General features: G+C 68.6%; 71 protein-coding genes and 1 tRNA gene (1 of these 72 only partly in view). 39 read left to right on the forward strand and 33 right to left on the reverse strand.

Features of this window, described 5'->3' with window-relative positions; all coding sequences use genetic code 11:
* Nucleotides 1-61: 61 nt before the first annotated feature.
* The 3 genes from ACZ7SW_RS41130 to ACZ7SW_RS41140 form a co-directional block, all read right to left on the reverse strand.
* Complete coding sequence (locus tag ACZ7SW_RS41130) at nt 62-355, reverse strand: hypothetical protein (RefSeq protein WP_470235779.1); 294 nt, start codon at nt 353-355, stop codon at nt 62-64.
* A 161-nt stretch (nt 356-516) separates the two neighbouring features.
* Complete coding sequence (locus ACZ7SW_RS41135; protein ID WP_470235780.1) at nt 517-948, reverse strand: hypothetical protein; 432 nt, start codon at nt 946-948, stop codon at nt 517-519.
* Between the two features lie 76 nt (nt 949-1,024).
* Nucleotides 1,025-1,528, reverse strand: a complete 504-nt coding sequence (locus tag ACZ7SW_RS41140) for a hypothetical protein (protein ID WP_470235781.1) — start codon at nt 1,526-1,528, stop codon at nt 1,025-1,027.
* A 155-nt stretch (nt 1,529-1,683) separates the two neighbouring features.
* Here ACZ7SW_RS41140 and ACZ7SW_RS41145 point away from each other — a divergent pair, with 155 nt between their 5' ends.
* From ACZ7SW_RS41145 to ACZ7SW_RS41165, 5 genes are read left to right on the forward strand one after another with little or no spacing between them, the layout of a single operon-like run.
* Nucleotides 1,684-2,514 (forward strand): ParB N-terminal domain-containing protein, encoded by an 831-nt coding sequence (locus ACZ7SW_RS41145; RefSeq protein ID WP_470235782.1) that lies wholly within the window; start codon nt 1,684-1,686, stop codon nt 2,512-2,514.
* A complete protein-coding gene (locus ACZ7SW_RS41150; protein WP_470235783.1) occupies nt 2,511-2,777 on the forward strand; it encodes a DUF7352 domain-containing protein in 267 nt (88 codons plus the stop codon). The genes ACZ7SW_RS41145 and ACZ7SW_RS41150 overlap by 4 nt, the downstream gene beginning before the upstream one ends.
* Nucleotides 2,774-3,682 (forward strand): hypothetical protein, encoded by a 909-nt coding sequence (locus ACZ7SW_RS41155; protein WP_470235784.1) that lies wholly within the window; start codon nt 2,774-2,776, stop codon nt 3,680-3,682. Before ACZ7SW_RS41150 ends, ACZ7SW_RS41155 begins: the two co-directional genes overlap by 4 nt.
* On the forward strand, nt 3,679-4,020 hold the full coding sequence (locus ACZ7SW_RS41160) for a hypothetical protein (protein WP_470235785.1): 342 nt from the start codon (nt 3,679-3,681) through the stop codon (nt 4,018-4,020). Before ACZ7SW_RS41155 ends, ACZ7SW_RS41160 begins: the two co-directional genes overlap by 4 nt.
* Nucleotides 4,021-4,449 (forward strand): 6-pyruvoyl trahydropterin synthase family protein, encoded by a 429-nt coding sequence (locus ACZ7SW_RS41165; protein ID WP_470235786.1) that lies wholly within the window; start codon nt 4,021-4,023, stop codon nt 4,447-4,449.
* Nucleotides 4,450-4,481: 32 nt separating this feature from the next.
* Here ACZ7SW_RS41165 and ACZ7SW_RS41170 read toward each other — a convergent pair whose 3' ends face one another.
* On the reverse strand, nt 4,482-5,219 hold the full coding sequence (locus ACZ7SW_RS41170; protein WP_470235787.1) for a hypothetical protein: 738 nt from the start codon (nt 5,217-5,219) through the stop codon (nt 4,482-4,484).
* A gap of 94 nt (nt 5,220-5,313) precedes the next feature.
* Between ACZ7SW_RS41170 and ACZ7SW_RS41175 the strand changes: the two genes are divergently transcribed.
* The 9 genes from ACZ7SW_RS41175 (at nt 5,314) to ACZ7SW_RS41215 (ending at nt 12,950) form a co-directional block, all read left to right on the forward strand.
* Nucleotides 5,314-6,030, forward strand: a complete 717-nt coding sequence (locus ACZ7SW_RS41175; protein ID WP_470235788.1) for a 7-carboxy-7-deazaguanine synthase QueE — start codon at nt 5,314-5,316, stop codon at nt 6,028-6,030.
* Entirely contained in the window at nt 6,027-6,602 is a 576-nt protein-coding gene (gene folE / locus ACZ7SW_RS41180) for a GTP cyclohydrolase I (RefSeq protein ID WP_470235789.1), read from the forward strand. The genes ACZ7SW_RS41175 and folE overlap by 4 nt, the downstream gene beginning before the upstream one ends.
* 1 nt (nt 6,603) lies before the next feature.
* Nucleotides 6,604-7,074, forward strand: coding sequence for a phage terminase small subunit P27 family (locus ACZ7SW_RS41185; protein WP_470235790.1), 471 nt, complete (start codon nt 6,604-6,606; stop codon nt 7,072-7,074).
* A complete protein-coding gene (locus ACZ7SW_RS41190) occupies nt 7,034-8,779 on the forward strand; it encodes a terminase large subunit (RefSeq protein ID WP_470235791.1) in 1,746 nt (581 codons plus the stop codon). The genes ACZ7SW_RS41185 and ACZ7SW_RS41190 overlap by 41 nt, the downstream gene beginning before the upstream one ends.
* Nucleotides 8,780-8,793: 14 nt before the next feature.
* Nucleotides 8,794-9,081 carry a hypothetical protein gene (locus tag ACZ7SW_RS41195; protein WP_470235792.1) on the forward strand — a complete coding sequence of 96 codons (288 nt, stop codon included), beginning with the start codon at nt 8,794-8,796 and terminating at the stop codon, nt 9,079-9,081.
* Nucleotides 9,081-10,352 carry a phage portal protein gene (locus ACZ7SW_RS41200; RefSeq protein ID WP_470235793.1) on the forward strand — a complete coding sequence of 424 codons (1,272 nt, stop codon included), beginning with the start codon at nt 9,081-9,083 and terminating at the stop codon, nt 10,350-10,352. The genes ACZ7SW_RS41195 and ACZ7SW_RS41200 overlap by 1 nt, the downstream gene beginning before the upstream one ends.
* Nucleotides 10,349-11,182, forward strand: a complete 834-nt coding sequence (locus ACZ7SW_RS41205) for an HK97 family phage prohead protease (protein WP_470235794.1) — start codon at nt 10,349-10,351, stop codon at nt 11,180-11,182. Before ACZ7SW_RS41200 ends, ACZ7SW_RS41205 begins: the two co-directional genes overlap by 4 nt.
* A gap of 141 nt (nt 11,183-11,323) precedes the next feature.
* A complete protein-coding gene (locus ACZ7SW_RS41210; RefSeq protein WP_470235795.1) occupies nt 11,324-12,679 on the forward strand; it encodes a phage major capsid protein in 1,356 nt (451 codons plus the stop codon).
* The gene (locus ACZ7SW_RS41215; protein WP_470235796.1) at nt 12,672-12,950 is read left to right on the forward strand and encodes a hypothetical protein; all 279 of its coding nucleotides are present in this window, start codon (nt 12,672-12,674) and stop codon (nt 12,948-12,950) included. The genes ACZ7SW_RS41210 and ACZ7SW_RS41215 overlap by 8 nt, the downstream gene beginning before the upstream one ends.
* 4 nt (nt 12,951-12,954) lie before the next feature.
* On the opposite strand, the gene ACZ7SW_RS41220 is transcribed toward ACZ7SW_RS41215, so the two are convergent.
* Nucleotides 12,955-13,530 (reverse strand): hypothetical protein, encoded by a 576-nt coding sequence (locus ACZ7SW_RS41220; RefSeq protein ID WP_470235797.1) that lies wholly within the window; start codon nt 13,528-13,530, stop codon nt 12,955-12,957.
* A 31-nt stretch (nt 13,531-13,561) separates the two neighbouring features.
* On the opposite strand from ACZ7SW_RS41220, the gene ACZ7SW_RS41225 reads away from it, so the two are divergent.
* The 18 genes from ACZ7SW_RS41225 (at nt 13,562) to ACZ7SW_RS41310 (ending at nt 27,750) form a co-directional block, all read left to right on the forward strand.
* On the forward strand, nt 13,562-14,095 hold the full coding sequence (locus ACZ7SW_RS41225; RefSeq protein ID WP_470235798.1) for a hypothetical protein: 534 nt from the start codon (nt 13,562-13,564) through the stop codon (nt 14,093-14,095).
* Entirely contained in the window at nt 14,092-14,436 is a 345-nt protein-coding gene (locus ACZ7SW_RS41230) for a hypothetical protein (protein ID WP_470235799.1), read from the forward strand. Before ACZ7SW_RS41225 ends, ACZ7SW_RS41230 begins: the two co-directional genes overlap by 4 nt.
* Nucleotides 14,433-14,714 (forward strand): hypothetical protein, encoded by a 282-nt coding sequence (locus ACZ7SW_RS41235; RefSeq protein ID WP_470235800.1) that lies wholly within the window; start codon nt 14,433-14,435, stop codon nt 14,712-14,714. The genes ACZ7SW_RS41230 and ACZ7SW_RS41235 overlap by 4 nt, the downstream gene beginning before the upstream one ends.
* 11 nt (nt 14,715-14,725) lie before the next feature.
* A complete protein-coding gene (locus ACZ7SW_RS41240; protein ID WP_470235801.1) occupies nt 14,726-14,911 on the forward strand; it encodes a hypothetical protein in 186 nt (61 codons plus the stop codon).
* Nucleotides 14,908-15,303 (forward strand): phage tail termination protein, encoded by a 396-nt coding sequence (locus ACZ7SW_RS41245; RefSeq protein ID WP_470235802.1) that lies wholly within the window; start codon nt 14,908-14,910, stop codon nt 15,301-15,303. Before ACZ7SW_RS41240 ends, ACZ7SW_RS41245 begins: the two co-directional genes overlap by 4 nt.
* 66 nt (nt 15,304-15,369) lie before the next feature.
* On the forward strand, nt 15,370-15,963 hold the full coding sequence (locus ACZ7SW_RS41250) for a phage tail tube protein (RefSeq protein WP_470235803.1): 594 nt from the start codon (nt 15,370-15,372) through the stop codon (nt 15,961-15,963).
* 105 nt (nt 15,964-16,068) lie between these two features.
* Entirely contained in the window at nt 16,069-16,410 is a 342-nt protein-coding gene (locus tag ACZ7SW_RS41255) for a hypothetical protein (RefSeq protein WP_470235804.1), read from the forward strand.
* A gap of 17 nt (nt 16,411-16,427) precedes the next feature.
* Nucleotides 16,428-16,772, forward strand: coding sequence for a hypothetical protein (locus ACZ7SW_RS41260; RefSeq protein WP_470235805.1), 345 nt, complete (start codon nt 16,428-16,430; stop codon nt 16,770-16,772).
* A gap of 31 nt (nt 16,773-16,803) precedes the next feature.
* Nucleotides 16,804-21,531: an aggregation-promoting factor C-terminal-like domain-containing protein gene (locus tag ACZ7SW_RS41265; RefSeq protein WP_470235806.1), complete on the forward strand. Its 4,728-nt coding sequence runs from the start codon at nt 16,804-16,806 to the stop codon at nt 21,529-21,531.
* Nucleotides 21,532-21,543: 12 nt separating this feature from the next.
* Nucleotides 21,544-22,296 (forward strand): hypothetical protein, encoded by a 753-nt coding sequence (locus ACZ7SW_RS41270; protein WP_470235807.1) that lies wholly within the window; start codon nt 21,544-21,546, stop codon nt 22,294-22,296.
* Nucleotides 22,296-23,717 carry a hypothetical protein gene (locus ACZ7SW_RS41275; RefSeq protein WP_470235808.1) on the forward strand — a complete coding sequence of 474 codons (1,422 nt, stop codon included), beginning with the start codon at nt 22,296-22,298 and terminating at the stop codon, nt 23,715-23,717. The genes ACZ7SW_RS41270 and ACZ7SW_RS41275 overlap by 1 nt, the downstream gene beginning before the upstream one ends.
* Before the next feature lie 13 nt (nt 23,718-23,730).
* Nucleotides 23,731-24,825: a DUF5047 domain-containing protein gene (locus tag ACZ7SW_RS41280; protein ID WP_470235809.1), complete on the forward strand. Its 1,095-nt coding sequence runs from the start codon at nt 23,731-23,733 to the stop codon at nt 24,823-24,825.
* Nucleotides 24,826-24,845: 20 nt separating this feature from the next.
* Entirely contained in the window at nt 24,846-25,070 is a 225-nt protein-coding gene (locus ACZ7SW_RS41285) for a hypothetical protein (protein ID WP_470235810.1), read from the forward strand.
* 15 nt (nt 25,071-25,085) lie between these two features.
* Nucleotides 25,086-25,400: a hypothetical protein gene (locus ACZ7SW_RS41290; RefSeq protein ID WP_470235811.1), complete on the forward strand. Its 315-nt coding sequence runs from the start codon at nt 25,086-25,088 to the stop codon at nt 25,398-25,400.
* Nucleotides 25,401-25,407: 7 nt separating this feature from the next.
* Nucleotides 25,408-25,728 (forward strand): hypothetical protein, encoded by a 321-nt coding sequence (locus ACZ7SW_RS41295; protein WP_470235812.1) that lies wholly within the window; start codon nt 25,408-25,410, stop codon nt 25,726-25,728.
* Nucleotides 25,725-26,600, forward strand: coding sequence for a hypothetical protein (locus tag ACZ7SW_RS41300; RefSeq protein WP_470235813.1), 876 nt, complete (start codon nt 25,725-25,727; stop codon nt 26,598-26,600). Before ACZ7SW_RS41295 ends, ACZ7SW_RS41300 begins: the two co-directional genes overlap by 4 nt.
* The gene (locus ACZ7SW_RS41305) at nt 26,597-27,562 is read left to right on the forward strand and encodes a glycoside hydrolase family 25 protein (RefSeq protein ID WP_470235814.1); all 966 of its coding nucleotides are present in this window, start codon (nt 26,597-26,599) and stop codon (nt 27,560-27,562) included. Before ACZ7SW_RS41300 ends, ACZ7SW_RS41305 begins: the two co-directional genes overlap by 4 nt.
* A complete protein-coding gene (locus tag ACZ7SW_RS41310) occupies nt 27,559-27,750 on the forward strand; it encodes a hypothetical protein (RefSeq protein ID WP_470235815.1) in 192 nt (63 codons plus the stop codon). Before ACZ7SW_RS41305 ends, ACZ7SW_RS41310 begins: the two co-directional genes overlap by 4 nt.
* A gap of 62 nt (nt 27,751-27,812) precedes the next feature.
* Here ACZ7SW_RS41310 and ACZ7SW_RS41315 read toward each other — a convergent pair whose 3' ends face one another.
* The 11 genes from ACZ7SW_RS41315 to ACZ7SW_RS41365 all read right to left on the reverse strand — a co-directional run bounded on the left by ACZ7SW_RS41315 (nt 27,813) and on the right by ACZ7SW_RS41365 (nt 34,462).
* The gene (locus ACZ7SW_RS41315) at nt 27,813-28,319 is read right to left on the reverse strand and encodes a hypothetical protein (protein WP_470235816.1); all 507 of its coding nucleotides are present in this window, start codon (nt 28,317-28,319) and stop codon (nt 27,813-27,815) included.
* 63 nt (nt 28,320-28,382) lie between these two features.
* Entirely contained in the window at nt 28,383-29,219 is an 837-nt protein-coding gene (locus ACZ7SW_RS41320; protein ID WP_470235817.1) for a S1 family peptidase, read from the reverse strand.
* Nucleotides 29,195-29,614, reverse strand: a complete 420-nt coding sequence (locus ACZ7SW_RS41325; protein WP_470235818.1) for a hypothetical protein — start codon at nt 29,612-29,614, stop codon at nt 29,195-29,197. Before ACZ7SW_RS41325 ends, ACZ7SW_RS41320 begins: the two co-directional genes overlap by 25 nt.
* A 28-nt stretch (nt 29,615-29,642) precedes the next feature.
* Nucleotides 29,643-29,713 (reverse strand) — tRNA-Cys (locus tag ACZ7SW_RS41330).
* Nucleotides 29,714-29,849: 136 nt separating this feature from the next.
* Nucleotides 29,850-30,374 carry a helix-turn-helix domain-containing protein gene (locus ACZ7SW_RS41335; RefSeq protein WP_470235819.1) on the reverse strand — a complete coding sequence of 175 codons (525 nt, stop codon included), beginning with the start codon at nt 30,372-30,374 and terminating at the stop codon, nt 29,850-29,852.
* A gap of 295 nt (nt 30,375-30,669) precedes the next feature.
* Nucleotides 30,670-31,497, reverse strand: coding sequence for an Imm1 family immunity protein (locus ACZ7SW_RS41340; RefSeq protein WP_470235820.1), 828 nt, complete (start codon nt 31,495-31,497; stop codon nt 30,670-30,672).
* Complete coding sequence (locus ACZ7SW_RS41345; RefSeq protein WP_470235821.1) at nt 31,494-32,162, reverse strand: DddA-like double-stranded DNA deaminase toxin; 669 nt, start codon at nt 32,160-32,162, stop codon at nt 31,494-31,496. The genes ACZ7SW_RS41340 and ACZ7SW_RS41345 overlap by 4 nt, the downstream gene beginning before the upstream one ends.
* A gap of 101 nt (nt 32,163-32,263) precedes the next feature.
* Nucleotides 32,264-32,518, reverse strand: a complete 255-nt coding sequence (locus ACZ7SW_RS41350) for a hypothetical protein (RefSeq protein WP_470235822.1) — start codon at nt 32,516-32,518, stop codon at nt 32,264-32,266.
* 205 nt (nt 32,519-32,723) lie between these two features.
* Nucleotides 32,724-33,185 carry a hypothetical protein gene (locus ACZ7SW_RS41355; protein ID WP_470235823.1) on the reverse strand — a complete coding sequence of 154 codons (462 nt, stop codon included), beginning with the start codon at nt 33,183-33,185 and terminating at the stop codon, nt 32,724-32,726.
* A gap of 6 nt (nt 33,186-33,191) precedes the next feature.
* A complete protein-coding gene (locus tag ACZ7SW_RS41360; protein ID WP_470235824.1) occupies nt 33,192-34,076 on the reverse strand; it encodes a phosphotransferase in 885 nt (294 codons plus the stop codon).
* The gene (locus tag ACZ7SW_RS41365) at nt 34,025-34,462 is read right to left on the reverse strand and encodes a hypothetical protein (RefSeq protein WP_470235825.1); all 438 of its coding nucleotides are present in this window, start codon (nt 34,460-34,462) and stop codon (nt 34,025-34,027) included. Before ACZ7SW_RS41365 ends, ACZ7SW_RS41360 begins: the two co-directional genes overlap by 52 nt.
* A gap of 495 nt (nt 34,463-34,957) precedes the next feature.
* Between ACZ7SW_RS41365 and ACZ7SW_RS41370 the strand changes: the two genes are divergently transcribed.
* Together ACZ7SW_RS41370 and ACZ7SW_RS41375 are read left to right on the forward strand one after the other, a co-directional pair.
* Nucleotides 34,958-36,274, forward strand: a complete 1,317-nt coding sequence (locus ACZ7SW_RS41370) for a hypothetical protein (protein WP_470235826.1) — start codon at nt 34,958-34,960, stop codon at nt 36,272-36,274.
* Between the two features lie 9 nt (nt 36,275-36,283).
* The gene (locus tag ACZ7SW_RS41375) at nt 36,284-36,850 is read left to right on the forward strand and encodes a GNAT family N-acetyltransferase (RefSeq protein WP_470235827.1); all 567 of its coding nucleotides are present in this window, start codon (nt 36,284-36,286) and stop codon (nt 36,848-36,850) included.
* Between the two features lie 201 nt (nt 36,851-37,051).
* On the opposite strand, the gene ACZ7SW_RS41380 is transcribed toward ACZ7SW_RS41375, so the two are convergent.
* From ACZ7SW_RS41380 to ACZ7SW_RS41455, 16 genes are all read right to left on the reverse strand, one after another.
* Complete coding sequence (locus tag ACZ7SW_RS41380; RefSeq protein WP_470235828.1) at nt 37,052-37,609, reverse strand: hypothetical protein; 558 nt, start codon at nt 37,607-37,609, stop codon at nt 37,052-37,054.
* A 194-nt stretch (nt 37,610-37,803) separates the two neighbouring features.
* Entirely contained in the window at nt 37,804-38,112 is a 309-nt protein-coding gene (locus tag ACZ7SW_RS41385; RefSeq protein ID WP_470235829.1) for a hypothetical protein, read from the reverse strand.
* The gene (locus ACZ7SW_RS41390) at nt 38,109-38,426 is read right to left on the reverse strand and encodes a hypothetical protein (RefSeq protein WP_470235830.1); all 318 of its coding nucleotides are present in this window, start codon (nt 38,424-38,426) and stop codon (nt 38,109-38,111) included. Before ACZ7SW_RS41390 ends, ACZ7SW_RS41385 begins: the two co-directional genes overlap by 4 nt.
* Complete coding sequence (locus tag ACZ7SW_RS41395; RefSeq protein WP_470235831.1) at nt 38,423-39,007, reverse strand: DUF4314 domain-containing protein; 585 nt, start codon at nt 39,005-39,007, stop codon at nt 38,423-38,425. The genes ACZ7SW_RS41390 and ACZ7SW_RS41395 overlap by 4 nt, the downstream gene beginning before the upstream one ends.
* Nucleotides 39,008-39,014: 7 nt before the next feature.
* Nucleotides 39,015-39,542, reverse strand: coding sequence for a hypothetical protein (locus ACZ7SW_RS41400; RefSeq protein WP_470235832.1), 528 nt, complete (start codon nt 39,540-39,542; stop codon nt 39,015-39,017).
* Nucleotides 39,543-39,546: 4 nt separating this feature from the next.
* Nucleotides 39,547-39,987, reverse strand: a complete 441-nt coding sequence (locus ACZ7SW_RS41405) for a hypothetical protein (RefSeq protein ID WP_470235833.1) — start codon at nt 39,985-39,987, stop codon at nt 39,547-39,549.
* Entirely contained in the window at nt 39,984-40,322 is a 339-nt protein-coding gene (locus ACZ7SW_RS41410; protein ID WP_470235834.1) for a hypothetical protein, read from the reverse strand. Before ACZ7SW_RS41410 ends, ACZ7SW_RS41405 begins: the two co-directional genes overlap by 4 nt.
* Before the next feature lie 107 nt (nt 40,323-40,429).
* Nucleotides 40,430-40,657 (reverse strand): hypothetical protein, encoded by a 228-nt coding sequence (locus ACZ7SW_RS41415; protein WP_470235835.1) that lies wholly within the window; start codon nt 40,655-40,657, stop codon nt 40,430-40,432.
* Between the two features lie 403 nt (nt 40,658-41,060).
* On the reverse strand, nt 41,061-41,483 hold the full coding sequence (locus ACZ7SW_RS41420) for a hypothetical protein (RefSeq protein WP_470235836.1): 423 nt from the start codon (nt 41,481-41,483) through the stop codon (nt 41,061-41,063).
* Complete coding sequence (locus tag ACZ7SW_RS41425) at nt 41,483-41,893, reverse strand: DUF3846 domain-containing protein (protein WP_470235837.1); 411 nt, start codon at nt 41,891-41,893, stop codon at nt 41,483-41,485. Before ACZ7SW_RS41425 ends, ACZ7SW_RS41420 begins: the two co-directional genes overlap by 1 nt.
* Nucleotides 41,890-42,258 carry a hypothetical protein gene (locus ACZ7SW_RS41430; RefSeq protein ID WP_470235838.1) on the reverse strand — a complete coding sequence of 123 codons (369 nt, stop codon included), beginning with the start codon at nt 42,256-42,258 and terminating at the stop codon, nt 41,890-41,892. Before ACZ7SW_RS41430 ends, ACZ7SW_RS41425 begins: the two co-directional genes overlap by 4 nt.
* Before the next feature lie 712 nt (nt 42,259-42,970).
* Nucleotides 42,971-43,267: a hypothetical protein gene (locus ACZ7SW_RS41435; RefSeq protein WP_470235839.1), complete on the reverse strand. Its 297-nt coding sequence runs from the start codon at nt 43,265-43,267 to the stop codon at nt 42,971-42,973.
* The gene (locus ACZ7SW_RS41440) at nt 43,264-43,707 is read right to left on the reverse strand and encodes a hypothetical protein (RefSeq protein WP_470235840.1); all 444 of its coding nucleotides are present in this window, start codon (nt 43,705-43,707) and stop codon (nt 43,264-43,266) included. The genes ACZ7SW_RS41435 and ACZ7SW_RS41440 overlap by 4 nt, the downstream gene beginning before the upstream one ends.
* Nucleotides 43,708-43,733: 26 nt before the next feature.
* A complete protein-coding gene (locus ACZ7SW_RS41445; protein WP_470235841.1) occupies nt 43,734-44,372 on the reverse strand; it encodes an Lsr2 dimerization domain-containing protein in 639 nt (212 codons plus the stop codon).
* An 18-nt stretch (nt 44,373-44,390) separates the two neighbouring features.
* The gene (locus ACZ7SW_RS41450) at nt 44,391-44,831 is read right to left on the reverse strand and encodes an Lsr2 family DNA-binding protein (protein WP_470235842.1); all 441 of its coding nucleotides are present in this window, start codon (nt 44,829-44,831) and stop codon (nt 44,391-44,393) included.
* Between the two features lie 294 nt (nt 44,832-45,125).
* Entirely contained in the window at nt 45,126-46,700 is a 1,575-nt protein-coding gene (locus ACZ7SW_RS41455) for a recombinase family protein (protein WP_470235843.1), read from the reverse strand.
* 176 nt (nt 46,701-46,876) lie between these two features.
* Between ACZ7SW_RS41455 and ACZ7SW_RS41460 the strand changes: the two genes are divergently transcribed.
* Genes ACZ7SW_RS41460 through ACZ7SW_RS41480 form a run of 5 tightly spaced genes read left to right on the forward strand, consistent with a single transcriptional unit; the run spans nt 46,877 to nt 52,800 of the window.
* Entirely contained in the window at nt 46,877-49,612 is a 2,736-nt protein-coding gene (locus tag ACZ7SW_RS41460; RefSeq protein ID WP_470235844.1) for a DEAD/DEAH box helicase, read from the forward strand.
* Entirely contained in the window at nt 49,612-50,766 is a 1,155-nt protein-coding gene (locus ACZ7SW_RS41465) for an SWIM zinc finger family protein (protein ID WP_470235845.1), read from the forward strand. Before ACZ7SW_RS41460 ends, ACZ7SW_RS41465 begins: the two co-directional genes overlap by 1 nt.
* A gap of 58 nt (nt 50,767-50,824) precedes the next feature.
* Nucleotides 50,825-51,646, forward strand: a complete 822-nt coding sequence (locus tag ACZ7SW_RS41470) for an SDR family NAD(P)-dependent oxidoreductase (RefSeq protein WP_470235846.1) — start codon at nt 50,825-50,827, stop codon at nt 51,644-51,646.
* 1 nt (nt 51,647) lies between these two features.
* Entirely contained in the window at nt 51,648-52,199 is a 552-nt protein-coding gene (locus ACZ7SW_RS41475) for a TetR/AcrR family transcriptional regulator (RefSeq protein ID WP_470235847.1), read from the forward strand.
* A gap of 10 nt (nt 52,200-52,209) precedes the next feature.
* Nucleotides 52,210-52,800 (forward strand): hypothetical protein, encoded by a 591-nt coding sequence (locus tag ACZ7SW_RS41480; protein WP_470235848.1) that lies wholly within the window; start codon nt 52,210-52,212, stop codon nt 52,798-52,800.
* Here the strand turns inward: ACZ7SW_RS41480 and ACZ7SW_RS41485 are convergent.
* Nucleotides 52,789-52,977: the final stretch of a helix-turn-helix transcriptional regulator gene (locus tag ACZ7SW_RS41485; protein ID WP_470235849.1), read on the reverse strand. 519 nt of this gene lie beyond the right edge of the window; 189 of the gene's 708 nt are visible here — the last part of the coding sequence; its start codon lies beyond the right edge, outside the window — the gene reads right to left on this strand; its stop codon occupies nt 52,789-52,791. The two genes, ACZ7SW_RS41480 and ACZ7SW_RS41485, sit on opposite strands and share 12 nt — an antisense overlap.

Here is a 52,977-nt window from a genome sequence, read left to right on the forward strand (position 1 = left end):
GCTACGAACGCAAACCCAGCCACTACCTCGCCTTCCTCGCCCTCGGCGCCGCCATCACCTGCTACAAGAAACTCACCAAATGAGACATGCTCTTAACCGCCTGCGCGAACGCCTGTTCTGCTTGCTGCTGTGCGGTTTCGAGGTCGTCGGCTTCGCCGTCCGCGACGATCCGGCCCGACTCGGGGTATTCGCCGACCTTCCACGTGAACGGGCCTGCGCCGGTTACTTCGGCCCAGTAGTTCTCGGCGGTGCCGTCGTAGTCGGTCGAGTACATCCACACGATGCGGCCGTCGTTGTCGGGGACGTCCTCGATCCACTCGCCGGTCTGGATCTTGTTGCGGGTTTCGTTGTCCATGGTGTCGGTCTCCTGTGTCCGGGCCCTTTTCCTTGTGCCCCTTAAGGATCAGCTCCGAGACGCGATCAGGACCAGCGATCTTCGGTTCCAGTCTTGTTCCGTAGGCCACTGGGGACGCGGCTGCGGACCCCGCCGCGAATCTGCGGGGGCCGCCTGGGGCGCTACCGGCGGCGGCGCGGGATGTACAGCGCCGCTTTGATGGCCCTGTCGCGCGCCTGCTCGGCGGTCGGTGCATCGCCCTGCGCGACGGCTGGGCCGCCTTCCTTTGCGTAGCCGACGCGCCAGAAGAATGGGCCGTGCGCCGCGATCTCGATGTAGAGCTTCTGGAACTGGCCGGGGTCGTTCGTCCAGAACCGCCACACAACGGTGCCGTCAGCTTCCAGTTCGTGCCCTTGGCGCCATCCGCTCGACGGCAGGGGGTCTGGGATCATGGACACGAGCGCGGCGACGTTGTCCGCGAGGCTCTTGCCCTCGTCGACGTCGATCTCGCACAGGACGTTGCCCTCGTGCGAGCTGAGAAGCAGCTTGCCGTCGCCGTCCGTCTCGACGGCGAACATCATGAAGCCGTTGTCGTGGGGATGGTAGAAGTACATGCCTGTCCGGGCCTTTCAGTGTCGGGGGTCCAACGGGGGGCCGGGGGCGCGGTCGTAACCGCGCCCCCGGGTTACATCAGCGGGCGTCCTTTTCCTTGCCCTTGAAGGTGATGACGACCTCGCCCTTGATGACATTGCCCTCGTCGTCCTTGGCCGGTTCGGTCACGACGTTGACACCGAGCGCGTTCTTCGCGGCACCCCGGCGGATGGCCGCGACCACGGTCTCCTTGTCGTCTTCGGTCACCGGGCCGACCTCGCGCGGGCTGCCGTCGATGTAGCTTTCCTTGACCAGTTCGGCGAACGGGTTGACGCGCGAGCTGCCGTTGCGGGTTTGGGTGGGCATCTCGTCCACGGTCTTGGCACCACCGACCAGGGAGCTGAACAGACCGCTCTTCGCGCCGTTCGGCTTGCCGCCCTTCGCGTCGGCCGGAACTTCGGTGGCCTGCGGGGTCGCGACGGGCTTCGCGGCCGGGGCGGTGGTCTTGGCGGCCGGGGCGGTCGCCTTCGCCGCAGGGGCGGCGGGCTTGGGGGCGGCCTTGGCAGTGGTGGCGGTCTTGTTGGTGTTGGGCGTGGCGGCCATGGTGGAGGCCCTTTCTGTGTGGGTGGCGGGGCCGGTGCCCTGCCTGACACCAATAACTTTCGACCGAAAATCGCCCCAGGAGATCGAGCCATTCGGGTGGTCACGCCTCGGGCCGGATCGAGCACTGACCACGACGAAGAAAGAGAGAACCGCGGATGGCGAACCGGTACGTCGAGTACGTGCCTGTCGAGGACGTCGAGGCGGCGCCCCGCAACCCGAAGGAGCACGACACCGCCGGCATCGGCCGGTCGATCGGCCACTTTGGACTCGCGGAGCTGCCGTTGATCGACGAGCGGACCGGCCGCCTGGTGGCCGGGCACGGCCGCTACCACCAGCTGCGCGAGTGGGCTGCCGAAGGCCGAGCTGCGCCGGACGGCGTGGAAGTGGACGACGACGGCCGCTGGTTGATGCCGGTGATCCGCGGTTGGTCGTCGCGTTCGGACGACGACGCCGAGGCGTACCTGATCGCGTCGAACCAGCTCACCGTCAAAGGCGGCTGGGACGACCGCATGTTGGCCGAAGTCCTGCACGACCTCGGCGAAGCGCAAATGCTGGACCTGACCGGCTACGAAGCCGACGACCTCGCCGCCCTGGAAGACGCTCTGTCCACTGTGGACGACGAGGGCGAGGGCGGCGAGGGCGACCCGCCGGACAAGGGCGAGGCGTTGCGGCTGGCCGGGGTGACCGTCGGCGAACCGGACTTCGAGACGGCCACGGGACAGGTGTGGGCGCTGGGCCGCCACCGCCTGGTGGTGGCCGATGTCCACACGGGCTGGCCATTGTGGACTCCGCTGCTCGCGGAAGGCGCGCTGTTCTGGCCGTATCCGACGATGCTCGCGCCGTTCGCGCAGAAAGCCGAGGAACACCCGATCGTGATGGTCCAACCGCACCCGTACCTCGCCGGGTGGCTGCTGACCAAGTGGAAGCGGATCACCGGCGACGACCCGGTTCTGTCCACTTCGGACACTGCGGGGAGGGCCGCGTGAGCACGATCTGGAAGTACCCGCTGGAGGTCACCGACCGCCAGACTCTCACCATGCCCGCAGGCGCGCGGCTGCTGACCGTCCAGCACCAGCACGGACACCTGACCCTGTGGGCCGAGGTCGACCCGTCCGCCGACCCGGAGGACCGGACGATCGCGATCGTCGGCACCGGCAACCCGATGCCCTCCGGGACGACGGACTACCTCGGTACGGCGCAGGCGTGGGTGGGGCACCTGGTGTGGCACGTGTTCGAGGTCCGGCCGTGACCGCGGAGAGGATCGTCGCCACCGGCGGCGGCATGTTCGACCGCGCCGACACCCCGATCTACTTCGCGGCCGGGGAATCCTCGGCCTACCCGCGCCACCTGCTGCTCGCGGTGAACGACCTGTACCACCGCAGCCAGGAAAAGCGGATGGTCCGGCTGATGGACGAGGGCCACGTGATCCTGCTCGATTCCGGGATCTTCAACCTCACCAACGAGCACAAGCGCAACGTCGGCTGCTCGATGGACGAGGCCCTGTCGCTGCCCCCGGACGAGATCCAGGGGTTCGACCGGCTCTTCGACCGGTACGTGGAGCTGGCCACACGCTACGAAGACCGGCTCTGGGGCTACATCGAGCTGGACCAGGGCGGGCGGGAGAACAAGATCCGCACCCGGGCGCGGCTGTACGACCTCGGGCTCAACCCGATCCCGGTCTACCACCCGTTCAACGACGGCTGGGACTACTTCGACCAGCTCGCCGCCGGATACGACCGGCTCTGCTTCGGCAACGTCGTGCAGGCCAACCACCCCACGCGGGTCCGGCTGCTGCACACGATGTGGGAACGCCGCCGGCAGTACCCGCACCTGTGGGTCCACGTGCTCGGCCTGTCCGCCTGCGAATGGTGCCTGCCCTGTCCGCCGGACTCGTGCGACTCGTCGTCCTGGCTCAACAGCCTCCGCTACCCGGCCGTCCGGACCGAATCCGCGGCGCTGCGGCGCCTCGGCGAGCTGGGGCACCGCTTCCTCTACAGCGAGACCGCGAACCGCGACGTCGCCTGTCAGATGCACGCCGACGCCATGACCAGCACCCTCGCGAACTGGCGAGCGCTGCAAGACCGCTACGCCGAGTTCGGCGAGGTCCCGCACCCGGCCCGCGACGACCGAGAAGGCGAGCTGATGCCACCGTGACCGCGACCGTGTGGACCACCGTCTCGGCACCGGGTTTCCACCGGTGGCCCGACGCTTCCGGGCGACGGGCCTACCTGGCCGACCGCCACCGGCACCTGTTCCGCATCACCGCACACGTCGCCGTCGCCCACGACGACCGCGACATCGAGTTCCACGACCTGCAAGACCTAATCCGCGCGTGGTGGGGACCCGGCACCCGCGAATGCGACACGTCGAGCTGCGAAGACCTCGCACGGAAACTGTGGAACCACCTGCGCAAGTACCACATGCTCGACGTCGTCTCGGTCGAGGTGTCCGAGGACGGCGAATCCGGCGCGACCGTGACGGGGGTGTCCTGAATGGCCAGCACCGTCACCGTCTCCCACAACTTCGAGACCGCGCACCGCCTGCCGCACCTGCCCGGCAAATGCGTGTCCCTGCACGGGCATTCCTGGTGGGCCGAGGTCACCGTGACCGCCCCGGTCCCGGGCGCGGACGGCGTGGTCGTGGAATTCGGCCCGTTCAAGAAGGCCCTGCGCGTCTGGATCGACCAGCACCTCGACCACGGGGTGATGCTCGGTCCCGAGGACCCGCTGGTCCCGTTGCTGCGCGAACACGGCTGCAAGGTCCACGAGGTGCCAGGCTGGCCGACTGTGGAGAACGTCGCCGAATACCTCGCGGACATCGCCGCCGAACTGCTCGACGGCGTCGAGCGCGTCCCCGGCGCGAAGGTGACCGCGGTGAGCGTCCGCGAAACCCACGTCAACCGGGCCGGATGGTGTGCATGAGGACATCGGACTGAGACTCGGTGGGATTGGGGTCAACGCTTCGTTCTCGCCCACATGGCAGCCGCGACGGCGGCTATGACCCCAGCCGTCGCGGCCAACGATGCCCCGCGAGACCGCTGGCGGACCGGCATCGGCACGGTTACCCGCGAAGTTGGTGCGCTCTGCGCCGCCCGCGCCCGGGCCTGGCCGGTTCGTACCTCTTTGCGTGCGTCCACCAGCACTGGGATGAAACCGATGCTGACCGCAAACAGCGCCGGTACGGTGGCGGCACGTGCCAATGCTTTTGGATCGGGAATAGGGCACTCACCTGGAGTACACACGAATGTGGAGTCGGCCGCTCTCGCGAGGACCAGCCCCGCGATGACGATCAGCCAGTACGCGGAGAACTTCCACAGCGCTGATTGGACATTGGCCATCGTTGTGTCGTCGTTCAACCGGACCGCAAGAATGAAGGCTCTGACTAGCAACAGACCCAGCGACCCGGTGAACCCGAAATAGACTCCCAGTGTCACACCGAATGCCTGATCCGCGGAGCTCCAGATAACCCCGGTGAAAGACAGCCAGCCCAAGGCCACCAGGACAAATGCGGTGCCAGCGAGAAACAGGGCAACGAGAGTGATGCCGTAAACCAATGCGTACGCGGCGCGGTCCGGGAGGCTCACCGCCTCGTGTTCGGCTTTGGACAAGTTCAACCGGCCTGCGGGTGTTCCGAAGAGAATCCGCTGGAGACGCGTTCGCGATTCTGTTCCCGTTAACTTCCGAATGTTCATAACGCGGAACGATGACACAGGAAGGGTCATGAACACTTCAGAACCGGCAGCAGTCGCACAGTCGGAGCAGCCTCGGCGCACACGATCGGGTGCCGTGGCGGGGACAGCGGACACCCTGGTCGCCAGCGAGGTCTTCGGCCCGACCGCCCAAGGCGAGGGGCCATCGGCCGGTCGCCGGGCGAGTTTCGTCCGGCTCGGCGGCTGCAATCTCTCCTGCTCGTGGTGCGACACGCCCTACACGTGGGACGGGAGCCGGTTCGACCTGCGGACCGAGCTGGAACGGCGACCAGTACGGGACATTGCAGACCGTGCGCTGACCGGGAATCCCGGCCTGGTCGTGATTTCCGGCGGGGAGCCGTTGCTGCACCAGCACCAGCCCGCGTGGACGGAGCTGCTGGGAGCGTTGCGCGCGGGCGGGGCGGATATCGAGATCGAGACCAACGGCACCGTCGCGCCGACGGCGGAGACGCTGGAACCGGCCCTGGGGGTGCGGTTCAACGTCTCGCCGAAGCTCGCGCACTCCGGCGACCCCGCCGAGCGGCGCATCCGCCCGGAGGTGCTGGCCGCGTTCACTGCGAGCGGGCGCGCGGTGTTCAAGTTCGTGTGCGCGACCGTGTCCGATGTGGACGAAACCGCCGAGCTGGTCGCCCGGCACCGCCTGGACGCGCCGGTGTGGATTTCCCCGGAGGGAACCACGGTCGAGGCCGTCCTGACCCGTACGCAGCTCATCGCCGACCGCGTGATCGAGCACGGTTTCAACCTGGGCACCCGGCTGCACGTGCTGGCCTGGGGAGACGAGAGAGGCCGATGACCACCCACCCGACCACCGCCCTCGCCACCGGCATCCGCGCGTGGCTCGCCGACCGCGGCCTCGACCCGGACGAACCGAACCTCGCCGACACCCCCGCGCGAGTCGCGCGCGCCTGGGCCGAACTGACCGCAGGCTACGACCAGGACCCGGAAACCGTGCTGGAACGCACGTTCCCGGTCGACCGGTCCGACGGCATGATCGCCGTGACCGGCATCCCGTTCACCTCGATGTGCGCGCATCACCTGATGCCTTTCACCGGCACCGCGACCATCGCCTACCTGCCCGTCGCCGGAGCCCCCGTCGTCGGCCTGTCCAAGCTGCCGCGCCTGCTCGACGTCTACGCCCACCGGCTCCAGGCGCAGGAGCAGCTGACCCACCAGGTCACCGAAGCCCTCGACACCTGCCTGAAAACCGAAGGCTCCGCGTGCATCGTGCGCGCCGAACACGGGTGCATGACCCAGCGCGGCATCCGCAAGCCCGGCGCGTCCATGGTCACCACCGCCGTGACCGGCCGGTTCGCCGCAGACCCGGAGCTTCGGGCGCAACTGTGGGACCTGCACCGAGGAGGCTGACATGGGGCGACGCGGTGTCCCGCCGAAGCCGACCGCGCTGCGGATCATCGAAGGCGACCGGCACACCGAGCGCTACAACCACCACGAGCCGATCCCGCGCGGCGGCCGTCCGGAGTGTCCGGACGACGTGGCCGACGCGGTCCGCGAGATCTGGGATTACACCGTCTGCGAACTCGACGCGATGGGCATCGCGCACGCCTGCGACCGAGACACCCTGCTCTGCTACTGCGAAGCAGTCGTCGCGCATCGCCGCGCCTCGGCCGTCGTCGCGAAAACCGGCGTGATCCAGAAGGGCCTGCACGGCGGGTACGTGCGGAACCCGGCGCTGGTGATCCAGCGCGACTCCGCGCACGTGATCCGCGCGTTCGCGCAGGAATTCGGCCTGACCCCGTCCGCGCGCACGCGGATCGAGCAGAAGGACGGGGCGGGTCGTGGCGGCGACGAAGCCAACCCGTTCGCGGGCACCGGCTAAACGTCCCCCTTCTCGCGCAACTCTCGCCCGGCTGCGGATCTCGCCCGAGGTCGGCTGGTATCTGCACTCGCGGGGCATCCCGCTTCCGTCCTGCCCGCCCGCGATCAAAACCCCCGAGGGCGGGTCGCGGCGCGGGGCACGGTTCGACCCGGCCCGTGTGGACCGGGTGCTCGACGTGTTCTCCCGGCTGCGCCACACACAGGGCAAGTGGGCCGGGAAGCCGTTGCGGCCGGACCCGTGGCAGATCGCCTACATCATCGCGCCGGTCATCGGGTGGGTGTACCGCAACGAAGACGGCGACTGGGTCCGCGTCACCCGCCGCGTCTACGTCGACGTCCCGCGCAAGAACGGGAAGACGACGCTCGCGGGCGGGTTCGCCACCTACCTCACCTGTGCCGACAACGAGGCGGGCGCGCAGGTGTACGCGGTCGCATCCGGTCGGGACCAGGCGCGGTACTGTTTCGACCCGGTCCGCCAGCTCGCGCAGAAGTCCCCGGCGCTCGCGCCGTATGTGAAGGCGCTGGCGCACCGGATCATCCACCAGCCCAGCGGTTCCTATTTCGCGGTCGTGTCCAAGCTGGCCGACGTCCTGCACGGCGCGAACGTCGCGGGCGCGATCATCGACGAACTGCACGTCCACAAGACCCCGGACCTGGTCGAGGCCGTCGAAACCGGCACCGGCAGCCGGACGCAGCCGCTGGTGTTCACCATCACCACCGCCGACGACGGGCGCGCGGAGACGATCTACGCACGCCGCCGGCACTACGTCGAGCAGATCGCCCGGGGCGCGCTCCGGGACAGCTCGATGTACGGGGTCGTCTGGGCGGCCGACCGCGAAGACGACCCGTTCGCCGAATCCACGTGGAAGAAAGCGAACCCGGGCTACGGGGTCTCGCCGTCGAAGGCGTACCTGGAAACCGCCGCGCGCGAAGCACGGAACTCGCCCGCCGACCTGGCCAAGTTCCTGCGCCTGCACCTCGGGATCCGCACCCGGCAGCAGACCCGCTACCTGGACCTGGAGGTCTGGGACCGCAACGCGTCCCTCGTGGACGAAGCCCGGCTCGCAGGGCGCCCCGCCTACGGCGGGCTCGACCTCGCGTCCACGTCGGACTTGTGCGCGCTGGCGTGGTGCTTCCCCGACGGCGACGGCGGACACGACCTGCTCTGGCGGCTGTGGTGCCCGGAGGCCGCGCTGGACGCCATCGACAGGCGCACCGCCGGGCAGGCGAGGGTGTGGGTCGACCGCGGACTGCTGGTCGCCACCCCCGGCGACGTCGCCGACTACGACTACATCCGCACGCAAATCAACCTCGACCGGGAGAAGTTCGCGGTCCGGGAGATCGCCTACGACCCCTGGAACGCCAGCCAGCTCGTGTCCGACCTGCTCGGCGACGGCGCACCGCTGGCGAAGATGCGCCAGGGGTTCGCGTCGATGTCCGCGCCCACCAAGGAATTCCAGCGGCTCGCGCTGGAAGGCACGGCCGAGACGCCCCGGCTGCGCCACGGCGGGAATCCCGCTATCCGCTGGCAGGTCGACAATCTCGCCGTCGAGATGGACGCCGCCGGGAACGTCAAACCGTCCAAGCGCAACAGCGGCGACAAGATCGACGGCGTCGTGGCGCTCATCATGGCGCTCGACCGGGCCGTGCACCACACCCCTCCTCGCCGTTCCGCCTACGACGACGGCGACCTCGAAATCGTGTGAGGGGGCCGGATCCGGTGGAGCTTGCCGTCATCACCGCTGCGCTGGTGCTGCTCGTCGCGTCCGTGGCCTGGCACACCGCCGAGGAGTACCGGGGCCGCAGGATCGCCGCGCGCCGCCGGGTCGTGGTGGCGCTGGTGGACGACCAGGCCATGACCGGGATTCTGTGGCGCCGTCACCGCCGTCTCGTCGTGCTGCGCTCGGCCGAGCTGGTCGCGCCGGGCCGGGAGCCGGTGCGGATGGACGGCGACGTCGTGATCGAACGCGACCGCATCAACTGGGTGCAGATCACGGGGGCGGACTGATGCCTTTCGTTGTGTCCCAAGGCGTTCTCGCGTTGGTCCACCAGTACCAGAACGCCACGATCCCGGTCGGCGGGTCGGTCATGCTCGCCGACGGCCTGGCGCAGGACTACGCCGCGATCTGGCGGACCCAGCCGCAGGTCCGCACGGTGGTGTCGTTCCTGGCGCGCAACATCGCGCAGCTGGGCATCCACGTGTACCAGCGGCTGTCCGATGTGGACCGCGTCCGGCTCTCCGACCATCCGGTCGGGCAGCTGATCGCGAAACCGAACCCGTTCACCACCCGCTACCGGCTGATCGAAGCGCTGGTGTCGGACCTGGCGATCTACGACAACGCGGTCCTGGCGAAGATCAGCGGCCCGGACCCGGCGCTGGTGCGGCTCGACCCCCGCTACGTCACCCCGTTCTCGGCGAACCAGTTCGCGGTGGAGACCTACCGGTACCGGGGAACCACCGGCTACCGCGACCTCCCCGCCTCGCAGGTGATCCATTTCCGCGGATACAACCCGGAAGACGGACGCTGGGGCTGCTCGCCGATGGAGACCCTGCGGCGCACCCTGTCTGAGGAGTACCAGGCCGGGCAGTACCGCGAACAGCTGTGGCGCAACGGCGCCCGGCTCGCGGGCTACCTCAAACGGCCGCTGGACGCGCCGGACTGGGGCGACACGGCCCGCGACCGGTTCCGCCGTTCCTGGCAGGCCCAGTACACCGGCACCGGCGGACGGGCCGGCGGGACGCCGATCCTCGAAGACGGCATGGACTTCGTGCCCGCGTCGGTGACGCCGGAAGCCGCGCAGTACATCGAATCCCGCAAGCTCACCCGCGAAGAAGTGGCCTCCGCGTACCACATTCCGCTGCCCATGGTCGGAATCCTCGACCACGCCACGTATTCCAACATCACCGAGCAGCACAAGAACCTCTACCAGGACACCCTCGGGCCGTGGCTGGCCATGATCACCGAGGAGCTGCATCTCCAGCTGCTGCCCGATTTCCCTGACGCGGCAGACGTGTACCTGGAGTTCAACCTCGCGGAGAAGATGCGCGGCTCGTTCGAGGAACAGGCCGCCCAGCTCCAGACCGCGACCGGGGCGCCGTGGATGACCCGCAACGAGGCCCGCGCCCGGGTGAACCTGCCGCAGATCGACGGCGGGGACGAGCTGGTCACCCCGCTCAACGTGCTCACCGGCGGCCAGGCGTCGCCGACCGACAGCGCCCCCGAACCCAAAACCGTGCTCGCCACCGCCACGCGACTCCTGGAGGGCATCGCAGCATGAGGAAGAAGACGTGCCCGGTCCGGATCAAAGCCGCCGGGGCACAGGACGGCACCGAAGACGGCGTGTTCGAAGCCATCGTCGCCGCGTACAACGTGGACAGCGTCGGGGACAAGATCGTGCCTGGAGCGTTCGCCGACACCCTCGCCGAGTGGAAGGCGTCCGGCGACCCGATTCCCGTGCTGTGGTCGCACATGTCGCACGACCCCGACTACCACATCGGCTACGTGGAAGACGCCGAGGAACGCGACGAGGGCCTGTGGGTCCGAGCCCGCCTCGACCTGGACGAGCCGAAAGCGGGCAAGATCTACCGCCTGCTCAAAGGCCGCCGCGTCCGGCAGTTCAGTTTCGCCTACGACATCGCCGAAGGCGGCTGGATCGACAAGGCCGACGACCCCGACGCCGAAGACGACGGCGCCGCGGAGGGCTATTACGAGCTGCGCAAGCTCAAGCTGTTCGAGGTCGGGCCGACGCTGATCGGCGCGAACCAGGAAACCGACCTGCTGACCGTCAAAACCCCGCCTCCCGCACCCCGGCCGCCTGAACCGGCTGCCCGGCCGGAGCCCGCCGCACCGCCCGCCAAGGCGGGACGGGCGCTCTCGTCCAAGAACGAAACCACGTTGCGCGACGCCCTCGCGAAAATCGCCGAGGGCGCCGACGCCATCGAGACCGTGCTGTCCGCTCTGGACAGCGGCGACGAGGACAAGTCCGCCGGCCCCGCGAGCACCGAGCCCGCCCCGCCGGAACCGGCACCGTCGAAGGCCGCGACCTCCGCCCTGCTGCGGGCGACGCTGGCCCTGCTCGACGCCGAGTCGCAACCGCTCACCGCCTGACCACCGTCCGAACCAGCCTGACGTTTTCACAGGCCACGCCCAGCCCCGCCCGCGCGCCCGTCCTCCCGGACGCGGCTGCGCCCGCCCGGCACGGGAACCGCCTCGCTTCGTCTGCGCTCCGCGCACGAACTGAGGAATCCCTTGAGCACCACCATCGCCCAGCTCGCCGACGAGCTGAAGAAGCACCTGAACGACGCGAAGTCCATCGCGGCCACGGCCGACGACGAAGACCGCGATTTCACCGACGACGAACGCGCCGCCGTCACCGCGGCCATGGGCAAGGCCCAGGACGCGAAGAAGGCGCTCGACGCGGCCAAGGCCGACAGCGCCGTCCGCGACGCGATCAAGGATCTCGGCGACGCCGTCGGCCTGGCCGACGCCCAGGCCGAGGCCAAGAGCCGCCGCGAGCAGGCCGACCGCGACGGCTACCAGGACCGCCCGCGCACCAGCATCGGCGAAACCTTCATCACCTCCGAGCAGTACCAAGACCTGCTCAAGACCGCCCCGAACGGGCAGTTCGCCAAGGACATGCGGGTCCAGTCCCGCCCGCTCGGATACAAGGACCTGGTCACCGCCGTCTCGCCGACCTCCGGCGGTGCGTTCCGCACGCAGGACTACCGGGGACTGCTGGTCGGGCCGGAACAGTTCTTCCGCCCGCTCACGCTGCGCCAGCTCGTCACCGGCGGCACCACCACGAACGACCAGATCGAATACGCCCGCATCACCGGCTGGCACAACGCCGCCGCTCCGGTCCCGGAAGCCACCACGGCCGCCCCTGTCGGGTCGGGCAGCCCGGCCGTGACCCCAGCCCAGGCCGGGGTCAAGCCCGAGTCCGGGTTCTCCACGGTCCGCGTCACCACGCCGGTGCGCACGATCGCGCACTGGATGCCGGTCACCAAGCGGGCATTGTCGGACGCCGCGCAGGTCCGCACCCTCATCGACAATTTCCTCGAGGTCGGCCTTGAGGAAGAGCTGGAAGACCAGATGATCGCCGGTGACGGCACCGGCGAGAACTTCGAGGGCCTCGCCAACGTGTCCGGCACGCAGACGCAAGGTGCCGTCCCGGACCCGGCCGGGAAGCCCGAAGGGTTCGGGAAGCTGCTGGCCGTGCGCCGGGCGAAGACCCGGGTCCGCACCGTCGGCCGCTCCACCGCCAACGGGGTCGTGATCCACCCGAACGACCTGGAAGCCATGGACGAGATCAGCGACATGCAGGGCCGTTTCTACTTCGGCGGCCCTGCAGGAGCGAACGGCACCTCGCCGCTGTGGGGCCTGCCGGTCATCGAGTCCGAAGCGGCCACGCCCGGCACCGCGTGGGTCGGCGACTTCCGCAAGGCGATCCTGTGGGACCGCCAGCAGGCAAGCCTGACCGTCACCGATTCGCACGCCGATTTCTTCGTCCGGAACCTCGTCGCCATCCTGGCCGAGATGCGCGCCGCGTTCGGCATCATCCAGCCCTCGGCGTTCTGCAAGGTCACCCTCGTTCCGAATGCGTGACGACGTCGGCTGTCCCGTCTGCGGAAGCCTCGACTTCTCCTGCGGGACGGCCACGTCCACCACCGGCGTCGACGAGCGAACCGAGGAGGCACCCGCCATGGCGGAGCTGCGCGAATACCGCGTGACCGTGAACGGCCACGACACCATCATGAACCTGACCGAAGCCGACGCCGCCCGACTCGGCGGAACCCCGGCCGAAGACCCGCCCGAGCAGAAGCGGGCCGAAGCGCACACCAAGGCGCGCACGGCCCGCAACAAGTCCGACACGTAACTTGTCAGTGCCGCCACGGTCGGACATTGCCCGACCCATATATCTCTTCGTACGGGTGTTCCTCCATGGCCGTGCGTGAGGCAGCACCGACTTCGATACGTATGTCCCGGATCAAATTGTTTGCCAGGAGAGCGAGTTCGTGGAACGAAAACCTGTTCCCGGACAGAAGCTTGCGATACTCCCAGACGAATTCGTCAAGCGTTCCGCGCACCGAAATGCCGCTGATTATTTGTACTTTGATCAGCAACTGGTGGACTTCGTCGAAAAGCGGTTCGAGCCGGGCGTACTCATCTTCTGCGATGAGCCTTGCTCGGGGCTCGGGCTTGTCTTCGCCGTCTGGCTCCAGGCGGAGCTGTCCTGACGCGGTTCTCATGATCTTGTCGATGACAGGAGTGAGTTCGACGTAGAGGTCGGCCCGGCGGTTGTACAGTTCTTTTTCCCGCTCCAGGCCGGAAGAGTGCTTCTGGTCTTCGCGTCGCCCTTGCAGGTTAAACCTCGCAGCTAGCCACACGCCCGACAGCGTGATGATGCCGGTGATCGGCACGGTTACGAGCACAAGCCACCAGGGCGCGGACGTCATGGGCTCACCGTAGCGAGGCGAGGGGAGCGTCATGCCCCTCCCGCCGCTGGCCGATCCTGCCGTCCTCGCCCGCCGGACCGGCCGAGATGCCGACGATCCGGCCGTGGCGGACGCGGTGGGTTCGGCGTCGGCACGGTTCCGAGGCGAGGTGCGCTGTCCGGTGTCGCGGGTGGACGGCGAGGAGATCCGGCTCGACGGGCACGGCGGGTCGGTGCTGACGTTGCCGGCGGCTCCCGTGGTCGCGGTGGCCTCGGTCGAGGTGCGCGGCCAGGCGGTCACGGATTTCACGTGGTCGCGGCTGGGACAGTTGCGGCGTATCGGGTGCTGGCCGGACGAGCCCGGCGCGGTGCGGGTGGTGTACAGCCATGGATACGACCCGGTGCCCGATGACGTCGCGGACGCGGTGCTGGCCGAAGCGCAGTACTTGTTGACCGTGCAGCCGGGGGTGGCGGCGATGACGGTGGGCGGCGAGTCGGTGTCCTTTCAGGCCCCGGCCGTCGGGATGCCGTTGTCGTGGATGCGGGCGGTGGAGCGGTACCGGATCAACCGCGGAGACGAGCCGTGATTTTCGGCGACACGGTCACAGTCGTCCGGCCTGTCGTCACCCAAGACCGGTATGGGTCGGACGTGCTGGACTACGCCGCCGGAACCCGCACGACCGTGGCCGGGGTGTGCGTCCAGCCGCGTTCGTCCACGGAGGCCACCGGCGACGCGCGGGACATGGTGACGACCGGGTGGCGGATCTACACCCCGGCAGGCAGAGACCTCGACGTCGAGCCCACCGACCGCGTCGAGTGGGCGGGCCGCACCTGCGAAGTCGTCGGCGAGATCGCCCGCTGGCCGCATCCGATCCGCCCGCGCGAGGTCCACCACTGCGAGGTCGACGTCCAGAAAGTGAGCGGATGATGCCCGGCTACCGGCTGTCGGACCGGCAATGGAAGCAGATCGTGCAGGCCCCGTCGGTCCGCAAACGTCTGAGGCTCGTCGCCGGGCAGATCGCCGCGCGCACCCGCGCGAACCTCGCCTCGGCCGGGTCGGAGGCGACCGTCACCGTCGAGGAAGGCACTCGGCCGAAGGGCCGCGCCTACGCCCGGGTCGCGCACGACGACCCGTTCGGCGAGTACGGGACCGAACACGTTCCCCGTCACCGTGCGCTCGGGCGCGCGGTCGGCGGCAAGCAGTAGAAGGAGAACGCATGGCCAAGGTGATCGTCGCGTTCCACCGCGACCACACGCAGGTCGGCAAGACCATCGACGTCAGGGACGACGAGGCGGCCGTCATGGTCAACGAAGGCCGCGCCCGCTACGCCGCCGACCAGTCGGGCGACGAGCCCGCCAAGACCTCGTCCCGCAAGAGCACTGCCAAGACCGCCGAGCGGTGATCGACGCCGAGGCGCTGGTCGTGTCCTGGCTGGCCGGGCGTCTCGGCGGAATCCGCGTGGTGGCCGAGCTGCCCGCGCGCTTCGAGCAGTCGCTCCCGGTCGTGCAGGTCGCCGTCCTGCCGGGGCCGAAGACCGACCGGCCGTGGAACTCCCGCCGGCCTTTGCTGTGGCGTCCGCGCGTGGACGTCGACGCCTACGCCGCCACCCGGCCCGCCGCGACCGATCTCGCGTCCGCGGTGTCGGGCCATCTGCACGACCTGATCGGGCACGCCACCGAGTGGGGCGCGGTCGCCGACGTCGGCGAGCCGTCCGGACCCGCGTGGCGCCCGGATTACAACCCGTCGGTCCGCCGCTGCGGGCTGACCGTCGAACTCGTTCTGCGGGCCGACTAGCCCGTCATCCGTCCGTACGTCCCGCTCGCTCACCCGGGGCTCCGCACCATTCAAGGGAGAAACCCCGTGGCTTTGAACTCCGCTCTGGCCCGCCTCGGCGTGACCGGCGCTCTCTACACCGGCCCGTTGGGGACGACCGCGCCGAGCGCGACGGCGATGGAGCTGTGGGGCTCGGGCATGAGCGACCTCGGCTACATCTCCGACGACGGGATCGTGGAAGGGCGCGACGAGGACAAGGAGGAGTTCACTCCTTGGCAGTCCGCGACCCCGATCCGGTCGGAGATCACGAAGTCCACGCAGACCTACCACGCCACGCTGTGGGAGTCGAAGTTCGAGACGATCAGCCTGTACTACCGGGTCGGCGTGGACGACATGAAGCAGACCGGCACCGGCAAGGACGCGGTCGTATCCTTTGTGGAGGAAGGAAAGCCGAAGCGGGACCTGCGGTGCTTCGGGATCGACGTCATCGACGGCACCTACCACCGCCGGATCTTCCTGCCCATGGCCGAGGTGTCCGAGCGCGGCGAGCTGACCTACAAGTCCGACACCCTCATCGGCTACGAAGTGACGATCACGGCGTATCCCGGCAGCGACGGCTTTTCCGCGCTGCGGGTCTACAAGGAGGGCTGGGAGCTGCCCAAGCCTCCGACCAGCGGATGACGATCCGCTCCTCAAGCGGGGGCCGGTGCGGGCATGTGGTGAGCGGTCCGCACCGGCCCCCTTCCCATGCTCACCACCGCTCACCGGAGACGAGGGGGCGACGCAGTGCCCGCCATCGACATGGACGCGATCCTCGCGCAGCGCGAGGAAGCCACCGGCAGTTCCGACACGTTCGCGTTCACGTTCAAGCAGAAGCAGTGGACGTGCAAGGACCCGATCACCGCCGAGGACGAGTGGAAGGACGGGCTGCTCGACCTCGACACCGATGTCGAGGTCGCCGAGTACTACATGGGCGACGAGCAGTACGCGCGCTTCCTCGAAGCCGGAGGCCGGGCCGGGTACGTGATCCTCGCGATCAACCAGTACATGCAGAAGATGCGGCAGGACAACGACGAGGGACGCCCTACACGGCGCTCGACCTCCTCGGCCCGGCGCCGGAAGCGATAGAAGCCGCGCTCTGCCAGGTGTACGCGCCGCGCGACCCGGTTGCGGAGTTCTGGCGCGGCGACATCAGCCTGCGGCACCTGCGGGTGCTCATCGAGCACCTGCCGCCCGGGTCGGCGTTCCACCGCGCGGTCAACGGCCACGCCTGGACCGACGTGGAATACCTGCTCGCGATCGTCGCGGACCGCCTCGGTGAGAACACGTTCGTCACCGGACGCGGCGCGGGCATGAAGGGCCTGCGGCGGCCGAAGCCGCTCGCCCGTCCCGGCGGGGACGAGCAGGGCCGCATCGGCGACCGCGGCGACGCGCCCGCCGAGGACGTCATCGCCTACCTGGACCAGTACAAGCCCCGCCCGGCCGCATGACCGCGCCCTCGCACGAGCCGGAGGTGAGGGCGTGGTCAACTCCGGCGAAGTCGTCTGGATCGACACCCTTCCCTCCGCACGCGGCTGGGGCGCGGAACTGGCGAAGCAGGCCGCCGGGGCGGGCACCCGCGCCGGTCGGCAGATCGGGCAGGAGCTGGAGCGCTCGGCGGGGGCGACCGGCCGCCGCGCCGGTGCCTCGCTGGGAACCGGGATCGAGGCCGCGAAGGAGAACGTCAAGCGCGTCGCGGCCGAGCTGGAGACCGCTCGCAACCGCGAGGCCGACGCGGCGGGCAAGGTCCGTGTGGCCGAAGCCCGCTTGGAGGAGGTTCGTTCCGGCGGCAACGCGAAGGCCAGCCAGCTGGCTGCCGCTGAGGAAAAGCTCGCGACGGCGCAGCGCGGGTTCGCCACCGCGCAGGAGCGGACGGCGTCGGTCTCGTCCCGGGTCGAGCAGGCGCAGCGCAACGCCGCCGACGCCACCGACGAAGTCACGGTGTCGATGGGCAAGGCCGACCGCGGATCGGGCGGCTTCGGGGCCTCGCTGCTGGAGACCACCCGCAAGGCCGGGAGCTTCGCGTTCGGGCTGACCGCGATCGGCAACGCCGCGTCGGTGGCGATGGACGCACTGGAGAACGCGCGGCTCGGCGACAAGCTCGCCGCACAGCTCGGCGCGCCCGCCGACATGGCCGCCGACCTCGGCCGCGTCGCCGGGAATCTCTACGCGCACGCGTACGGGGAATCGCTGGACCAGGTCAACGAGGCCATTCGCGGGGTCCTGCAATCCGGGCTCGTCATGGAGGACGCCACCAACGACGAGATCGAAGGCATCACCGCGAAAGTCCTCAACCTCGCGACGGCGTTCGACCAGGACCTCGGCGGCACCACCGAAGCCGTCGGCCAGCTGATGAAGACCGGGCTGGCCCGCGACGGGTACGAAGCCCTCGACGTGCTCACGCGCGGATTCCAGCAGGGCGCGGACCGCTCCCACGACCTGCTCGACACGATGACCGAGTATTCGGTTCAGTTCCAGAAGTTCGGCCTCGACGCCTCCAGCGCCACCGGGCTGCTGGTGCAGGGAATGCAGGCAGGGGCACGGAATTCGGACCTGGTCGCCGACGCGATCAAGGAGTTCTCGATCCGCGCCGTGGACGGGTCGAAGACCACGGCGGACGGGTTCAAGGCCATCGGTGTCGACGCCGCCGCGATGGCCGCGCAGATCGGCCGGGGCGGGCCGGAAGCCTCGGCAGCGCTGGGCCTGGTGCTCGACAAGCTGCGCGCGATGCCGGACCCGGTCGCACGGTCGCAAGCGGCGGTGCAGCTGTTCGGCACGCAGGCCGAAGACCTCGGCCAGGCGCTCTACGCGCTGGACCCGAGCAAGGCCGTCTCGGCGCTGGGCGACGTCGCGGGCGCCGCCGACCGGATGGGCGCGACGCTGAACGACTCGGCCGGGCAACGGCTGGTCGCGTTCCAGCGGACCCTGGAAACCGGGCTGGTGAGCTTCTTCGGCGGGGTGCTGCTGCCGGCGTTGCAGAACGCCGTCGCCTGGGTGCAGGAGAACGCCGATTGGCTTGCGCCCCTGGCGATTTCGATCGGCGCGTTCGCCGCCGGGTACGCGGCGGTGTCGGGCGCGATCAAGCTCTACGAGCTGGCGACGAAGGGCGCGGCTGCGGCGCAGTGGCTGCTCAACGTCGCCATGAACGCCAACCCGATCGCGGTCATCGTCGGCGCGATCGCCGCCGTCGTCGCGGCGGTCGTCTATTTCTGGAACACCAGCGCCGGATTCCGCGATTTCTGGATCGGCGTGTGGGCCGCGATCCAGTCCGCCGCGCAGTGGGCATGGCTGAACATCCTGAAGCCAGCCTTCGACGGAATCGTTGCCGGGCTGCGGTTTCTGGGCCAGATCGCGTCGTGGCTGTGGGTCAACATCCTCTCGCCGGTGTTCTCGTTCATCGGCCAGGCCGCCGGGATTCTCGCCGCCGTTGTCGCGACTGTCCTCATCGGACCGACCGTGCTCGCGTTCCGGGCGCTCGCCGCCGTCGCGACCTGGCTGTGGACCACGATCCTGCAGCCCGTCTTCAGCACGCTCGGCGATTTCTTCGGCTGGCTGTGGAATTCTGTTCTGAAACCCTATTTCGATGCGTGGGTTTTTGTTTTCCGGCTCGTCGGAAATGTCGCGTCGTGGCTGTGGGCTAATGCGCTTCAGCCTACCTTTTCCGCCATTGGATCATTTTTCTCCTGGCTTTATCTGAGCGTGCTGAAGCCGTATTTCGACGGGTGGGCGCTCGCCTTTCGTCTGGTCGGCGACGCGGCGTCCTGGCTGTGGGATCACGCGATAAAGCCAGCCTGGGACGCGATTTCCGGCGCGATCTCGTGGGCCTACGACCACGTGATCAAGCCCGTGTTCGGCTGGTTCCGGGACCGGATCGACGACGTGAAGACCGGTTTCGGGCTCATGCAGGAAGTCACGAAGCGCGTGTTCGACACGATCGTCGGATTCGTCAAGAAACCGATCCAGTTTGTGATCGACATTATTTGGAACAACGGGCTGCGGAAAGTGTACAACGCGGCGGCCGATCTCATTCCCGGCGTCGATCCGCTGCCCGAACTCAAGCTCGCGCGCGGCGGCGTGCTCCCCGGGTACGCGCCGGGGCGCGACACCGTGCCCGCTCTGCTGAGCCCCGGCGAGGCGGTGCTGGTTCCCGAGCTGGTGCGCGCGCTCGGGCCGGGCACGATCCTGGCGGCCAACGCGGCGGCCATGGGCGGACGCGGCTACTCCGGGGGCGGGCTCGTCGCCCGGTTCGCGGGCGGCGGGATCGTCGCTGCCGCAACGGGTTCCGTGACCGCGCCCGCCGTGGCCGAGACGCCTGCCGTGCCGGACCCGGCCGTGTTCCTCGCGGCCTCCGACGCCGCCGACGTGCTCAACGCCGCATCGGCGGCGCTGGCCGAGACCGTGACCGCGGTTCTCGTGCCTGCCCTGCTCGTGCTCGAACAGCACGCGGGAACCGTTGTGCCGCAAGCCAATGCGGCGATGGGCGTGAGTCTGGCCGGGTTGCAGCTCAACGCCATGACGGTGTGGGCCGCGATCACCGGGGCCGTCGTCGCGAACGCGAACACCGCCACCGCGCGGCAACGCCAGCTCCAAGCCGACCTCGCCGGGTCGTGGAACGCGGTCGCGGCCGGGGTGTGGGCGTCTGTCGATGCGCAGGACAGCGCGTTCACGGCACTGGCGGGCGGGCTCGCGTCCGTGCGGATGGCGGCGGGCTTCACCTCCGGGTGGGTCCGCGACCGGTTCGCGGAGATGCCCGGCTACGCGGGCAATCCGGTGCGCTGGATCCTGCAATGGCCGCTCAACGGCGGTCTGGTGGCGGCCTGGAACAAGCTGAACAGCGATTTCGGGCTGAACAAGCCGATCGGGCCGGTCCCGATCGGCTTCGCCGCCGGCGGTCGCGTGCACGGGCCGGGCACCGGCACCTCGGACTCGATCCTCGCGCGCGTGTCGCGCGGGGAGTTCGTGGTCCGGGCGGCCGTGGCCCAGCGGATCGTGCCGTTCCTCGACGCGCTCAACGCCGGGCAGGCCGAAGCGCTGCGCGCGGCCGGGTACGCCCGGGGCGGGCTGGTCGCCGACACCGGCAGCCAGGCCGATGCCGCTCTCGGGCGGGGACTGGCGTTCGCCCGCGCCCAGGCCGGGAAACCGTACGTGTGGGGCGGCACGGGTCCCGAGGGCTACGACTGCTCGGGGCTGCTGTCGGCGGTGACGAACGTGCTGCGCGGGGACTTCCCGTACCGGCGGCTCGGCACGGCCGCGAGCCAGCCGTGGCCGGGGTTCGCCCCGGGCCTGGGGTCGGCGTTCGCGACCGGCTTCAACGACCATCACACGGCCGGGACGCTGGCCGGGGTCAACCTGGAAGCCCAGACGTTCCGGGTCCCGGTCAAGGTCGGCCCCGGCGCGTCCGGCGCGGACGCGGGCCAGTTCACCGGGCACGCGTTCCTGCCCGTCGTGGGCGGATCGTTCGTGTCCGGCGGAGCGGGCGGGTTCGACCCGGCCGCGCTGGTGGCCCCGTATTTTGCCGACGCGCTGCGCCAGGCCGACGACGCGACCCGGGTGTTCCCGGGCAACGTCGCCGCCGTCGACGGCGCGGGCATGGCGCGCACCGCGATCGAAGGCGCGCGCGACTTCGGGACGCGGCGCCTCGGCGAGCTGTGCGCCAGCACAGCCACCGCTGCCGGGTCTCCCGCCGTCGTGGCCGCGGTGCGCGCGGTGGCCGGGCGCTACGGGTGGGGCGCGGGGCCGCAGTGGGACGCGCTGTCGTGGCTGATCGGCCACGAATCGTCGTGGAACCCGGCCGCGAAGAACCCGACCAGTTCCGCGCGCGGGCTGTTCCAGCAGATGGAGAGCGTGCACGGCCCGGTGCCGGATTCCCCGGCAGGGCAAGCGGAATGGGGCCTGTCCTACATCGCCGGACGCTACGGCTCCCCGCTGGGCGCGAAAGCGTTCTGGGAAGCCCACCACTGGTACGACCAGGGCGGGTGGCTCCAGCCGGGGTTCACGCCCGTGTTCAACGGGACCGGCAAGCCCGAACTCGTCCTGCCGCACGACACCGCGCAAGGCGTGATCGGCGCGCTGCACGGCAGCGACGACCCGGTCCGGATCACGGGCGAACTGTCCATTTCGGACGACGGGCTGACCGCGTTCGTGGACGGCCGGATCGAACGTTTCGACCATGCCACCGGCACCGCCCTCGCGCGCGGCGTCCGGATCTAGGAAGGCGTACAGGTGAGCTACGAATACCGGTCCGCCAAGGACTACTTCTTCGGCACCCTGGCGAACGCGGCGGCCATTTCGGACACCACGCTCTCGGCCGCCGTGTTCGCCGACATCGACACCGACTACAGCTCCGCCACTCCCGGCAAGTACCTGCCGATCGAGCTGCACGACCCCTCGCAAGGAATCTACGAGGTCGTCTGGATCGTCGGGCACACCGCCAGCTCCCAGACGGTCACCGTCGTGCGCGGACGCGAAGGCACCCCGGCGCGGGCATGGAACGCGGGCACACAGCTGGTGTGCGCACCGACCGCCGGGCGCGACACGCTGTCCGCACTGCCCTCGGCGGACCTGCCGATCGACCCGCACATCGGGATGAGAGTCGCGCGCACGAACAAGCTGGACGTCCTGGAACGCGCCGCCGGCGTGTGGGCGCCGAGCACCGGCGTGGCCACGGCCGCCGACGTCGGGCCGCGCCGGGGCGGCGGCTCGGTCCCGGACGGGTCGGTGGTCCTCATGCGGGGCGGGCACCGCACGGGTACGACCGTGGCGGCCGGGGAGATCACGGTGACCCACGCGTCGCCGTTCCCGAACGCCACCGTCTCCACCACCGTGACCGTCGTGCGGACCGGCGTTCCCGCTGTCGTTGTCATCGCCCGGGAAACCGCCGCCGGGGTGACGGTCGGGTTCTACGCGATCAGCACGGGCAACAACGTCGGCGCGGGCGTCGCCGTCGAGTTCCAGTACCTCTCGATCGGGTTCTGATGGCCTGGGCGCACGGCACGTTCGCCCGCACCCCGTACGCGGCCGGGACCGGAACCGAGCTGCCGGACCTTCCCGGGCAGCAAGAGCTTCCGCCGCCGATCCCCGGCGGCACCGCCCGCTGGACCTACACCCCGAACCCGCCGCTGGGGTACGCGCGGCGCAGCTGGTCCGGCGGCGCCTGCCCGCAGACCTACCCCGGCGGGGGCGTGTCGATCCGGCCCGTCCCGGACACCGGGGTCATGCAGGTCACCGCGTGGTGGCCGGACGCGACCGTCCTGCAGATCGTGCGCGAGCACCCCGACGGGACGCTGTGGCCGGTGCGCGGCGGAAACCCCCTGTTCGTGACCGAGCCGACGCGGCGCAACTGGGCGCTGAACCCGTCGTTCGAGACCGGCCTCAACGGGTATGTCCCCGACGCCGGGAACCCGGAACTCGCGCGCGTCGCGGACGGCACTGCGGCGCGGGGCGAGGCGTTCCTGACCGCGACAGTGAAGGCGGCCGGGCCGGTCGGCGTCACCGTGCCGACCGCGCTCCCGGCGGCGGCCGAGGTCACGATCGGCATGGACCTGCGGTTCTCCGCCCGCCCCAGTGCGGTGACGGTCCGGATCGCCTGGACCGACAACACCGGAGTCCCGCTGCCGGTCGCGTCCGCGACCCTGTCCACGGACGAGATCAACCAGTCCGTGGACCAGTTCGCCCGCCAGGTCGTGCGGCTCCCGACCTCGGCCGGAGCCGTCACCCCGACGCTGAAGGTGATCGCCGAGGGAATGCCGGCGGGCGGGGTCCTGGCGCTGGACGGGGTGACCGCGGAGCGCTACCGGACCACGGGCAGCTTCTACGACGGCTCGACCTACGGCGCGACCTGGCTGGGACCGCCCGGACTGTCCGCGTCGGTCCTCGCGCCGCTGCTGGTCTTTCCCGACGGGGAATGCCCGCTCGACGTGCCGGTGCGCTACCGGGTGGTGAACCCGGCCCCGACCGGCGGCACCATGACCAGCCAGGCAGCCACGCTGCTCAGCGGCGGCCGGACCTGGCTGACCCACCCGTCCCGCCCGGACCGGCCGCTGGTGGTCCAGGTCGGCGCGGTCCCCAGCCGGGTCCGCGAAGCCCCGCGCGGCATCTTCTACCCGGTCGGAGCCACGCACCCGATCATCGTGTCCGCCGCGCAGCGGCGGGCGCCCACCGGAGACATCAGCTTCGGCGCGCTGTCGTTCGCCGAGCGGGACACCCTGCTGGAGCTGTTCGCCGACCTGCCGCCCGTCTGCCTGCGCGCCCCGGCGGAATTCGGGTACGGCACAGGGATGTGGCTCGCGCTGGGCGACCTCACCGAGGACCCCGGCAACCGCCGCGCCTACCAGCAGACCCGCGTCCTGACCGCGCCCTTCCACGAAGTCGAGGCGCCGAGCGAACTGGCGGTCTAGGGGGCGAGGGCGCATGTGGCCTCTGTCCACCCGGGCGCAGATCGCCCTCGCCCAATCGCACTCGATGACCGCGCGCGCCACCGTCACCAGCCTCGGCTACGGGACGATGGAAATCCCGTTGTCGGGCGGGTCGGTCGAGGTCGACGCCCGCAGCAAAATCCGCCGATCCGCGACCCTGCAAGCGGATCCGCGGTGGTGGCCCGCCTCGCCGGTCGACGTCCTCTCGCCCTACGGCTCGATCTGCCGGATCGACTACGGGATCGTCCTGCCCGGCGGCGGCACCGAGTGGGTGCCGCTGCTCTTCGGGTTCCTGGACGGAACCTCGCGGTCGAGGCCGGTCACCGGCTCCGGCGACATCGAGGTCAAGGTCGTGGACGCGGCGGCGCACGTTGCCGAACACCGCCTCGACGTCCCCTCCCAGACCGTCCCCAACGCGACCGCCTTCGCCGAGATCGCCCGCCTGGTGCGCGACACCCTCGGCCCGATCGAGGTCGTCAACCTGACCGGGTCGGCGGCGGTGGCCCCGGTGATCGTGATCGAGCGCGAGCGCTGGGACGCGATGGAGAAGCTGGCCGATTTCCTCGGGGCCGAAGTGTTCTTCGACCCCGAGGCACGGCTGATCGTGCGCCCGCAGCCGACGTTCGACCAGAATCCCGTGTGGACGGTCCGTACCGGCGACGGCGGAAACCTGCTGACCGTCAAAGACAAACTCTCCCGCGAACAGGTCTACAACCGGGTCGTCGCCAGCGGGCAGCGCACCGACGGCGTCCCCGCCGTCTACGCGGTGGCGACCGACACCACCAGCCCGGCCCGCTTCGGCGGACCGTTCGGCAACAAACCCCGCTTCTACACCTCCGAACTGCTCACCACCACGGCGCAGTGCCAGGCCACCGCGGACTCGCTGCTCGCCCGGGTGCGCGGCATCGCCGCGCAGATCGAGGTGGAAACCCTCGTCAACCCGGCGCTGGACGCCGGGGACGTGATCACGGTCCTGGACCCCGAGACGGGGGAAACCCGCCACATCATCGACAAGCTCTCCATCCCGCTCTCGCCGGACGGGACGCAGACCGTCACCACCCGCTCCGACGACCTGCCGTCCGAAACCTGAACCGCAGAGAGGGCAAGGGAATGCGCATCGCCGAGGCCGTCACCCGGCTCGTGGACCAGGCGCTCTCCGCCCGCCGGAAAGTCGGCACGGTCACCGGCATCTCCGGGACCAAAGTCATCGTCTCCGTCCAAGGCGGATCACTCGCCCTCCCGCGCCTGGCCAGCTACACCCCGAGCACCGGCGACATCGTGCACATCGACGCGAGCGTGCCCGGGGCCTGGCTGGTGCTCGGCAAATCCGCCTAGGAAGGGACCGAACCCATGGCACAGAACCTCGCCGACAGCGCGGAACTCGCGACGTTCCCCGGATTCGTCCGGCGCGTGCAGGCCGCCGTGTCCGTCGCCGCGAAAGAAGTCGGGGACGAGCCCGACGACCCGGCCAACCCCACGCGCGGCCAGCTGCGCCGCGCGCTGGCGACCAACGTGTTCGCCGACCCGGACGGATACCGGACACGGTTCGCCTGGGCCGTCGCCACCAACCCCGTCATCACCGTGCAGTCCACCGACGGGGAGATCCAGTTCTGCGTGAACCAGGCGTGGGACACCATCGCCGGTGCGCCCCCGAGCCACACGTGAGCGCGTCGTGCAGCTCGCCGCCGACGCGGCCCCGGTCGGCCCGCCCTGGCTGGCCGCCGCGCTCGCGATCGCCGCCGCCGTCGGGACCCTGCTCGCCGCTGTGATGCCGGCGGCGGTGGAGAAGATCAAGCAACGCACCGCCCCGCCGAAAACCGAGGCCACCGCAGCGAAACCGGCCAGCCAGACCGACCGGGCCCTCGACATGATCGACGAATCCCTGCGCGACCTGCGCCGACAACGCGACGAGGCCGAGCAGGAAGTCCTGCGGCTGCTCGACCTGCTCTCCGCCCGCGAAACCGAACTGCGGAAGCGGGGGTGGCCCGGATGAACAGCGACCCGCCGGACGGGATGGCCGAGCTGCGGCGCGGCGTGCACGACGCCGTCACCGAAGCACCCCGCCAAGCCCGGCAAGCCGCCCGCGACGAAGTCCGCCGCGCCTGGAAATGGGCCGTCCTCGCCAGCGTCGCCGTGTCCCTCGTGGTCGCGCTCGCCACCGGCGTCGGCGTGCTCAACCTCTACGGCCGCGCCGCCTCCACCGACGCGGCCGTGGCCGCGCTGCGCGAGCAGGCCGAGCATTCCCGGACCCAGGGCGAGCAAGCCAACGCCGAACTCGTCCAGCGCGGGCAGCGGCCGGCGCCGATCCCCGAGCCCGGCAAGGCCGCCGACAGCGAGGTCATCGTGGCCGCCGCGACCGCCCGCGTCCTGGCGGCCCTGCCCGCCGACCCCACCGCCGCCGACCTCGGCCAAGCCGTCGCCCGCTACCTCGCCGCCCACCCGTTAGCCCCGGCCGAGCCCGCCCCGCCCCAGCTCTCCACAGCCTTGGCCGCCTACCTCGCGGCCAACCCGCCGCCCTCCGGCCCGCCAGGACAGCCAGGCGCACCAGGGCACCCCGGCACCGACGGACAGCCCGGCGCCGACGGACCGGCAGGCCGCGACGGACCAGCCGGACAGGACGGCCGGACCCCGACCGCGGACGACATCGACGCCGCGTTCACCGCCTACCTGGCCCAACACCCCGACACCCTCTGCCCGCGCGGCGGGACCTTCGCCCGCCTGCGCGTCCAGCTGGCCGACGCCGCGACTGCCGAGACCTGGCAATGCGTCCTCGCCATCACGCCACCGTCCACAACGGACACACCCGACAGCAGCGGCACCGCGACGCCGGAACCGCCCTCACCACCAAGGAGGGGCGGGCCGTGAGCGTTCTGGTCGACCTCTACGAGAAATACAACCCCGTCACCAGCTGGCCGCAGTTCGCCGCCGCCGTCGACGGCGCCTATGTCAAATACTCCGACGGCACCGGCGGCGCAGCCGTAGCCGCCGACCGGTACACGCGAGGCTGCGCCGACCACGGCATCCCGCATGGCGGCTACCACTTCGCCGAGCCCGGAAACGCCGCGCAGCAGGCGCGGGTGTTCCTCGACCAGTACCGGCGTCTCGGCGGACAGCTCGCCCCCGCCCTGGACCTGGAAACCGGGGCCATTCCCTACGCCGCGCGGCCCGGATTCGCGCGCACGTTCCTCGAGGCCGTCCACCAGGCGTACCCGGTCGTCGTGCTCTACGCGTCCGCGTCCTGGCTGGCCAGCCTCCGCCCCGACACCTGGCCGTACGACTGGGACCGCACCTGGTGCGCCTCCTATGGCCCGAACGACGGCTCCCGGCACGCGATCACCAGCTACACCGGCCGTGTCGACCTGCACCAGTTCACCAGCCGGGGGCGCATTCCCGGCGTGTCCGGCCACGTCGACCTCAACCATGGCGACCTCGCCGCTTTCCGGCTCAGCTCCGCCGACACCACCCCGGAAACGGAGAACGACATGCCGGCCATCCCGTACTCGTTCGACGGGACCGGCCGCGACGCGGCCGGCAAACTCCAAGAGCGCTGCCACGTGTTCACCATCCCCGTCGGATCGGTCTCCCAAGTGGTCAGCATGGCGTGGCTATCGTTCAAATGCGCGATCGGCGCGGCCGAACGCGTGCGCCTCATGGCCATTGCCAGCGGACCGAAAGCCTCGTACACCGTCGACAAAACCTGGACGGGCGTCGCCTCCGACGCCACCCGCGTCTACATCGAAGCCCCCTCGGGCAGCGACCAATTCACCGCCTTCGTCAAGTCCGAATTTCCTTACAGCCTCGGCCTGGAAACGGCGGCCAAGCGATGAGGTTGGGTCGATACCGCAAAGCTTTTGCCGCGCTGTGGGGAACCCTCACCGTCCCCGCCGTCGTCGGCGTGCTCGCCCTCGCCGGAGTCCACATCGACCCCGACACCGCCGCCCTTGTCATCGCCCTCGGCTCGGCCCTGCTCGGCACCGCCGCGGTCGCGGGTGCAAAGCCCAACGACACGGCCTGACGACAGCGAAAATCGCCCCCGGGTACCGCGTATGCGGTGCCCGGGGGCGATTTTCGCTGTTGTCACGAGGTTTCGTCCGGAGGAGACCCACCGCCGGGTTCCTCTGCCGGACCGAGCCCAGGGACCCCCGGACACCAGCCGATCCGGAAGAACTGCTCGATCAGGACTGTGTTCCAGTCCAGGAATTTCCTGATCTTGTGGTACTTGCGCACGCGTTCTGTCCAGTTTTCGTAGAAGATCGGCGCGAGCACGACGTCCGGTGAGCGTCCGGCGTCACGGGCTACGTATTCGTCAAAGGACAGCGTGCCGAACCAGGCGCAGCGGGCGAACTCGTACAGGGCCTGGTCCCACCGGAAGCTCCCACCCATGCGGGTTTCACTGTGGAGCCACGTCATCTGCGCCTCGTATCCGGCCTCGTCGCCCCGCTCCAGGATCATCGCCCAGATCTCGCAGACGACCCCGCGATCGAATTCGTCCCGGTCGACGAGATGCTGGCGCAGGCGAAACGCGTTGTCCTCCATGAACCGGATCGCCGCAGGCTCCAGGACGACAGGATCTTCTTCTGCCACAATCGGCTCCGAACTTCAGAAGGCTCGGAGCCGCCCGCAAGCAGCTCCGAGCCGGACTATCGATCAGGAATTGTCAGCGATGGTCTCGTCGATCCAGTCGCGGTAGGAACTGATATCGGTGAAAGCAGTGGCCGACTGCCCGGGAACGGGACTGCCGCCGCGAGAGTTGATCCCGACGACCCGCATGCGCCCTTGCTTGTCGATGGTGACGGCGGGGCCGCCCGCGTCGCCGTAGGCAGGACCCGTGGCGTTCGGGTGACCCGTGCAGAACTCGCCGTGCGAGATCCCCGCATCGGCGCACTGCTGCTTCGGAACGACGGGCAAGTCCAGCTGATGCAGCAGCTTCGGGAGCTTGGATCGGTCCGGCTTCGGGAGCGGCTCGGTTGCTCCCCATCCGTACGTCCTCAGCACGTCGCCCGGTCGCGGAGACCACCACGCCAGACGCGCTGCGGGCACGTCGAGGTCGTTGTCGACCCGGAGCAGGGCGAGGTCGCCGGTCGGGGTGTTGGGATTCCATCGGGGACTGACGAAGATCCGTTCGACGCGGCCAGCGGTGCCGCTCTGCGTACGGTCGAGACCCACCCTGACGTGGAACTTCTTGTGCTTGGCCGGGATCTCGCCGGGGATGCCGAGGTCCGTGACGCATTGCGCGGCGGTGAGGAGCCAGCGGTCATCGACCACGACGGACCCGCAGGTGTGCGCGTCGCGCAGACCTTCGGGGGCGGCGTCGAACATCAGCGACCCGACGGATTTGACCGACGCTGGAGCGAGCTGGCCCCCGATGAGCTGGGCAGAAGGCCCCGGGCCTCCGGCGACTTCGGCCGCCGACGCGGTCGAGGCCACTGCCGCGGTCGCCGCGAGGGCGAGAGCGCCAGTTACTGCGATTCTCCTTGAACGCATGTTGTCCTTCCTGTCGTATTGCACGAACCGCTGGCGGCCGGGGGCGGCCGGAGCGGGGATCGAGAGCGCGACTGTGCGATCGCGTTGGCGGTGGCAGCGAGGCTGAGCCTGTGCAGGCGCAGTTTCAGGCTGACGTTGTGCGGGCGGCGCGGCGCGCCGATGCGTTTCATCCAGGCGATGACGGTGTCACTAGACGCGCCGACCTTCTCGCCGCACTCGTTTGTCTTAAAACCTTGTGCGTACCATTCGATCGCTTCCCACGCCGCGAATGTGCTTTTATGCACTGGAACAAACAGGCCGTCCATGCAGGTGTCCGGCTGCTCAATCCAGTCTGGATCTACTGGAAGTACCGCCTCCAGTGCATGACTGGCGACCACGCTTCCGATCGTCTCCATCAGTCGAAACGTGTTCTCTGCCTTCACGTTGCCCCACCGGGAATCGAACCCGGGCCGACAGGATTGCGTCCTTCGCGCTTCCATTTACACCATGGGGCATCACCCGGGACGCAATCCCCATTGTCCCGAGCTTTCGCCAAGCGACTATGTTTCCCGCTAGGCCAACGGAAAGCCATCATGACGGGACATCGGCCCGAGGGTACAGCTCTAACCCTGTTGCCGCTTGGCTACAAATCTATTGCAGAGGAAACATATCTCCTTCTAGCAGGCTGATGAGCTGATCCTGATTGCATCCGCACAGTTCGGCAATCTGGTCCTGCACAGGCCGGGGCAGGCGAAGTCGGCCGTTCGTGTTCGGGGGAAGGTTGCGCAACCACGCTTCCGCCCAGGGCGTTAGCGGGTTCCCGCTCCGGGCCAGCTTCTGCAAGTCCACTGTCACCGTGTCCGCGCGCCTCCCGGTTGCTTCTGCGATTGCGCGGTCGAGCAAGGCCCCGGCCGACAGACGATACACATCGCAGTACTGAGCAAACCGGGTGACGGGCATTACGGTCCTGCCCTTTTCGTGCCAGGCGACGGTTGTCTCGCCTTGGCCAGTTTCGCGTGCCACGTCTTCCCGGCTCATATTTCGGTTGTTTCGCCCTGCGAACATCCAGCCGCCGAGGATTTCGCTTAAATTGCGCTCGATTTGCGCGGTGAAGGATGTGTCGCCGTGCGGTTTCGATTCGGCGGCTTCGCCTGCGGCGTCGGCTGCGCCGTCCATTTCGGTTCCCTTTCGATCGGAGCTTGAGCGCGGTGGAGATGGCTGGTCGGGGCCAGCCACCTTCCACCGCGGCTGTGGGACGGCAGGCGGGCGAGGGCGCACCTGGGCTGTCGCGCTTCCGGGAGCGCGATTGGTGCGTGCCGTCGGGCTCGACCTCGCCCGTCTGCCGTATGCACGCCCTCCTGAACCGGGGCTGGCGAGCGTTCAGGAGGCCGTGCCATGTGTTCTGCCGCGCCCCTGGCGCCAACCCCGGGCAGAACTGGTTCGGAGGGCCCCGTGCGGGGCGATCAGTGCGTTACCGGGCTGCCGGGTCCGGTGCTGGCACCCAGGTGACGGAACTCGGCTGCGTGCGCCACCCGATGAAGTCCACGACAGCCTGAATGACGACGTCGACGGGGACTTCGCTTCCCCGTTCCTGCTCGAACGCGAGCCCGCTGCGGGCCGTGTACTTCCCGCCGGGATCTTGGCCGCCGGTAGGGACGTAGGTCTCGCCGGTCTCGTTTCGCCACGCGAGGGTGCCGAGGTCGCCGCGCACTCCCGCGATCAGGACGGGCGAGGTGGGGCTGGGGTCCCGGTGCAGCGTCCAGGCGCGTCCGGCCGGCGGCGTTGCGCCTTCGTGCGGCCATGCCGCGAGGGTGCGCATCTGTTCCGGCAGCGCGCCCAGCAGCGAGAAATCGGTGATCACGAACGCGTCCTCGTCCTGGAATTCCTTGAACGACGCTGCGGCGTCGTCGGTCCAGTCGAGGCAGGTCGGCCGGGCACGCGTCGAGACGTATTCGCTGACGGCGTCGAGGACCAGTTCGACCGGCACTTCGCGGCGGGGGGCCTGGACGTAGTGGTGCCCTGCCCACGTGAAGTAATCGACATAGAATTGGTTGTCCGCTTGGGCCGGGCGCAGTCCCGGGCTGTCGGAACCGTCCTGCCACGTGAGCACCCCGCGATCGCCGCGAACTCCCGCGACCAGGCAGCTCTCGCCCTCGGTGTCGTGGATCCACCAGACCGTCCCTCGGTCCGGGTATTTCCGGACCGTGTTCGCGTGCTTCATCGCCGCGACAAGGTTCGTGGGGTCTCCGCCGAGCCCAGCGATGTCGTAGCCTTCTTGACCTGCGTATTCGTCTGTCATCGCTGACCCTCATAGGTTCTCGTGAACGGTTCGCCGTCGCTGGTCGTCCCGTGCACCGTGAGCTTGGACCCTTGCGGAAGATATCGCACGAGCGCTTCCGCGCAGCCCGGTTGCGGCTTGCCCATCGGTCCTGTCCGTTGTTCGCATGGCACGTTGTTGATCACCAGTTCGCTTGACTGCTTGCCTTGCTTGATCATGTCCGTGGCTACCTTGATTTCCACGTGGCTGCTGAGGAAGTCGGCGGAACGGGAGTCCAGCCCGGCCGCCTGGAGCCCTGCCTGGGCCTCGGGCGTGTAGGTTCCGTCGATTCCCGACGTGAACCGGTTCAGGCTCCCGTCCACGAATCCCACGGTCTTCTCTCCCATCCCGGGCTTGACGCGCGGCGGGAGGGAGTCAGCGCAGAATCCCGCTTTGCTGGGGTACTTCGAGCCGTCGGGTGCCTCGACCGGCGGGGGTTCGTCGTCGTGATCATCGGCCCCCTCCTCGTCTTTCGGCGACCGGGCCGCGGCGGCGCTGTCTGCCGTCAGCGGCTCGGTGTGAGCCTCGGCGGCTCGCGCGATCGCCACCTGCACGGCTTCCACCGCGCCCAACGCATCAGCCCACAGTCGCTCGCACTGGCCGCACAACTGCGTCAGCTCGTCGTTCGAGCCGAGCAGGGTGCCCACCACGTGGACGACGCGGCCGAACTCCTGCGCTGCCGCAGCGCAGGCTGCGACCGGAACGCCTTGTGCGGCGGCCCCGAGCGCGGCAGCGTCGTCCTGGATCGTCATCCGGCCTGGTGATGCGCAGCCCTCTGAGCGATCGTCTCGGCAACCTGCGCCATCGCAGCCTGCACCTGTTGGAGCTGCTGCTTGGCCTCATTGATCGCGCCGCCGATCTCTTTCAGCCCCTCCGTGTCACCGAGAATGTTCTGGCATTCCATGTACGCGGCGTCCAGCCCGGTCATGAGCTGCTCAACAGCAGCTTGCGGAACCTGCTGCCCCACCTGCGCGAGCTGTTGCGCCTGTTCTTGAATACTCATTCTTGTCCCCTCCGGTTACTGCAGATGGACGTCAGCGGCTTTCCTGATCAAAGCGGGCAGCTTCTGCGATTCAATCGAAGCTTTGTTCACCATTTCGCACACGTCGTACACGGCTGTCGTGAGACGGTCTTCGCTTTTGGTGGCGCCAAGAATTTCCCGGAAGCTCTCAGCCAGGTCAAAGTACTTACTCGTAATGGGACCGAATTCAGCCCTGCCCGGAACCTGATCGGCGAGCGCACGAAGCTTCTTCGCGTTGTCGGCTACGGTCGTCATTTCGCGTGCGCGTCTCCTTGATCGTCGGCCGGTCCGGGAAATCCGGGTCGCCGCCCGGCCACTGCGGAGCCATGGCTCCGGGCGGGCGGTGGCGAGCGCCGTCCCGGCCGGGCCGTTCCGGCGGCCCGCCGACCGTCTGGCCGTGGACCGTGAGGGGCTTGTCCGGCTCGCCCGCCCGTCCGAATTGAACAGTGTTCTCGGTGTTCATCTTCTGCCATATGGCGAAAGCCTCGTCGCGCCAGTGCTTGGCGTCGTTGCGCAGCGCGCGAAACCGCTTCTCTCTGCGGTGATTGATCCACATTGACCCGCCGATGGACAGTGCGGTCGAGATGATGGGCAGCAGCAGGATCATCGCCGACGCGGCGAGGGCGTGGTAATCGACATCGTTCGTCATGTCGCCCTACGCTTTCTGTCTTGCGTCGAGCAGTCGGTATTCGGAATACCATCGTGCCGCGTCGATGAGACTCGGATGCCGACTGTGGAGTATCCAACGCCCCAGCAGCGCAACGGCGAACGCGTCCAGCGAACTCGCGCTCGCCTCCGCCCATGCCGGCACTGCCGACACGATGCTCTCGGCTTCTTCCGGCGCGTATCCCGCCTCCACCAGCCGCACGACGACAATCGCGGCGTCGACCCATGCCGGAGAACGCGTCGCCCACGTCCACCCCACGATCCTGGCAAAACCGTTGCGGTCGAACAAAATGCTGGACTCCGACATGTCACCGTGCGCGATTCCGGTTCCAGCCGACAGCACGTAGCGAACGTGCTGTTCCATGTCGACAAATTGCGCGAGATTCTCACGCTCCCACGTCGTCAGCTTGTGCATATGATTCTTGACCAGGTTTCGCCACGGCGAATCTGCCGACCAGCGAGCAGCCAGCGAATCAAAGAACGAGGAGCCGGCCACTTCAGGAACGGCCAGTTCGGCGAGCAACTTCACCACGGTGCGCACATCGCCCGAACCGGGCCGGAGGCGTGCGCACCGCCCGGGAACGTACTCATACCCCGTGATAGCCCAGTTCATGTTCTGGTTGAACCACAACAAGCGCGGGGCCGCACCGGGAAGCAGTTTGTTCAATCGCTGCTCCTCGGCCCGCGCCATCGTCTGACTGTGATCGTCCTGATTGACCGCCTTGACGAAGACAGCGCCGTGCTTCGTGTGCACGACACCGGAGAAGTCCGCAGTGCCAGGACAGTCGTGCACCTCGACGATTTCCGCGTCGAGCTGGTGTTCTACGCCCTGGTGGACTTCCCAATCGAGGTCGTCCCATCGTTTCCTGCCCACGCTCCAACCCTCCCCACTGCGATATGCAACGGCTTCCGTATGAATGCGCCCGTCGGCAACCACAACGTCGGACCGTGGCCGAGAGCCAACCGCGGCGCGCAGGGGAGCAACGGATGCGGCAAGCTCTGGAGCGCGTCCACCACCTCGGCCAAGCCCCCGGTGTACTCCCAGACCCGCCAGTCGCCAGGGTCCAGCCGCATCCCGACAGCGTCGTCTAATCCCCTCACAGCGATCACGTCCGCCGACCCCTCGCCCCACGCGTAGATGCCCCGTATCACCATGACCTCGCCCTCCTGCATCCTCGGCAGGAACTCCCATCCGGCGTCGCACAAGTTCGCCAGACCCTGAAGCGCTGGGAATGTCTCAAACATCTCGTCCTCAATCACCAGGGCGCGTCCTGTTCGTTTGCGAGGCCGGCGAATCAGCAAGGTGGAACGCGGCGGAGGCGGTGGTCGGGGGTCAGCCGCCTCCACCGCGGCTTAGAGACGGCAGGCGAACGAGGGAGCCTGGGTTCAGGCATTCCGTCAGGCTCGAACCTCTTCGCCTGCCGTCTTCGCGCCCCGGCCAGCGCGCCCGCGCCTGTCGTGCTCACGGTCGGGGATGACCAAACAGTCAAGGTGTCGCAATGATCAGCGCAAGCGTCGAATCATGACGCTGATCAGGGCCATCGCGGGTCATCGCGCTCCTTGGACTCGACATGTGCGATCACACGGGGTGATCTCTCAGTCGCACCAGCTTCCTGCCACCAGGAGTGACATCGGAAGACCGGGAGAAGTGACATCTTCTGACATCTCGTGACATCTCGTGACTTCTTGGCTGACTGGTCGCCGCGAAGGGACTGCGGGCCTTAGCCTGTTGAAAGCCCGAGGATCGGAGGTGCCATGGAGGAGGAACTTCCTCAAACGCGGTTGGCACAGGTCATGGACCACAGGCGCATGTCCCTGAGGACTCTCGCGGACCGCGTGCAGGCCATCACGGGTCAGCCAGTGTCCGAGAGGCAGGCCCGCCGGTGGGCTACCGGCGAGATGCGGCGCGAACCCTACGCTGAGTCGCGATTGGCACTTGAGGAGATCTTCGACGAGCCCATCACCCGGCTTCTCGGCCCCCCTCACGGCAGTGGGTTGGTGCGTCAGGAGACCCCCAGCACCCTTCTCGGGCCGTCAACCAAGTTTGACGATCTGGATTGGCAACGCAAGCTGATATCGGCGAGTGCAGCACGGGCTCGCGATTTCCTGAGCAGGACAGAGGTATCGAACGTGGGCCCTGAAACCATTGCCCAGTTGGCGGATGACGTACGAAGCCTGGCGATTCGATACCAACGGGAACCACTCGATGGTCTCCTAAGCGAGATGAGCACCACACAAGAGCAAGCTTTCGAACTGCTCGAAGGCCGCCAGAAGCCCTCGCAGGCGCGCGAACTGAGTCTACTGGCTGGCGTTGCGTCCGGATTGATGGCCAGAGCGGCGCATGACACTGGACTATCGGATAAAGCAATGATTCACGCTCGGGCCGCATTCTCCGCAGCCAACAATGCCGACCATGTCGGGCTTAAGGCATGGTCAAAGGGCTTGCAATCGCTAATTGCATACTGGGCCGAACGTTATTCGGACTCACTTTCATACGCCCAAGAGGGCGGCCAGTATGCGATTGGGAGTCGCAACACCTCAAGTGTATGGCTTGCGGTAGGCGAAGCGCGTGCGCTTGCCGCACTCGGTCGCCATAAAGATGCACGAGACGCGATAAATCGAGCACGTGATGCACGTGATTCTGTTCGCCTTGACGACCTCGATGGGCTTGGCGGTTTCTGTACTTTTACCCGACAGCGCGAACTCTATTATTCGGCGGAATCTTTGGCGTGGGCCGGAACGAGCGCGGCAGATGAGGCCGAAGCGAATGCGCTCGAAGCGATCGAACTATACGAACACGACCCCATTGGCAACCGCGCTTTCGGGGACGAGGCCGGGGTAAGGTGCGCACTGGCCACGGCACGACTTAGCCAAGGCGAGTTCGACGGCGCAGTATCAGCCATGGAGCAAGTCCTCTCCATGCCGAGGGAGCTACGCACGCACGGTGTAATCACTGCGGTGAAGAACGTGCAACAGGTCGCAGCCGCGACCGCTATCGACACGCGTCCCGTGCGCGAACTAGGCGACTCGATGAGGTCCTTCGTTTCCCAGCCTCTACTACTCGAAAAGTAGGAGATTGTTTTGACTCAGCTTCAACTACGCGGCTCCAAGGTGCTGCTTCGTGAATTTCGCACCGATGACGCGGAAGCGGTTTTTTCAATCATAGGCGACGATCGTGTCACCCGATCCCTCTCCTTCGACAGCCGCAATAAAGAAGCCGCGCGTTCCATGATTGACGGAGCCATTCGGAGAGCGGCAACTTCACCGCGCGAGGAGTACTACCTCGCCGTAGTCCAGCTTGAAGCTCCGGGATTCCTGGTTGGTTTTTGCAGGCTCGCACTGTCCGGCGTCAAGGCCGCAAAGATCGGATATGCCGTCGCAGCAGATCATTGGCGACGAGGGTATGCGACGGATGCTGTGACAACGATGCTCAACTTTGCATTTTCCGAGTTAGAGCTTCATCGCGTAACGGCCGCTATTGGTCCCGAAAACGATGCATCTCATCAGATTGTGAAGAAATTGGGATTCACCAATGAGGGGCTCCTTCGCGACCATGTTTACACAAATGGTTCGTGGCGAGACTCGCTCCTCTACTCGATTCTGGCTTACGAATGGCCGACGCCGAGGGTTTCGCAGGGCCTGACCTGACCGCTAACCATCGCGCTGGGGTCGCTGCCTGTGGGCCGAAGGACCAGCAGCTCGGCGGGGCCTTCATAGGTCGATGCCTCGGTGGTGTTCGAGCAGCAGGTGCTTAGAGTCAAGGTCAGCGACGTACTCGTGGCGGCAGAGGACGACAGATGTGTCCGCAGGACACGCTTGATGCGTGTCCTGCGGACGGTTGGACCCGGGCTAGCTGGTGCAGGCGGTGTCTCCGGTGAGTCCGCTCCAGTGGGAAACGGTCTTGTCCGTTGCGTCGCGGATGGCCACGGATTGGAAGTCGAGGGGGACTTTTGTCGCTGAGCTGCGCAGTGCTTCGCAGGCTGCGCGTGCTCCATTGTCACCGTCGGTCATGGTGGATCGGCCGATCACGGCCCGCCCGTCGAGCTCGACCGCGGTTACCTTGCCGAACCACGGTTTGCCTGAGTGATCGGTGTGGAAGACGACGCGTAGCTTGTCGGCGGGATCGGCCGGCGGGGCAGCCGGTGTGCTCGCTGGGCGCTCTGCCGTGGTCGATGCTGTTGTGCTCGACGCTGGCGGGCTCGACTTGACCGGGCTCGGAGCGGCCGGTGAGCTGGCGGGCTTTGGCGGCGCTGATGCACTATCGCCAGTGGGTTTGTCCCGGTTGAACGCGCCGATCACCCCGGCCGCCACGACGACGGCGACGACAACGCCACCGGTGATCCAAGGCCAGCGACGGCGCCGCTTCGCCTGGCCGGGGTTCTCGGCCTCGTTTTCTGTGCTCTCCATAGCTTTCGCCCCTTCACTGGTGCATGGCATCTCGTTGTTGATCGCACCTGCCCCGGCTAGGCACGATAGTGGCCGTTGACGCTTGTCCAATCCGCCGATCCGACGGTCCTGGCCCCGTGCAGCGCGGGTTGCGGGCAACCAGGTCCCCGGTGCGAGTGTTCGCGCCGGGGACCTGTTGATGCTGGATCGAAGGATCAGACGACTCGTCGGTCCCGCCATTGTTCGAGGTCTTGACGGTGTTCGGTCAGCAGGTGATCGGTGATGAGGTTCGCGAGGTAGACGTGTCGGCAGAACACGCACGACGCGCGCGTGCGGAAGCGGACGACGACAGCGGGGCTCAGGTGCAGCGGCCCTGTCCGGCCGCGTCTGCGAGCGGCCAGCTCGGTTTGAACACGGACGGTGAGGTTGCTGACGAGGGTGGCCAGCTCCCGGAGGCCTGGGTCTGGCAGGTCGCCCACCACGTCCTCGAGAGAGGCCAGTTCGGCTACCTGGGGAACGCTCACGGCAGAGGTTTCTTCACGTAGAGCGGGATGTTTGGCCACAGTCCGACCTCCAGTTCACTTGTGCGTGCGCAGGATGCGCAGACGCGTACGACCACGGGCATATCTCCTTCGGGGAGGTGCCCGTCGGTGCTGCCGACCGCGGCAGCGAGAATCACCGGGACCTGGTCCTGCGGGATGCCGAGCGCGACGAGGCCGGCGGCGGCGAACTCGGCGTCGCCGATGAAGGCGAGGCCGGTGTCGGTTCCGGTCATGCACGCCACGCAGGCCCCGTGGTAGTTGCCGTGGATGTTCGGCGCGGGCAGCGAATCAGTCACGGGCGCTCCGTTCTCGGCATCCGGTAGCAGCGTTCGCCGATCTCGGCGTCGTGCCTGCGGCCGCGATTGAGGCGGAACCCGTGACGCGCGAGCCAGTACTTGAGCAGCGTGACCTTGGTCTGCGGCCGTTCGGACACCAGCGGCGACGGGGTGGCCGCGAGCACGAGGCCGTGGAAGTCCGCCCATTCGGTGATCAGACGCATGGTGCGTTCGGCCACTCCCTTGCGTCGCTGGTCGCGGCGGACATGGATCATGCCGAGCGCGACGTGACCAGCGGCTTTGCGGCTGAGTTCCAGGCTGTGCAGCTCAGGTGTGTTCTCGCGCAGCAGGCGGGCGAACTCGCCCACATCGGTGCCGATGACCTCGTACGAGTCCTCGTCGGTCAGCAGGATCAGGGACCGGCCGTTGTCCCACTTCATCCACAGCTGCCCGCCGTTGCCGCCGGTCACAGTGCCTTCGGAACCGACCGGCAGCGGGTCGGGGTCGTTTCTCATCGGGCCGGTCAGGCGGATGCGGGTGCCGTACGGGACGGGGCAGGGCAGCGGTGTCCGCCGGAAGAAAGCGCGGGCGTCGTCGTCCACGGGCTGCTCACCGGCCTTTCGGCTTGCGGTCGTGGTCGGCGAGGAACCCGCCCTTGCGGTTCACGGTCCAGCCGACCCGACCGCCTGTGTGCACGATGTAGTCGCCCGAGCAGGCGGTCTCCTCCCCGGTGCGCGTGACCAGGGCCAGGGCTTTCCGTTCGTTCGCTGCCGTTCCGGTCCAGACGACTTCACCGCCTGCCGTTTCGATCCAGGCGCGGATGCGCCCGCGGTTCGCGTCGGTGAGCTGGACCGCGCGCACGCTGCGCGGTTTCACCGTCCAGTCCTCGGCCACCTCGGCGGCGAAGTCCGGGTCGGCCAGGCCCTTGAAGTACTGGTAGGTCTCGGACCAGTCGGCATTGCTGAGGGTGACGGCGGACAGTGTGCCGCCGAGCCGGGCCGTAGCTTGTGCGCGGAACGCGGTCTCGCTGCCCATGGGCAGGGCGGTGCCGAGCGGCCGTCCGGCAGGGTCGCGCGGAGCCGGGGCGAGGAGCGCTTCGCGGAGGTCGTGCGTGGCGTAGCAGAGGTCGGGGTTCATGGGTTCAGCCCTTTTCCTGGTGCGGTGCGGAGTGGTCGAGGTGTCCGAGCGGGGCCGTCCACGGCCCGTCGTTGAGCTGGACCGTGAGGCCGGTGTCGAATGCGAAGCGCGCGCGGCGGAGGCCGTCGGCCTGGAGCCGGAGGAGCAGGACGCGCAGGTCGTCGCCCTCGACGAGGACGGTGCGCGCGGTGGGGCTCAACTCCTGTTCGACGGCCCGCCGCAACAGGATCCGGACGGCGGCGGCCCGGTTGGTGCCGTTGCCCATCGCCCACGTCTCGACCAGTGCCTTGAGGTCGTCGCCGAGTTCCTGGCGGATGGAACCGCCGATCGCGGGCCGCCCCTTTCCCTGCCGTTCCGGTTGAGGGGGAACGGGTTGGTCACGCCTGTCCTCGGGTTCTTCCGGCTCGTGCTGCGCCGCCGGGACGAGCCGGAAGCGGACGCTCACGCGTCCAGTCCGTTCGCGGCCAGCCGCCGCACCGCGTCGCGCAGCGATTCGACGTCCACATCGGACTCCTGTCGCACGACGACCCATTTGTAATCCGGGTGCCGGTAGTAGCCGACCTCCAGTTCGTAGAGGTCGCGGCCGTTGAGCTTGACGATGATCTTGCGGTGCTTGCCGGGGCGGTACGGGCCGTAACGGAACATCACCCCGTCGTCGGTGTAGACGAGGTCGCGGGCGCTGAGCTCCAGCAGGAGCTTTCGGCCGAGCTGCTGCCAGATGACGTCGGTGTCGGCGTCGGCCAGCCGCTTGTCCGCGATCGATTCGGGCTCGTCGTTCATTGCCGTGGTCCTTCCTGATCCTGTCCGGGTCAATGACTGTCCTGTATGGACACCGCACGCCTGCCTCCGAAGAGAGCAGGCGGCGGAGCCGATGCAGGGCTTCCGGATCAGACCGGGAAACACAGCACCGAACTGTCGGCGGCCTCCTTTCTGGGGAGTCGTTTCACGGTCGCGTCGGCGCGCTTGCTGGTGCGCGGGTCGCCGAGCACGGTGTCGACGGCCTCGCCGAGGTGCGCCGGGCAGCAGTAGCGTCCTTCGTCGCCGTTCTTGAAGTAGGTGACGAAATGCGTGGCGGCCTCCGTGCCCGTGCCGAAGGAGCAGAACCGGTCAGCCATCGGCCCGGTCCCTTGCCCGCAGGAGAGATTCGGCGAAGGGCAAGCCATCTGCGGTGCACTGCTGCTTGAACAGGTCGATGTGCCAGCGGGACATCGCTTCCTGCACGAGTTTCGTGCCGACGCCCCGGCGTTGCCGGGTCCGGCCGGACGAACACGGTGATCGCCCCGGCTTTCTCGTGGGGCGGGAAATCCTGCGGGTAGTGGTTGAGGATGCCGACCAGGCTTCCGACCGCGTCGCGGAACAGCAGGCAGTCGACGTAGGCACCGGGACCGAATCCCGCCGACAGGTCGCCGCGAAAGTAGCCGATGCCGGGCGGGCCTTCGGCCGGGTACTGCTCGGCCTGCGACTGCCAGGTGAACACGATCATCTCCCGGATGATCCGGGCGAGTCCTCCTTCGCTGCTCATCGCGGATGTCCTTCCAGCGCAACGTTTCCCATGCGCCACGTCGGACGGCAGTCCAGGAGGTCATCGCCGTGCGGGCATTCCATGTCGCTCAGGTCGAGATCCCAGGTCCGGGCGTTCTCGTCGTGGACGAACTGAGGCTTGCCCTCCAGCTCCGCGTAATGCGCTTCGCACCAGAAGCCGTACGACGATTCACGGGCCGGTGCGATGTTGTCGGCGAACGACCGGACCAGATCGGCGAACGATTCCCGCGCCACGGAACGGAATCGGAAGTGGTCAGCGGCACCGGTCAGGCTGTCGCGGAACCTGCCGCGCACCGTGCACCGGCCGTCTCCGCGGTCGGTGACGGCACCGGCGAGGCTCATGGTGCCGATCTCAAAAGCGAAGTACTCCGGATGGACCACAGCGGACTGTTCGGTCATCAGAACTGGCCTCCTGGGACGCGGCGGATGCCGAGGCGCCCGCGCTTGATCTCGAACATCAGATAGCGGACGTAGATGTCCGCCTTGTCCGACAGCGAGGTGTCGTCGCCCTTGCCGTCGGGGCCGCCGAGGAACACGGCCGTGCCGTAGTACATCTGGCGAACCGTGCCGTTGAAGCCGTACACGATGACGGTGGCGTACTCGTTGGGCATCGGGAGCTGCACCTGGTGTCCGTGCTCGTCCGCGTACATCGTGGCGTCGAGGCCGTCCGCGTCGAGGCGCACCGCTTCGACGGTGTCGCAGTTGATGACCGAACTCAGGGCGTCCAAAAAGTCCTGGCCCGCCGGGGGAAGCATCTTCTCCTCGATCATGCCGTCCGGGGTGACGACGAGGCCGCGCAGTTCGCTCACTGGTCGACCTCCTCGACCTGCCACGCCCAGCCGAGGCCGAGGGCATAGCGGCCGTCGTCGTCGGGTTGCACCACCGCCGAAGGCCGGAAGGGACTGTCCGGGGTGAACACGAGGACGTATCCCTCCCGCGACCACTCGCAACGAGGGGATTCCGCGTCGTCCTCGGCGATCCGGTTGGTCCAGGCGACGACTTCTTCGGCGACCGGCTTGGAGAAGCACGGCTCGGCGTACCCGTCCGCGTTCGGATAGCCGGTCAGATACGCCTCGAATCGCGGATCTTGTTGCCCGTCTTGCATTTCGATGTACACGTTCGCGCGCACACCGGATGAGGTGTCGCAATCGGTATTCACGATGTCCGGGTCCATTCTTTATCGGGGTTCCATGTCCCTGCGACCGCGCGCGGGAGCGGCGCGCGAAGTCGCGACTGGTCAAGCCGGAAGCGGCCTGACCAGTCGAAACAATGCGCGCAGCAGCGAGTCGCGGAAGCGTTGCGAGGGACTGTCCGGGTCTTGCGCCTTGTTGTTTACAGGCACTCGTTAATCGTAGATTCCGGCAGCCGGACCGGACAATAACAGTGACCCGATATTCTCAACGGTGCCCTGACCTGCGGAAATCAACCCTGAAAAAGAGGTGGCCCCCGACGCGAACGCCGGGGACCGCCTGTCGGTAACACTTAATTGACCCGGACAGGATCATCGAATGGAACCGACGGCGGACACTCTAGCGTGTTCGCGCGACGATGCGAAGTCCGACCCTGTCCAGGCTCAGGTAGATGATCTTTCAACCAGATACCGACGGCTGATCCCGCACCGCTCCCGCGTGGCAGCAAGTGCGCGTGAATCGCGTTCTGTGTGTGATTGAGGATTGGCCCGGCGAGCCGCCGCCTGCTCGGCCCGCCGGGCGTCCTTCCGGGAGCTGCGAATACCGGCCAGGATTTCCCATTCGATTCCTGTCCGGGTCAGGGTTGCCGATCCTGGCCGGTGCCCCTCCGCGCTCCGCAGCCCCCGCCCGCTTCCTGCTGGCGAACCAGCAGGAAGCGAGGCTTCTGCCGCTGATCGCGGCGGGGCGCGTCGCCGGTTACGACGCCGTGTGGTCCAGGTCCGCGCACAGCCCGAGTGCCGCGCCGGGCGGCAGGTCGTCCACTTCGACGCCGTGCAGCCGGTCGACGGGCACGTTCCTGCCGTCGACCGGAGACGCCCACCACATCACTTCGCCGCTGTCCAGCACGCCGTCAAGCGAGCAGGAGCAGGGGATCTCGGTGCCGTCGTCCAGCACAAGCCGCACGCCGCGCGGTTTGCGCAACCGCGCCGCGAGCATCAGGCACGACCCCGTCCACATCCGCCACGCGGGCGCGAGCACCGCGGGCGCGGTCACGCTACCGCCGCCTTCCGGCCGCTCCGGCCCGTGCGGACGGCAGCGGTCTTCCGGCTGCGGCTGGCGCTCCTGGCGCGGCGCGCGTCGGCGGCCTGGCGTTCCAGGGTCGCTCGGATCGAGACCTCGCGGACGTACTGGCGGCTGATCCGCACCCCTTTTGCGAGGTAGCCCTCGGTGTAGCCGCTGCGCGGAGCCAGTTCGACGTAGGTCTCCACCCGGCCGCGCCGCATGGCGATCCGGAACCGCGACCGCTTCGTGCGCTTGCAACGGGAGCACACGAAGACCTGCTCGTGCGTGGCATCGGAGTCGTTGTACGCCTCCAGGATCGGCACGTCGTCCTCGTCGGGGAAGTCGTGCCCTTTTTTGCGGCACTGGGCGAACTTCGGGTTGTTGCGAAGGTATTCGTCGACGTCGGTGGTCTCGTCGTCGTTGGCTGACATGGTGTCCAATCGCGTTGTGCTGGTGCTTATTTCGTGCGGCGGCGCGGTGTCTGCCTGCGCTTGCCGCCGGAGCCCGTGTCTTCCCGGCCGAGCCGGTCCCACGACGGAGCGTCCATCGCGGACCAGACCTCGGTGAACCACCGCTGGTACGCGGCGTGCGGAACGATGCCGCGCTCGCCGAGGTCGGGCCACCCGTTCTTGCGCGCCCAGGCACGGACAATGCCGCGCGCTGCGGAGAACGCCTTGGCTGTCTTCCTGCTGATCGGCGGCGGCGGGTCCGTCCACCACGCCTGGCCCTGCACCGGCTCGGGCAGAACCGTCGGCAGAGTGCCGCGCACGTGGGGTTTCGACGGAGTCCGTGTCGTCGCCTCGTCGTCGCGGACCCGCTTCGCAGGTTTGCTCCAGTACGCGACCATGCGGTCGAACGCCTCGGCATCAGCCGCACCGAGCCAGCGTGTGTACAGCTTCTTGCCGACCCTGAACGTCCGCTTCGTCAGCCCGTCCGTCCACGCGCGAAAGTCGCTGTCGAACCGCTCGGCGTTGGCCTCGCACAGGTCGATGCCGAACTTGCGGTTGCCGACCTCGAATGTCTTGCTGGTGGTGGCGTCCTGGGACGGGTCCAGGTCGTCCACGTAGGTGACGGTGGTTTCGATTTTCTGCGCCATCGGAACTGGCCCCCGTTCTCAGTCCGACCCGGTCGTGCCGTTGCGATGCCGCCGGCAGCTCTGGAGCTGCACGACGCTCGCGCACTGTTCCTGCTCGACGGCCGCCTGCTCCACGGCGTCGGCGACGGTGCTTCGCCGGGCCTCTTCCCGTTCCTTGTCGTATTCCTTGCGGATCTGCTCAGGGATGCGGCCCCGCGCGCTCACCGGCAGCTGCCGTCGGCGGGCCCATTCGCGGACGGTGGCCGCGTCGTCTTCTTCCTCCGGCGGGACCGCCGGAAATTCGGCGGAACGATCGCGCGGCGGACGACGGTGGTTCTTCAAGACACGGTGAACAGTCCGCTCGCTCACCGGCGAATCGAGGTCGATTTTGTAGAACGTCGCGCGCGCCCCCTCGGCACTCGCCCCGTGGTCGTAAGAGCCCTCCTCTTCCACGACCACGATCAGCGCAACATGAACCATCAGTGGTAACACTTCCTGTCCGGGTCTTTACGGTTTGCACACCCCCCGTGTGCAAACCCACCCCCCGTTTGGGGGCATCCGGATTCAACAACGGCAAATTTCTCAGTGCAACCGATCTTGAACCACTGGGCTGATCGGGTTACAAAACCGGCAGAGGAATGCGGAGAGTGAGGATGCGCGGGGTGCACGGTGTTTACCGAACCCCCGCGCATCCACGAGAAGGTGAAAGTAATTCGGATGGACTAGCGTCCAGATGTAATCACTCTGTTGATCACCACCCGATCGGCGGTACGGTCATGCAGCCGCTTCCAGCTCCCCGGTATCCCGGAACCGGATGTCGATCGACGCCGTGTCGAACCGCGGACCCCGTCGCGCTGGCTTGTTGAGCGTCACTTCCATGAGCGTGTCGAGCACGAACCGCTTGCTGCTCAACGGCTGAGCCTGCCACACCTCGCCCACGTTCTCGATGCCCACGAAGGACAGGAGAGGCGACTCGACCACCGAGGCGGACAACGTCCGGTCAATGGCCTCCAGGCGGAGACGGGCGGCCTGCGTGGCGCTGCGCAGCTGCGACCTGTCAACGAAGCCGAGCACGTGATCCTGCGCCAGCCCGTCCAGGTTGACACGGATGGTTTCCGCCTCCAGCCGCAGCGCTTCCACGTCCACTTCGGGTTCCGGAGCCCGGTAGATGAACGCCTCGACGAACCGGGGATCGCGGGCGATGCGGTTGAGCAGCGTCGCCTGCACGTAGGTGTCGACGTTGATCGCGTGACGCGCGAGGTGGTGGGCAGCCTTGCACGCGTAGCGGGGCGTGCGGCTGTGGCCGTTGCCGTTGGACTTGACGTGGCACGAGGTGCCGTTCCGGTGGATGCCGCAGAGGTACAGAGCCGTGCCGAGCCAGCGCGGCGCGTTGCCCACGCCCGGCTCCCGCGTGCTCCGAGACGGGTCGGTCAGCAGCTGGACGACCGCCCGGTACAAGTTCATGCCGACGATGGGCTCGCCCGGCAACCTGCCCAGCTCCACTCCCTTGTAGGACGAGATCCCGGCGTTACGGGGACGTAGAAGAATGCTCCGAAGGATCGGCGAGGACCACGGCGCCCCGCTGACCGTCGGGACCGATCCCTCGCGCAGCTCTGCGGCAAGCTCGCGCAGGCTCCACAGCTTCCGGGTCTTCTGATTCAGCTGGACGACCCGCTCCGAGCAATCGAGGATCACCTCGGCCTCGGCCTGGACCTTCGTGACACCGTCCTCTTCGAACCCGAACGGCCGGCGTCCGCCGTGCCACGTACCGGCGAGTGCCTGCCGCTCCCGTGCGGCCGACACGCGCCGGGACGTCGCCCGGCTCGATGCGTTCGCGAACGAGACCATGTTCCGGGCCAGCGTGATCTCGGCGTCGGTCCCGCCGTCGGTGAACGTCAGGGAACCCGAGAGAGACCGGGCGTTGACCTTGCGGTCCTCGGCGATGTCGATGAAGTCTTCGAGGTCCCGGGGATCGCGCATCGTCCGGTCGAGGTCCTCGGCCAGCAGGCCGTTCGCCCGCCCGGCCTGGAGGTGGCCCAGGGCCTCGCGGAACCCCGGGCGCACCACCCGCATCACCGTGGTGCCGTCCGGAAGGGTGACCTTGCGGCGCTTGAACGCCGAGGCGTTACGGGCTTTGCCGTTCTTCCGGTTGACGTCGTTCTCGATGATAACTTTCAAGACGGTCCAGCCGAGCCGCTTCGCCAACTCGCGCAGCTTCTGTTCCCGGCTGCTGAACGTCTTGCCGTTGCCGTGTTCGTCCAGGTCGTCGGCCCTCAGGTCCGACAATCGCAGGTAGATGATGGCTGTGACAGGGGAAAACACTGTCGGGGAAATGACTGTCCGGGTCATGGGCCGGACAGTCACAAACCCTATGTGTCATAAACAAGTTTTCGGCTTTCCCGCCTTGACAAGCACCCCCGAACCGTCAGCACAATCGGGCTTCGGGGTGCCCCGCGCAACCCCGACAGCAACGTCGCCGCCAGGCGACGAGCAAAACTGTCAGCCCCGCGCGTTACCGTGCCGAGGTGGAGTTCGACCAGACCACCCAAGCCACCTACCTCCCCTCGGATCCCCCACGAGAGGGAGTCCTGGCGCTGTGGGGCGACGAGATCGAGGGAGACACCCCGATCCAGCTAGTCCTGCCCGGTGCCGGGAAATTCGCCCGCACCGAGGTAGTAGCGCGGCTCGTACCACTGGCGAACGCCATCCCCCGCCTGCTAGTCGTCCCCGACGAGACCAGCCCAGCCCTCGCAGCCTGGTCCGCAGTGCTCAACGCCGGAGTAAACCTGGTAGCGCGCGGCCGATTACGCCCAGCGTCCACCCCGAACGGCCTGGGCACCTGGCGAGTAGGCCCCCTAGACGCAGCCGACGAGGAACTCCTGCGCGGACTCGCGGCCGCATTGCCGCCCGAAGCACACGCCCTACCGCTCTCCGGTGTCAAACGAATCCGCCTGCACTCACCGGAATCACTGATTCGCGCAGTGTGGGACGCCACAGCGGACGTCCTGGTGCGCAGTCCGGCGGCCGCAGTCGGCTCCGGTGGGACAGCATTCGCGGAAGCGCAACCCACACTGCTGGACCCGGACGGCGCGGCCTGGCTCGCCGAACTCGAAACCCGTCGCCCGGACGGGGCACAACTGCTGCTGAGGATCGAGGCGACGGACGAGGAATTCGCCGGGGTCCTGGCCGTTCGTTCCACCCTCGAACCGAGCCTGGTGGTCGAAGCGGCCACCCTCTGGGACGCCTCCGAAGCAGTCCTGCACCGGCTGGGCGACCAAGTGGAAACACAACTTCTGCTGGGCCTGAGGCGCGGCGCCCGGGCCTGGCCACCGCTGGGCCGAATCCTGTCCGAACCAGCACCGACCACGCTCCCGCTGTCTGACGACGAGGTGGTCGACCTGCTCGGCGCCGGTGCGCGAGATCTTGGCGGCGCGGGCATCGAAGTCTTGTGGCCCAAGGATCTTTTCGCCGGCGAGGTCCGGGCGAAGGCGAGCGTGACGCAGGCCCCGGCGAGCGAATCCGGTCCCGCGTTCCCGCTCAACGGCCTGCTGGAATTCCGCTGGCGGCTCAGCCTCGGCGGCAGCGAACTCACCGACGAGGAGGTCGCCGCACTCGCCGAGGCGAAACGTCCGCTGGTCCGGTTGCGCGGGCAGTGGGTGAAACTCGATCCCGCCCTGCTCGCGCGAATGCGGGCCCGGCGTTCGCGCCTGACGGGCGCCGAAGCGCTCGCCGCCGCGCTCACCGGGGAGCTGGAGGTCGACGGTGAACGAGTCGAGTTCGCGCCGCAGCCGGCGTTGTCCGGGCTCGCCGAACGGCTGCGCGAAAGGGATCCCGCGCCCGTCGAGGAACCGGCGGGGCTCACCGCCACTCTGCGCCCGTATCAACGGGCCGGGCTGGGCTGGCTCATCGCGATGACCGAACTCGGCCTCGGTGCCTGCCTCGCCGACGATATGGGGCTGGGCAAGACAATCCAGCTCATCGCACTGCACTTGCACCGCCGATCGCGGGCCGCGGGGCCGACGCTCGTGCTGTGCCCGACGTCGCTGCTGGGCAACTGGGAACGCGAGTTCGGCAAGTTCGCGCCGGACGTGCCGGTGCGCCGGTTCCACGGCGGCGGACGGCATCTCGGCGACTTGGCCCCGGACGAGGTCGTGCTCGCCACGTACGGGGTGCTGCGCCGTGATCGGGAGCTGCTGTCCGAAGTGGACTGGGGCATGGTCGCCGCGGACGAGGCGCAGCACGTCAAGAACCCGTTGTCCGCCACGGCGAAGGAACTGCGGCAGGTGCCCGCAGCGGCCCGCGTGGCGCTCACCGGCACGCCGGTGGAGAACCGGCTCACCGAGCTGTGGTCGCTGCTCGACTGGACCACGCCGGGGCTGCTCGGCCCGCTGGAGAAGTTCCGGCGCACCGTGGCGCGGCCGATCGAACGGGACCGGGACGAGACGGTCACCGGACGGCTGGCCGCGACGGTCCGGCCGTTCCTGTTGCGCCGCCGCAAAACCGACCCGGACATCGCGCCGGAACTGCCGCGGAAAACCGAGACGGACCGGTACGTCCCGCTCACCGCCGAGCAGACCACGCTGTACGAGGCGGTGGTGCGGGAGAACCTGGCGCAAATCCGGGAGGCGCGAGGGGTGCAGCGGCGCGGCCAGGTGCTGAAGCTGCTCACCGAGCTCAAGCAGATCTGCAACCACCCGGCGCACTACCTCAAGGAAAGCACCGGGGTGCTGAGCGGACGGTCGGGCAAGCTCGCCGCGTTCGAGGAATTGCTGGACGTCATCCTCGACGAGGGCGAGAGCGTGCTGGTGTTCAGCCAGTACGTGCGGCTGTGCCGGTTGCTGGAGCGGCGGCTCGCCGAGCGCGGGCTGCCCACCGCGCTGCTGTCCGGCGAGATCGGGCCGAAGCGGCGGGACGAGATGGTGGCCGCGTTCCAGTCCGGCGAGGTGCCGGTGTTCCTGTTGTCGCTCAAGGCGGGCGGGGTCGGGCTCAACCTCACCCAGGCCACGCACGTGATCCACTACGACCGCTGGTGGAACCCGGCGGTGGAGGACCAGGCCACCGACCGCGCGTACCGGATCGGGCAGGACCGGCCGGTGCAGGTGCACCGGCTGATCGCCGAGGGCACGCTGGAGGAACGCGTCGCCGCGGTGCTGGAAACCAAGCGCGGGCTGGCCGACGCGGTCGTCGGCGCGGGGGAGGACTGGATCACCGAGCTGTCCGACGACCAGCTCGCCGATCTCGTCCGGCTCGGGAGCGGCTGATGCCGCCGCGGCGGACGTTCGGGCGCCGGTGGTGGGGCCGGGCGTGGGTGGAAGCGCTGGAGCAGCGCGCCAAGCTGGACCCGAACCGGCTGCCGCGCGGGCGGACGTACGCGCGCAAGGGCGTCGTGGACCAGCTGGCGATCAGCGCGGGCGAGATCACCGCGTGGGTGCGGGGAAGCCGCCCGGAGCCGTACCGCGTCGCCATCCGGATGCGCGAGTTCGGCGCGGAGGAATGGGACAGGCTGCTCGACGTCGCGGGCCGCCGGCTCGGGCACGCCGCCGCGTTGCTCGACGGGGAGCTGCCGGAGGAACTGGCCGTCCAGGCTCGCGAGGCCGGGGCCGACCTGCTGCCCGGGCCGGGCGACCTGCGGCCGCGCTGTTCCTGTCCGGACAGCGCGAATCCGTGCAAACACGTGGCGGCGGTGTACTACCTGGTCGCCGACGAGGTGGACGCCGATCCGTTCGTGCTGTTCACCCTGCGCGGCAGGGGCCGGGACGCGGTTTTGGCTCAGCTGCGCGAATTGCGGACCCCCAGCGCTGCTCGCCCGGCTCGCGCGCCGGAGGTCGGGCTGACGCCGAAGAAGGCGTACTCGCGCCGGATCGCACCGCTGCCGCCGTTGCCCGCGCTCCCCGGCGAACCCGGTCCGCCCGCGGTGCTCGACCTCGATCCGCCTGCTCGCACTGGCCTCACGTCCGCTGCTCTCGCCGCGCTTGCCGCCGACGCCGCGTCGCTAGCGTTCGGCTTGCTGCACACCCGGGATGCCTTGGCGGACTTGACTTTCGCCGAGGACCTGGCCCGTCGCGCCGCCCGGCCGGGCGCGGATGTGTTCGGGCTGGCCGCGGCCGCCGAGGTCGCGCCGTCGGAGCTGATCGTGTCGGCGCAGGCGTGGCGGGAAGCGGGCCGGAGCGGGCTGGCGGCGTTGCGGGACGTATGGAGTCCGGGCCCCGGTCCGCTGGCGGCGGCGCGCGCGGAACTGGCGGAATTGCCGGGGGAGGTGAAGGTGTGGCGCAACCGGGTGACGGCCGGGCCGGTGCAGCTCCGGTACGGACGGGACAGCCGGTGGTACCGCTTCGTGCGGGTCGCGGGCCAGTGGTGGCCGGACGGACCTCCGGCCGAGCAGCCGGTCGATCTCGCTTACCCGGCGGAGGGCTGAATCACTTACGCTCAGCGAAACGAGACGGTACGTCTCGTTTCGTGCTAGCGTCTGCGGCATGACGAGAACCTGGGTGATCACCGGAACCAGCCGCGGCCTGGGCCGGGCACTGGCGCTGGCCGCGGCGGAAGCGGGCGACCGGGTGCTGGCGACCGTCCGGACGGCGGGGAGCGCGCCGGAGCACCGGAATGTCGTCGAGCACGTGCTCGACGTGCGTAACCGGGCCGCGGCGCGGGAAACCGTGGACCGGGCGGTGGCCGAGTTCGGCCGGTTGGACTTCCTGGTGAACAACGCCGGGTACGGGCTGGTCGGCATGGCCGAGGAGATCGGCGAGGACGAAGCACGAGACATCCTGGAGACGAACCTGCTGGGCGCGTTGTGGCTGACCCAAGCGGCGCTGCCGGTGCTGCGTGAGCAGCGCTCGGGCCACGTCGTGCAGATCTCTTCGGTCGGCGGCGCCGGTTCGGTGCCGGGATTCGGGCTGTACGGCGCGAGCAAATGGGGGCTGGAGGGAATGAGCGAGGCGATCGCGCAAGAGGTCGCGGAATTCGGCGTGCGGGTGAGCATCGTCGAGCCGGGCGGGATGGACACCGAATGGGCGACCGGCAGCATGCGGTTCGCCGCCCCGGACCCGGCCTACGACGGGCTGCGCGAGCGGATGTTCGGCACGACGGCCGTTCCGTGGGCCACCACCGGCACCGGCGGCGGCACCCCGCCCGCGGACATCGCCGCCGAAATCCTGCGGCACGTCGACGACCCCGCCGACCAACGGCTGCGCGTCCTCGCGGGTGCCGACGCCCCCGCGATGGTCGCGACCGCACTGTCGGGGCGGCTGACGGATTACCGTCAGGACAAGCGTTTCTCCGCCGCGGAGATCTGACATGGCGCGCGCCAGCACCCGAGCCCGCGTACACGCCGCGGTGCTCTCCCTAGCCGCAGAAGCGGGCTTCGGCGGTCTGACGATGGAGGGCATCGCGGCCCGCGCGGGCGCCGGGAAGCAAACGCTGTACCGCACGTGGTCGTCGCCCGCCGCGGTCCTGCTGGACGCGCTGCTGGAGCAAAGCCTGGACGCTTCCGGCGAAGTCGCCATCCCCGACACCGGTGATCTGCGCGCGGACTTGGGAACGTTGGTCCGCGGCATGATCGCCGAACTGACCGACCCGGCGACAGACCGCCTGCTCCGCGCGGTGACCGCCGAACTGCAGACCGATCCGGCCATCGGCTCCGAAGTCCTGGACCGCCTGCTGGGCCCGCAACTGCGCGCGATCGCGGACCGCCTGGCCCGCGCCGGGGTCGAATGCCCCGAGGACGGCGCGGAACTCTTGCTGGGCCCGGTTTTCCACCGCTGGCTGCTGCGCACCCGGCCGTTCACGGAGGACTGGCCCGCCGCCCATGTGGAGCGGGTGCTGCGCGCGGTGTCGCCTGGCGGCTAGCTTCGCGAGCGTGGGGAAAGCGAACGCGTACCGCAGGATGTTCGACCGGGTGGCCAGCTCTCGGCCTCCCTCGCAACCCGACGACGAGGCAGGGTTCGAGGTTTGGTCCGCACTCGTCGAGGCGAAGTCGGCGTTCGCGGGCTTGCTGAGCGTCGCGGCGAACCACGGCAGGGTGGATGCGGTGCAGTGGGAGCAGGTCAGAAGCTCTCTCGAGCGGATTCACGCGCCGGAAGGCAGCCTGGCGAAATGGCTCGAGACCCTCTGCGGCCAGGTAGCCGAGGTGCAGCCCGAGTCCAGCAGATGGCGGCAACAACACCCGATCATGCTCGACCTCTGCCAAGCCTGGAAAGCCGACCTCGAAACCCGCGTGCCAGCGCGAAAAGTCCTCGTGGAGCTGGACCCGGATTCAGCGCCGACCACCGGCTGGAACTGGTTTCTCTCCTTCGACCTCGACGGGACTGGATTCGAAGCGTTCGTCGCCCGCGATCTCTCCACCGCCGCCTTCGAAGACGGCACTGGCCTCTTCGGCGATCACGTCAAGCTCGAAGACATCCCCGCCTACCTCGCCCGCAGGCTGAACCAGACCCGGTCACCCGGCTGACTCGGTCCCCCGAAGCTCCACACAGCACCCGCCGTCGCGAGGCGCGACCCGGGCCGTCGACACCCCCGGTACCTCCAGCCCTTCCACGACCCCGGTCAGGAACCGGTCGGTCATCCCGCACACCAGTTCCGGCGCGCGCCTCGCCAGCGGCTGGAACGGGCAGTTGCGCATCCGCAG

It is taken from the genome of Amycolatopsis sp. NPDC114484 (assembly GCF_055633755.1).

What these genes read in the sequence shown, in the direction of transcription:
- ACZ7SW_RS41215 (WP_470235796.1), top strand. Translation starts at nt 12,672, where the DNA reads ATGCGTGACGACGTCGGCTGTCCCGTCTGCGGAAGCCTCGACTTCTCC.
- ACZ7SW_RS41370 (WP_470235826.1), top strand. Translation starts at nt 34,958, where the DNA reads ATGGAGGAGGAACTTCCTCAAACGCGGTTGGCACAGGTCATGGACCAC.
- ACZ7SW_RS41235 (WP_470235800.1), top strand. Translation starts at nt 14,433, where the DNA reads ATGATGCCCGGCTACCGGCTGTCGGACCGGCAATGGAAGCAGATCGTG.
- ACZ7SW_RS41205 (WP_470235794.1), top strand. Translation starts at nt 10,349, where the DNA reads ATGAGGAAGAAGACGTGCCCGGTCCGGATCAAAGCCGCCGGGGCACAG.
- ACZ7SW_RS41350 (WP_470235822.1), bottom strand. Translation starts at nt 32,518, where the DNA reads ATGAGTATTCAAGAACAGGCGCAACAGCTCGCGCAGGTGGGGCAGCAG.
- ACZ7SW_RS41275 (WP_470235808.1), top strand. Translation starts at nt 22,296, where the DNA reads ATGGCCTGGGCGCACGGCACGTTCGCCCGCACCCCGTACGCGGCCGGG.
- ACZ7SW_RS41415 (WP_470235835.1), bottom strand. Translation starts at nt 40,657, where the DNA reads ATGGCTGACCGGTTCTGCTCCTTCGGCACGGGCACGGAGGCCGCCACG.
- ACZ7SW_RS41450 (WP_470235842.1), bottom strand. Translation starts at nt 44,831, where the DNA reads ATGGTTCATGTTGCGCTGATCGTGGTCGTGGAAGAGGAGGGCTCTTAC.
- ACZ7SW_RS41340 (WP_470235820.1), bottom strand. Translation starts at nt 31,497, where the DNA reads ATGACAGACGAATACGCAGGTCAAGAAGGCTACGACATCGCTGGGCTC.
- ACZ7SW_RS41475 (WP_470235847.1), top strand. Translation starts at nt 51,648, where the DNA reads ATGGCGCGCGCCAGCACCCGAGCCCGCGTACACGCCGCGGTGCTCTCC.
- ACZ7SW_RS41200 (WP_470235793.1), top strand. Translation starts at nt 9,081, where the DNA reads ATGCCTTTCGTTGTGTCCCAAGGCGTTCTCGCGTTGGTCCACCAGTAC.
- ACZ7SW_RS41470 (WP_470235846.1), top strand. Translation starts at nt 50,825, where the DNA reads ATGACGAGAACCTGGGTGATCACCGGAACCAGCCGCGGCCTGGGCCGG.
- ACZ7SW_RS41285 (WP_470235810.1), top strand. Translation starts at nt 24,846, where the DNA reads ATGCGCATCGCCGAGGCCGTCACCCGGCTCGTGGACCAGGCGCTCTCC.
- ACZ7SW_RS41140 (WP_470235781.1), bottom strand. Translation starts at nt 1,528, where the DNA reads ATGGCCGCCACGCCCAACACCAACAAGACCGCCACCACTGCCAAGGCC.
- ACZ7SW_RS41225 (WP_470235798.1), top strand. Translation starts at nt 13,562, where the DNA reads ATGCCCCTCCCGCCGCTGGCCGATCCTGCCGTCCTCGCCCGCCGGACC.
- ACZ7SW_RS41240 (WP_470235801.1), top strand. Translation starts at nt 14,726, where the DNA reads ATGGCCAAGGTGATCGTCGCGTTCCACCGCGACCACACGCAGGTCGGC.
- ACZ7SW_RS41335 (WP_470235819.1), bottom strand. Translation starts at nt 30,374, where the DNA reads ATGGACGGCGCAGCCGACGCCGCAGGCGAAGCCGCCGAATCGAAACCG.
- ACZ7SW_RS41445 (WP_470235841.1), bottom strand. Translation starts at nt 44,372, where the DNA reads ATGGCGCAGAAAATCGAAACCACCGTCACCTACGTGGACGACCTGGAC.
- ACZ7SW_RS41280 (WP_470235809.1), top strand. Translation starts at nt 23,731, where the DNA reads ATGTGGCCTCTGTCCACCCGGGCGCAGATCGCCCTCGCCCAATCGCAC.
- ACZ7SW_RS41170 (WP_470235787.1), bottom strand. Translation starts at nt 5,219, where the DNA reads ATGAACATTCGGAAGTTAACGGGAACAGAATCGCGAACGCGTCTCCAG.
- ACZ7SW_RS41380 (WP_470235828.1), bottom strand. Translation starts at nt 37,609, where the DNA reads ATGGAGAGCACAGAAAACGAGGCCGAGAACCCCGGCCAGGCGAAGCGG.
- ACZ7SW_RS41165 (WP_470235786.1), top strand. Translation starts at nt 4,021, where the DNA reads ATGGCCAGCACCGTCACCGTCTCCCACAACTTCGAGACCGCGCACCGC.
- ACZ7SW_RS41440 (WP_470235840.1), bottom strand. Translation starts at nt 43,707, where the DNA reads ATGTCAGCCAACGACGACGAGACCACCGACGTCGACGAATACCTTCGC.
- ACZ7SW_RS41300 (WP_470235813.1), top strand. Translation starts at nt 25,725, where the DNA reads ATGAACAGCGACCCGCCGGACGGGATGGCCGAGCTGCGGCGCGGCGTG.
- ACZ7SW_RS41310 (WP_470235815.1), top strand. Translation starts at nt 27,559, where the DNA reads ATGAGGTTGGGTCGATACCGCAAAGCTTTTGCCGCGCTGTGGGGAACC.
- ACZ7SW_RS41130 (WP_470235779.1), bottom strand. Translation starts at nt 355, where the DNA reads ATGGACAACGAAACCCGCAACAAGATCCAGACCGGCGAGTGGATCGAG.
- ACZ7SW_RS41430 (WP_470235838.1), bottom strand. Translation starts at nt 42,258, where the DNA reads ATGGACCCGGACATCGTGAATACCGATTGCGACACCTCATCCGGTGTG.
- folE (WP_470235789.1), top strand. Translation starts at nt 6,027, where the DNA reads ATGACCACCCACCCGACCACCGCCCTCGCCACCGGCATCCGCGCGTGG.
- ACZ7SW_RS41400 (WP_470235832.1), bottom strand. Translation starts at nt 39,542, where the DNA reads ATGAACCCCGACCTCTGCTACGCCACGCACGACCTCCGCGAAGCGCTC.
- ACZ7SW_RS41135 (WP_470235780.1), bottom strand. Translation starts at nt 948, where the DNA reads ATGTACTTCTACCATCCCCACGACAACGGCTTCATGATGTTCGCCGTC.
- ACZ7SW_RS41420 (WP_470235836.1), bottom strand. Translation starts at nt 41,483, where the DNA reads ATGACCGAACAGTCCGCTGTGGTCCATCCGGAGTACTTCGCTTTTGAG.
- ACZ7SW_RS41185 (WP_470235790.1), top strand. Translation starts at nt 6,604, where the DNA reads ATGGGGCGACGCGGTGTCCCGCCGAAGCCGACCGCGCTGCGGATCATC.
- ACZ7SW_RS41325 (WP_470235818.1), bottom strand. Translation starts at nt 29,614, where the DNA reads ATGGAGACGATCGGAAGCGTGGTCGCCAGTCATGCACTGGAGGCGGTA.
- ACZ7SW_RS41220 (WP_470235797.1), bottom strand. Translation starts at nt 13,530, where the DNA reads ATGACGTCCGCGCCCTGGTGGCTTGTGCTCGTAACCGTGCCGATCACC.
- ACZ7SW_RS41145 (WP_470235782.1), top strand. Translation starts at nt 1,684, where the DNA reads ATGGCGAACCGGTACGTCGAGTACGTGCCTGTCGAGGACGTCGAGGCG.
- ACZ7SW_RS41455 (WP_470235843.1), bottom strand. Translation starts at nt 46,700, where the DNA reads ATGACCCGGACAGTCATTTCCCCGACAGTGTTTTCCCCTGTCACAGCC.
- ACZ7SW_RS41410 (WP_470235834.1), bottom strand. Translation starts at nt 40,322, where the DNA reads ATGAACGACGAGCCCGAATCGATCGCGGACAAGCGGCTGGCCGACGCC.
- ACZ7SW_RS41355 (WP_470235823.1), bottom strand. Translation starts at nt 33,185, where the DNA reads ATGACGAACGATGTCGATTACCACGCCCTCGCCGCGTCGGCGATGATC.
- ACZ7SW_RS41320 (WP_470235817.1), bottom strand. Translation starts at nt 29,219, where the DNA reads ATGCGTTCAAGGAGAATCGCAGTAACTGGCGCTCTCGCCCTCGCGGCG.
- ACZ7SW_RS41290 (WP_470235811.1), top strand. Translation starts at nt 25,086, where the DNA reads ATGGCACAGAACCTCGCCGACAGCGCGGAACTCGCGACGTTCCCCGGA.
- ACZ7SW_RS41465 (WP_470235845.1), top strand. Translation starts at nt 49,612, where the DNA reads ATGCCGCCGCGGCGGACGTTCGGGCGCCGGTGGTGGGGCCGGGCGTGG.